We start from the raw sequence: 56,683 nt of genomic DNA on the forward strand, positions 1-56,683 counted from the left end.
AATCCATCTGCTCTGATGCAAAAGCAAAGATGGATTGACCAGCATTCGCTGTTGAAAAGCGCCTCCGCTTTCGCGGGAATGACGGCATTTCGGGCACATATGCACCAAACGAAAAAACGTGGGGATATATCAGGGGTTTGCACCCCAACCTACGTGGCTTACGGTTGAAAAGATGACCTGCGAAGCATGCAAACAGGCCATCAATCGTTCATGATGCGCTGTCGTCCTGCCGGAGCTGCTCATGTCCGATCGTCGCAATTTCATCAAGGCCTCCCTGCTGGCCACTTCCGCGCTGGCGCTGCCGCGCCTTTCACGTGGCACCGCCACGCTTGCCGGTTCCCTGCCGGGCAATGTCGGCGCGCGCGTCGTTTCCACCTGGGATTTCGGCGTGCCGGCCAATCAGGCGGCATGGGCGATTCTGGGCAAGGGCGGCAAGCCGTTGGATGCGGTGGAGAAGGGCGTGATGGTGCCCGAGTCGGATCTCAACAATCACAGCGTGGGGCGCGCGGGTTATCCGGATCGCGACGGCCATGTCACGCTGGATGCCAGCATCATGGACGGCGATGGCCGCTGCGGCGCGGTGGCGGCGCTGGAGCATATCGGCCATCCGATCAACGTGGCGCGCAAGGTGATGGAGAACACGCCGCATGTGTTGCTGGTTGGCGGCGGTGCGCTGGAATTCGCCTTGCAGCAGGGTTTCAAGAAGGAAGACCTGCTCACGCCCGAATCGGAAAAGGCGTGGCACGAGTGGTTGAAGCAGGCCAAGTACAAGCCGGTGGCCAACAGCGAGAACCTCGATTACCACCGCAGCCTGGGCCTGCCGGGCGGCAAGCACAACCATGACACCATCGGCATGCTGGCGGTGGATGCGAACGGCCATCTGGCCGGTGCGTGCACTACCAGTGGCATGGCGTGGAAGCTGCACGGTCGCGTCGGCGACAGCCCGATCATCGGTGCCGGCTTGTATGTCGACAATGAAGTGGGTGGTGCCACCTCCACCGGCGTAGGCGAGGAAGTGATCCGCACCGCCGGCAGCTTCCTGGTGGTGGAATTGATGCGTCACGGCCGCAGTCCGCAGGAAGCCTGCGAAGAAGCCGTGCGGCGTATCGTGAAAAAGCGCCCCGATGCGGCGAAGGAATTGCAGGTAGGCTTTCTTGCCCTGCGGCGCGATGGCGAATGCGGCGCTTATGCGATCCAGAAAGGTTTCACCTATGCAGTGTGCGACGCCCAACAGCAGGATCGCCTGCTCGCCTCGCCCAGCGTTTACCAGACGACGTATTCCTGATGGCACGACAACCCTTGCTTGAAATTGCCGCCGGCTCGCTCGCTTCGGCTCTTGCCGCGCAGGAAGGCGGCGCCGATCGCGTGGAGCTGTGCGGCAGCCTGGCCGAAGGCGGCATCACGCCTTCGTATGGCACGCTGGCGTTGGTGCGTGATCGGGTGCGCATTCCGGTCTACGTGCTGATTCGTCCGCGCGGCGGCGATTTCCTCTACGGCGATGCCGAGTTCGAGATCATGCAGCGTGACGTGGAAACCTGTGTGCGTGTGGGCTGCGACGGCGTGGTGATCGGTGCGCTGGACGCCGATGGCCATGTCGATGCGCGTTGCCGCGAACTGGTGAGCGCAGCCGGCAAGCTGGGCGTGACGTTCCATCGTGCGATCGATGCCAGCGCAGATTTGAGCCGTTCGCTGGAAGCCATCATCGCGCTCGGCTGCGAACGCGTGCTCACCTCGGGCGGCGCGGCCAATGCGCTGGCCGGGGCCTCGGTCATTGCCGGGTTGGCCAAACAGGCCGGCGAGCGGATCGTGGTGATGGCCGGGGCGGGCATTCGCTCGGCCAATCTGGCCGAAGTGGCGAAGCTGACACAGGCGCATGATTTCCACGGCTCGGCGCGCGCGGTGCTGCGTTCGGCGATGCGCTATCTCAATCCGGCCTTGCTGGACCTGGCGCCGGATATCGAGCAGAGCAGTGTGGATGAGGTGCGGGCGATGAAGGCGGCCCTCGCCGCGCTCTCGCCGTAGGTTGGGGTTGCAAACCCCAACGCTCTGATGCGTGAGGATCGCGATGTCGGGGTTTGCACCCCGACCTACGGCAACGAAAAAGCCGGCGTTTCCGCCGGCCTGCCTTCTCCCCCGGGAGAAGGTGAAATCAGGCAACAAAAAAAGCCGGCGTTTTCGCCGGCCTGCCTTCTCCCTCGGGAGAAGGTGAAATCAGGCAACAAAAAAAGCCGGCGTTTCCGCCGGCTTTTTCATCACCAACCCTTACGCTGAGCCCTTAGGCCAGCTCGTGGATCTTGGCGTTCAGGCGGCTCTTGTGGCGAGCGGCCTTGTTCTTGTGGATCAGGCCGCGGGCGGCGTAGCGATCCATCACCGGCTGGGCGACGGCAAAGGCTTCCACAGCGGCAGCCTTGTCCTTGGCCTCGATGGCCTTGACGACCTTGCGCAGGGCGCTGCGGACCATGGAACGGGCGCTGACGTTGCGCAGGCGGCGCTGCTCGGACTGGCGCGCGCGCTTCTTCGCGGACTTGATGTTTGCCAAGGTAGAACTCCGGAATGAATACTGGGGCTGGAAAAAGGCGGCAATTATGGCGTCAATTTGACGATGGGTCAAGTGGTTGGGGATATCCCTTCCCCCTCCGGGGAGAAGATGGCCCGAAGGGCCGGATGAGGGGCAACCTTGCCATTAGCCGCAGCAAGGCTCGCTTCCATCGTAGCTATCCCGCAAGATTCGCCCCTCACCCCAGCCCTCTCCCCGGAGGGAAGAGGGGGAAGAGCCTAAGGACACCACCACCGCATGAAATCCCCCAGCATGTTACGCGGGCTGCTCTCCTTCAGCAGCATGACCATGGTGTCGCGCGTGCTGGGGCTGCTCCGGGATATTTCGATCAGCCATGTGTTCGGCGCCAACGTGGCGACCGATGCGTTCTGGGTGGCGTTTCGCATTCCCAACTTCATGCGCCGCATGTTCGCCGAAGGAGCGTTCTCCACCGCCTTCGTGCCGGTGTTCACGGAGGTGAAGGAGAAGGGCACGCACGCCGAGCTGAAGGAGCTGATGTCGCGCGTGGCCGGCACGCTCGGCGGCGTGTTGCTGATTGTGGCGGCGCTGTGTGTGCTGTTCGCGCCGCAAGTGGCGACGGTGTTCACGCCCGGCGCGGTGGACGAGCCTCACAAGTTTTCGCTGACGGTGGCGCTGCTGCGGCTCACGTTTCCGTTTCTGCTGTTCGTGTCGCTGACCGCGCTGGCCGGCGGCGCGCTCAACAGTTTTCACCGCTTCGGCCTGCCGGCGCTGACGCCGGTGATCCTCAATCTGTGCATGATCGCCGGCGCGTGGTGGCTGTCGCGGCGCCTGCAGACGCCGATCCTGGCGCTGGGCTGGGCGGTGCTGGCCGCAGGCGCGCTGCAAGTGCTGTTTCAGTTGCCGGCCTTGCGCCAGCTCGATCTGCTGGCCTGGCCGCGCTGGGGTTGGCGCCATCCGCAAGTGCAGCGGATCATGCGCCAGATGTTGCCGACGCTGTTCGGCTCTTCGGTGTCGCAGATCAATTTGTTGTTCGACACGGTGATTGCCTCGCTGCTGATCTCCGGTTCGCAGACCTGGCTGTCGCAGGCCGATCGTTTTCTCGAGTTGCCGCTGGGCGTGTTCGGCGTGGCGCTGGGTACGGTGATATTGCCGTCGCTATCGCGCCATCACGTGGCGACCGATCACGAGGGGTTTTCCAAGGCGCTGGATTGGGGCCTGCGCACCACGCTGCTGATCGCGCTGCCGGCCATGTTCGGTTTGATGCTGCTGGCGCAACCGCTGGTCGCTACCTTGTTCCAGAACGGCCAGTTCCGGCCGTTCGATACGCGCATGGCAACGCTCTCGGTGACGGCGCTGAGCTTCGGCGTGCCTGCCTATGCGCTGGTGAAGGTGCTGCTGCCGGCGTTCTACGCGCGCAAGGACACACGCACGCCGGTGCGCGCCGGGGTGGCGGCATTGCTGTCCAACATGCTGCTCAACGGCGTGTTCCTGCTGTCGTTGTATGCCTGGTGGGCGCCATCGGCATTGAAAGCAGGGCCGCTGCTGGATGGCCTGTCGAAGGTGCCTGGCCTGCATCTCGCGCTCGGCATGGCCAGCGCGGTGGCCAGTTATATCAACCTCGCCTTGTTGTGGCGCTGGCTGCGGCGGGCGGATATCTATCAGCAGCAGCCGGGATGGGGGCGTTACCTGACGCGGCTGGCGCTGGCCTGTGCGGCGATGGTCGCGTTGTTGCTGTTGGGGCGCTGGTATTGTCCGGACTGGACGCAACTGCAGACGTTCGGGCGCATCTGGCGGTTGGCGCTGCTGGTTGGTGGTGGTGGTGCGGTCTACGTTGCGGTGCTGTTTGCTGTGGGCTTTCGGCTGCGTGATTTGCAGCACGATTGAGCGTTTTGCCCATGGCGGTGTTGGGGTTTGCACCCCAACCTACGTGAGTAGATGGACCGTGGCGGCGGGAGCATCCTTTATACTCGTCCGCATGATGAAACTGTCCCGGGACGTCGCGGGGCCGTGCCTGGCCCCCGGCGGCAGTGTGGTTGCGGTCGGCGCTTTCGATGGCCTGCACCGCGGCCATCAAGCCTTGCTCAGCGAAGTGCGCCAGCGTGCGCAGGCGCTCGGCTGCACGCCGGTCGTGGTGAGTTTCGAGCCGCTGCCGCGTGCGTATTTTTCGAAGGAACCGGTGCCGCGCCTGTCCAGCGTGCGTGAAAAGCTGCTGGGCTTCGCTGCCACCGGCATGGGCCGCACCTTGCTGCTGCGTTTCAACCGGGCGCTGACCGCAATGTCGCCCGAAGACTTCGTGCAACGCGTGCTGATCGAACGGCTGCGCGCGCGTGAAGTGTGGGTGGGGGCGGATTTCCGCTTCGGCCACAAGCGCGCCGGCGACGTGGCGCTGCTGGAGCGCATGGGCCAGCAGCACGGCTTCAGCGCGCGCACCATGCCGGCCGTGCTGCTGGAGGGCGAGCGCGTCTCGGCCAGCCGCGTGCGCGCCTTGCTCGCGGCCGGCAATTTCGGCGCGGTCACGCCCTTGCTCGGGCGGCCGTTCGTGATCGAGGGCAAAGTGGAATACGGCAACCAGCTCGGGCGCGACCTGGGCTATCCCACCGCCAACATCCACCTGTGCGACCGCGTGACCCCGGTGCACGGCATCTTCGCGGTACGCGTGGGCCTGGGCGAGGGCGAATGCAGCTGGCCGGGCGTGGCCAGCCTGGGCACGCGACCCACCGTCAACGAGGTGGCCGAGCCCCTGCTGGAAGTGCATCTGTTCGACTTCGAGGGCGATCTCTACGGCCAGCGCATGGCGGTGGAATTCGTGGCCAAGCTGCGCGACGAGATGAAATTCGACGGCCTCGACGCATTGAAACAGCAAATGCGGCATGATGAGCGTTCCGCCCGGGAGATCCTAGGGATGAACCCGGCGTTGATCGACGCGAGCAAGGCCGCATCATGAAGAGCATGTCCAGCACGCACACCCCGCCGCCGGCCCTGGCCGCGACGATCATTATTATTTGAAGCACCGCCGAAGCGCGTGCGCTTGCCGCCGCGCGCGGCAAGTAAGGCACGAGGCTTCGGTTCCCCTCCCGGCATCGAAGCGGAACCCCCGTAAACACGGCACCCGAGCGATGACCCAGGATTACAAGAGCACCATCAACCTGCCGCAAACCATCTTCCCGATGCGCGGTGACCTGCCCAAGCGCGAACCGGGCTGGCTGGCCGAATGGGAAAAGGTGGATCGCTACGCGCAGATCCAGGCCAAGACCCATGGCCGCCCGCTGTTCGTGCTGCACGACGGCCCGCCGTACGCGAACGGCACCATCCACCTGGGCCATGCGATCAACAAGATCCTCAAGGACGTCGTGGTCAAGTCCAAGCTGCTGGCCGGCTTCCACGCGCCCTACGTGCCGGGTTGGGATTGCCACGGCATGCCGATCGAGATCCAGATCGAAAAGCAGTTCGGCAAGAACTTGCCCACCAGCGAGGTGATGAGCAAGGCGCGCGCCTATGCCAGCGAGCAGATCGCCAAGCAGAAGACCGATTTCAAGCGCCTGGGCGTGCTGGGCGAATGGGATCGTCCCTACCTCACCATGGCGCCGCAGAACGAGGCGGGCGAAATCCGCGCACTGGCCGAACTGCTACGCAAGGGCTACATCTATCGCGGCCTGAAACCAGTCAACTGGTGCTTCGATTGCGGCTCCGCGCTGGCCGAAGCGGAGGTGGAATACGAAGACAAGACCGATATCGCCATCGACGTCGGCTTTGCCTTCGACGATCCAGCGGCGGTAGCCAAAGCGTTCGGCCTGGAAAAACTGCCCAAGCCGAACGGCCAGCTGGTGATCTGGACCACCACGCCGTGGACCATTCCCGCCAACCAGGCGCTCAACCTGCATCCGGAATTCAGCTACAGCCTGGTCGATACGCCGAAGGGCTTGCTGATCCTCGCCACCGATCGCGTCGAAGAGTGCCTGAAGACCTACGGCTTGGAAGGACACGTCGTCGCGTCGGTAGAAGGCCACGAACTGGGCGACCTGAAATTCCGCCATCCGCTTTACGCGGTCGATCCCGGTTATGCGCGCCTGGCGCCGATCTACTTTGCTGATTACGTGACGCTCGACAGCGGCACCGGCATCGTGCACTCCGCGCCTGCGTACGGCGTGGAAGACTTCCAGTCGTGCAAGGCGTACGGCATGAAGGACGCCGACATCCTGAACCCGGTAATGGGCAACGGCGTCTACGCGTCGTGGCTGCCGCTGTTCGGCGGCATGTTCCTGTGGAAGGCCAATCCCAAGATCGTCGAGGCGCTGGACCAGGCCGGTTCGCTGCTGCACCAGAACAAGTACGCGCACAGCTACATGCATTGCTGGCGCCACAAATCGCCGATCATCTATCGCGCCACGTCGCAGTGGTTCGCCGGCATGGACCTCACGCCGAAAGACAGCGGCAAGACGCTGCGCGAAACCGCGCTGGAAGGCGTGGAAGCCACGCAGTTTTTCCCCGCCTGGGGCAAGCAGCGCCTGCACAACATGATCGCCGATCGTCCCGATTGGACGCTCTCGCGCCAGCGCCAATGGGGCGTGCCGATGGCGTTCTTCGTGCATCGCGAAACCGGTGAGCTGCATCCGCGTACGCCCGAGCTGCTGGAAGAAGTGGCCAAGCGCGTGGAACAGCACGGCATCGAAGCGTGGCAGAGTCTCGATCCGGCGGAACTCCTGGGCGCCGATGCCGAACATTACGAAAAGAACCGCGACACGCTGGATGTATGGTTCGATTCGGGTACCACGCACTGGCATGTGCTGCGTGGTTCGCACGCCGACGTGCAGGGTTTCCCGGCCGATCTCTATCTGGAAGGTTCCGACCAGCATCGCGGCTGGTTCCATTCCTCGCTGCTCACCGCCGCCATGCTCGACGGCAGGCCGCCGTACAAGCAGTTGCTGACGCACGGCTTCACGGTCGATGCGCAGGGCCGCAAGATGTCCAAGTCGCTGGGCAACGGCATCGAGCCGCAGGACATCATGAATCGCCTGGGCGCGGATATTTTGCGCCTGTGGGTGGCCTCCACCGATTACCGCTACGAGATGTCCTTGTCGGAGGAAATCCTGAAGCGCGTGTCGGACATGTATCGCCGCATCCGCAACACCGCGCGCTTCCTGCTCGGCAATCTGGATGGTTTCGATCCGGCCAGGCACTTGGTGCCGGTCGAACAGAGCCTGCTACTCGATCAATGGGCAGTGGGCCGGGCGTACGAACTGCAGCAGGCGGTCGTTGCCGCCTACGAACGCTACGACTTTCCCGAGATCGTGCAGCGCGTGCAGAACTTCTGCACCACCGAAATGGGCGCGCTGTATCTGGACATCACCAAGGACCGCCTGTACACCATGCCGACCGAAAGCCTCGGCCGGCGCAGTGCGCAGAGCGCGATGTACCGCATCCTGGAAGCGCTGGTGCGCTGGCTGGCGCCGGTGCTCTCGTTCACTGCGGAAGAAATCTGGCAGCACATGCCGGGTGAGCGCGGCGAAAGCGTGCTGTTCGAAACCTGGTACGACGGTTTGGCCAATACGCAAGGCTCGCCGGAGCAGCGCCGCTACTGGGCCGATCTGCTGGCGATGCGCGACACCGCATCGCGCGTGCTGGAAGACATGCGCAAGGCGGAAAAGATCGGCGCGGCGCTGGAAGCGAAGCTGGTGCTGCATGCCGATCCGGCCACGACCGAGCGCTATGCATCCACCGCCGATGAGCTGCGCTTCTTCTTCATCACCTCCGAGTTGAGCTTTGCGCCGTTGCAGCCGCGTCCTGCCGATGCAGTTGCGTTGCAGTTCGAAGGGGGCGGTGAGGTGTATGTGTCGGCGAGCGTCAGCGATGCGGCCAAGTGCGTGCGCTGCTGGCATCGGCGCGAGGATGTGGGCAGCAATCCTGCGCATCCGGAACTGTGCGGTCGTTGCGTGAGCAATGTGGAAGGGCCGGGCGAGAATCGCCGCTGGTTCTAATCTTGCCGTGAATCAACTCCCTCCCCTGCGAAGTAGGGGAGGGGCGGGGTGGGGTCAAGCAATCTCGCGATGATCTCGACCATGGCGGCAAGCGCGTGCAACCCCACCCCAGCCCTCCCCTGCCGAGCAGGGGAGGGAGCAATATCCGGCATCGTTATGTGATCCCAGAGAAACCCATGCATCCCAAACCCAACGCACTCCCGTGGCTGTCGCTCTCCGCACTGCTGATCGTGCTCGACCAACTCACCAAATGGTGGGCGCTGACCGCGCTGCAGCCGCCAGGCATGCCGCACCCGGTAATCCCTGGCTTTCTCAACTGGAACCTCGCCTTCAACACCGGCGCCGCCTTCAATTTCCTGGCGCAGGGCAACGGCTGGCAGCGCTGGTTCTTCGTGGGGTTGGCGGTGGTGATCAGCGCGGCGCTACTGGTATGGCTGACACGCACGCCGCGGCGCGAATGGCGCACGGCCTTGCCGCTCTCGCTGGTGATCGGCGGGGCGCTGGGCAACCTGATCGATCGCCTGCATGCCTCACAGGTCACCGACTTTATCCAGGTCTACTACCACGATTGGTACTACCCCACCTTCAACGTGGCCGATTGCGGCATCTCGGTGGGTGCGGTGCTGCTGATCCTGTTCGGGCTGCGCTCGGGTCAGGCCCGGTAGCCCCGGGCAAAGTGACCCATTCGGTCGCTGCCGGGCCACGGCACATGTGATTTACGTCACATGAGATGCCAGGGTTCCACGCGCGAACACGGTCGCAGCTTTCTTAATTGCTCATACAAAAGCGGTTAAAAGGCACATTTGCGCGTTCTGCGCGCCTTTCAGGCGCGCCGCCCAAATCACGGGCAATCCCGGCCCCATGGCCTGATTCTTGCGTTATTTCCCCTGCAACAAGGGTGTTCGACGGAGCAGGGGTAGCGCTTCACCGGACTCGTTGATGGTTACGTCAGACGCGAGGAGCGGCACTGGCGATGGGGAAGTGCGCGCAAAAGATGAGGGTGAATTCGGCAACGCGGGCGGCCACGCTGCGGCGTGCGACGTTGGCGGTGGTGATCACGCTGATCCTGTGCGCGACCTGCAAGGCGGAAGGCGCCCCCGATCACGATACCTTGCTTGCGCAAGCCCGCACCGAGCGGGCGGCGGGGCATCGCGTGGAAGCCCTGGCACATTGCCAGGAAGTGCTGGCGCACTGGCCGGACGATCGCAACGCGCAATGGCTCGCCATCCAGTTGCTGTCGGAATTGGGCGGCGCCGCGCGCGCGAGGGAACTGGCCGCAAAACTTTCTCCGCCGCTCGATGCGGCCGAACGCGAACAACTGCAGGCCGACTACGCCTCGCACGAAGTGCGCTGGGCCAGGGGCGTGCCGACCGATGCCGCGCATCCTTATGCGGACGATGACAAGGCGATCGCCGATATCCAGCGCATCGCGGATGATTCCGCAGCACCGGCGGACGTGCGCCAGCGCGCGCAACGGGACGCGCTGGTTGCGCTCGATCAAGGCGATCGTGCGCAGGAAGCGGCTGCCACTTACTCGCAACTGAAACAGCAAGGCGTGCACCTGCCGGCCTATGCCGAGCGCGCCGCCGCGGACGCGTTGATGCAGCAACATCAGCCGCGCGAAGCCATTGCACTGTACGAAGACAGCATCAAGCAGGATCCGGGCCCCTATGCACCGGGCGAGGTCGATCCGCGCATCAGCCTGGCGTCGGCGTATTTTGACGCGGGACGCACGCGCGAATCGCTCGCCATGGTCGACAAGCTGGCCGCGGACGAGCCGCGCTGGCTGCGCACGCCTGGCGTCCGTGGCGCCAAGCAGAATTCGCGCAAAGTCGATGCCGACAGCACCGCCATCCAGTTGCACGCAGACGCCGGTCAATTGCAAGGTGCGTATCAGCAGTTGATGGCCATGTGCGCCGAAGCGCCCGGCAACGTGGAACTGCGCAGGCAATTGGCGATGACCGAACTCGCGCGCGGCTGGCCGCATCGCGCCGCGCAAACCTTGAAGATCGCCTCCACGCTGGAAGACGAGCACGACGCCTCCGCCAACCTCGACGATGCCGACGTAGCCAACGCCATGCACGACTACACCGGCACGCAAGCGGCGCTGGACCGCGCGCAACAGCAAGCCGGACGCAGCGGCCGTGTACAGGACGCATGGGCAGCATGGGATCGCCAGCGCGGCTGGCAGTTCGATCTTACGCACGATAACGGTTGGGGCAGCAGTCCGGACTACGGCGATCGCGACCAGGAAACCGAAGCGACCCTGGCCAGCCCGTTGCTCGGCGATCACTGGCGTATCATTGCGCTGGCGCGTGCGGCATCGGCCGCTTTGCCGGAAGGACACGTGGCGAGAAACCGCGCCGGCCTCGGTATTCGCGGCTACCTGCCGGATGTGTCGTTCTATTTGCAAGCGCTGCCTGCGGTGGATCACTACGTACGGCGTACGGACGTGGAGGCCGGCGCCAACTGGGCGATCAATGATCATTGGTCGGTGGCCGCCGATTGGGCCAGCGCCGGCGCGGACGTTCCGCTGCGTGCGGAACGCTATGGCATCACCGGCAAGACGTTCAGCAGCGCCGTACAGTGGCGCGCCAGTGAACTCACCTCCGCGCGCCTGGCGCTGTACCGCGATCGCTTCAGCGACGGCAACGTGCGCAAGGGCTGGCTGGGCGACTTCGTGCAGCGCCTGCATACCGCGCCGAGCCTCACGCTGGACGGTGGCGTGGAAATCGGCGGTTCGACCAACAGCGAAACGAACCGGCCATATTTCAATCCATCCTGGGATCGCTCCTATGCGCTCACCAGCGCATTGCAGAACGTGATTTATCAATACGACGACCGCGCCTGGAGCGAACGCTTGGACGTGGCCGCCGGCCGCTATGCCGAACGCCATTACGCCACCGGCTGGATGGCCAGCGCGCGCTACGGGCAAATTTTCCAGGTACATGCCGGCCTGCGTCTGGGCTGGGGCGTGAGCTGGCGCTGGCAACCCTACGACGGCCGGCACGAATCGCGTGTCGTGTTCGACATGTCCTTGCATTGGGGAGAGTAGCGATGCGCCCGATCCTGCTCGCCCTGGTTCTTCTGATGATGGCGCAGCTGGCTTGCGCCAATGAATTCGTGCCCGATTCATCTGGGCTGATCGTGCTCGCCTATCACAACGTGCGCGACGACGTCGGCCTGCAGGGCGACCGCGATCCGGATGCCACCAGCACCGATCATTTGATCGCGCATTTCGATTGGCTGAAGGCCAACGGCTATCACGTGGTAAGCCTGGATGACGTGATCAAGGCGCGGCAGGGTGGCACGCCGCTGCCGCCGCATGCGGTGCTGCTGACCTTCGATGACGGTCTGGAAAGTTTCTACACGCGCGTGTATCCACTGCTGCGCGCCTACGATTATCCGGCGGTGTCGGCGCTGGTCGGTTCGTGGATGGACATGCCGGCCGGCAAGCAGATGCCCTACAACGGCGGCCCCTGCACACGCGATTGCTTCCTCACCTGGGCGCAAGTGAGCCAGATGCAGCGCTCCGGCCTGGTGGCATTCGCCTCGCATACCTGGGACATGCATACCGGCATACCGGCCAATCCGCAGAGCAACCAGCTGCCGGCCGTGGTCAGCCTGCGCTACGACACGCACACGGCGCGTTATGAAAGCGAAGCGGCGTATGCGGAACGCCTGCGCGAGGATCTGCGCCATAGCGCCGACGAGATCGAACACGCGACCGGTCAACGTCCGCGCGCCATCGTCTGGCCCTACGGCGCCTACAACCAGCGCGCGCTGCAAGTGGCGGCAAGCGAAGGCATGGGCGTCTCCTTCAGTCTCGACGATGCCGTTCCCGCATCGCCGGACGATCGCACGCTGCCGCGCTTGTTGGTGAGCGGCAACATCAGCGCCAACCGGCTTGGCTGGCTGATCCGCCATCGTTCGCGCATCGAACCGGTACGTGCGGTGCAAGTGGACCTGGATTACATCTACGATCCCGATCCGGCGCAGCAGGAAAAGAACCTCTCGCGCCTGCTCGATCGCATCAAGCGCATGCATCCCAACCAAGTGTGGCTGCAGGCGTATGCCGACCCGAACGGCGATGGCGTGGCCTCGGCCGTGTATTTTCCCAATCGCCATCTGCCGATGCGCGCGGATCTCTACTCGCGTGTGGCATGGCAACTGCGTACGCGCGCGCAAGTACGTGTGTACGCGTGGATGCCGGTGCTGGCGTTCCGTTTTCCCGATGCGCCCGACCTGCCTTCACTCGCCGGCGAGCCGAAGCCGGGCGGCGATCATTACCGCCTGGCGCCGTGGGATCCGCGCGTGCGGCAATGGATCGGCGACATGTATGAAGACCTCGCCATGCATGGCGACATGGCGGGCCTGCTGTTCTCCGACGATGCGTATCTTCGCGATACGGACCAGCTTGGGCCCTGGTCGAGCAAGTCGCCCGCGCAGCGCACCGCCGCGCTGATCGACTTCACGCATGAGCTCACCGCACGCGTACGTCGCTGGCGGCCTTCGGTAAAGACCGCACGCAACATCTATGCGCGCGCGATCCTGGATCCGTCATCCGAAACCTGGTTTGCGCAGAGCCTGCCCGCCTTCCTCGCCGGCTACGACATCACCGCCGTAATGGCGATGCCGCAATTGGATAAACAAGCAGACAGCGACGACTGGTATCGCACGCTGGTGGCGCGCGTGGCAGCCGCGAGCCCGCACGCGCTGGACCATACCTTGTTCGAGCTGGCGACGCACGATTGGCGCACCGGCCAGCCGATTACCGACGAAGACGTCGACGCGCGCGTCCAGCTGCTGCAACTGCAGGGCGTGCGTCACCTGGGCTACTACCCGGACGATTTCATTCACGATCACCCGCGGCTCGAAGCGGTCCGTCCGGCGGTCTCCATCGCCGACTATCCCTATCCGGAGCGATAACGATGATCAGTCACGCGCTCCATGCCTTGCTCGAATTCGCGTTCTTCTATCCGCTGGCGATGTCGCTGATGTGGATGAGCGGGGGATTGATCTACTTCTTCCGCTGGGAACGTCGCGAACCCTCGCGCGTAAAACCACCGGCACTGGCGTCGTATCCGCTGGTGTCGCTGATCGTGCCGTGCCATAACGAAAGCGAGCACGTGCGCGAAACGCTGATGCAGCTGGCGAAGCAGACCTATCCGTGCTTCGAGATCATCGCGGTGAACGATGGTTCCACCGACGACACCGGTGCGCAGCTCGATCAATTGATGAAGGAAATTCCCGAATTGCGCGTGCTGCACCTGGCGACCAACCGCGGCAAGGCGACCGGCCTGCGCGCGGCGGCGCTCGCCGCCAAGGGCGACTACCTGGTTTGCATCGATGGCGATGCGTTGCTCGACAGCTATGCCACCCACTGGCTGGTGATGCACATGCTGGAAAGCCCGCGCGTAGGTGCGGTTACCGGCAATCCGCGCATTCGCAACCGCTCCACCTTGCTTGGCCGTCTGCAAGTGGGCGAGTTCTCCTCGATCATCGGCCTGATCAAGCGCGCGCAGCGCGTGTATGGGCGCATCTTCACGGTTTCGGGCGTGATCTCGGCATTCCGCAAAAGCGCCTTGCACGATGTTGGTTACTGGAACACCGACATGGTGACCGAAGACATCGATGTGAGCTGGCGCCTGCAGATGCGGCATTGGGAAATCCGCTACGAACCCAATGCGCTGTGCTGGATTCTGATGCCTGAAACGCTGCGTGGGTTGTGGAGGCAGCGCCTGCGCTGGGCGCAGGGCGGATCCGAAGTGCTGCTGCGCTATGGATTGAAGCTGTTGCACTGGCGCCAGAGGCGCATGTGGATGGTGGCGCTGGAATACCTGGTGAGCCTGGTGTGGTCGTTCGACATGGCCACGATCGTGTTGCTGTGGCTTGCCAGCCTGGTGATCACGCTTCCGCCTTCGCTGCACGTGCCTACCTTCATCCCACAATGGAACGGCGTGGTGCTCGGCATGATCTGCATGCTGCAGTTCCTGATCAGCCTGCTGATCGATCGCCGTTACGAGACAGGCGTCGGTCGCAATTACTACTGGATGATCTGGTATCCGCTGGTCTACTGGATGCTGACCACCGCCACCTCCATCGTTGCCTTGCCCAAGGCCATTCTGAAGCGCCGCGGCACTTTGGCGATCTGGACCAGTCCTGACAGGGGAATACAATGAAAGCCGAATTCATTATCAACCGACCGCACCGCCAGCCGCCGCTGCAACGCACCGTGTTCACCCTCATCACGATGGTGGCGTGGACGCTATGGATATCGCTATGGCTACCCGTGCTTACCTTGATCGCCTGGCTGCTTGGCCTGGAAGACGCCTTCCAGCAACTGGGCCTGATGCATCCGCTGCACGCGGCGAACGACTTGAGCATCGTGCTTTGCGTGGCGATCGTCTGCGCGCTGATGATGGGCTCGTGGTCGCAATACAACCGCGTGCGCTTTGCCGGCAAGCAGCGCCGCCGCGGCAATCGCAGCGTGGACATTGCGGAGATGGCACCTGCATTGGCGGCGTCCGTGGAAACGGCGCAACGCCTGCGCGCGGGGAAGCGCTCGGTGGTGCACTTCGCGCAGGACGGATGGATGTTTCTCGACGCGGGCGTCCACTCGGATTGAGCGGGCCCGCTGGATCGGCAGTTTTGACACCCGCCGATGAATCGACAAGCTGCTATCACTCGGAAAGGGGAGAGGATATGAAGCTGACTTTAGCTGCGCTGTTACTGGCCGCCTGCGGCGCCTGTTCATCGATGCCCGCACAGGCCGATGAGGATGGAGTTGTTTACGGAGCGGGCAACCAATCCTGCGGCAAATGGATGGAAGCAAGACGAGCAGGAGATTTCTTCAATTACGCTCCCCTGGTCGACTGGACACAGGGCTTCATCACCGCCGCCAGCATGGCCGGCTTGCGGCTCAAACAGGCTAACGGCGCCGACGTAAGAGGCTTCCTCGACGAATACTGCGAGCGCAATCCGGGCGAAAAGATCAACGATGCTGCGTACCATCTGACGATGGCGTTGCGGTACTGATCGCCAACAAAAAAGCCAAGGCTGTTCGAAGCCTTGGCTTTTTTTAATTTGGTACCGGTGATAGGACTCGAACCTACACTCTGTCGCCAGAAGCGGATTTTGAGTCCGCCGCGTCTACCATTCCGCCACACCGGCAAGTGCGAACGCCCATTATGCCGGTTTCAATTGACCGGGTCGAGACTCAGCTTGCGGTCCTGGCGCTGGTAGCAGCGGTCGCCGTCGGCGGGCTGGAACACGGCGCAGTGGGTCATGTTGCCGGAGTAGATGTGCAGGCTCACGGCGACCTTGTCGTCGCTGGGGTTGCGGATGGTGTGGTATTCGTGCGGCGGGATCAGGCTGCCGGCGGAGCCGGGGCCGGCCTGGATCGAGCCTACGGGCTGGAATCGGTACAGCCCGTCCTGGCCGGCGGCGGGCAGTTGCTCGTACTGCACCACTTCCAGCGCGCCGCTCCAGACGCCTTCCACGCACCACATGCCGCAATGGTCATGGATGGGGGTGCCCTGGCCCGGGCCCCAGGTCATGGCCACCACGCAGTAGCCGTATTCGTCGCTGTGGTACAGCTCGCGGCGGGCGTAGCGGTGTTCGGCGGTTTCGAACACGCAGTCCGGCAGCCGGATTTCCTGGCCCTGGATCAGCTTGCACAGGCTGTTGCGCAGGCTGTCGGTGATGGCGGGCGTGGAGCCCTTGGTGACGGCGGTGTCGATCGCCTGGATCAACTTGTCGCAGCCGGGGAATGGCGTGGTGAGCATCGAAAGTCTCGGTGGATCTTCAAGGTTTTGCCACCCCTGGAGGCTGGCCGGTTGACGCCGAAACGACGCTTCTCTGCTAGCCTTCCCCAAGCGGCGCCCGAATCGGCCTGCAGGGGGAAACCATGGGTGTGATGGTGATTGTAGCGTACCGCCCGAAGGCGGGGTGCGCGGAGGAGCTGGAGGCTCTGGTTCGCGAGCACGTGCCGTGCTTGCGTGCGCTGGGCCTGATAACGGATCGGCCGGTGCAGGCCATGCGTGGCCTGGATGGCATCATCGTCGAGGTGTTCGAGTGGAAGGAGGGCGCCATCGAAGACGCCCACAAAAGCTCGCGCGTGGTGGATCTATGGGAGCGCTTCGCCGGCGCCTGCGATTACGTGCCGCTGCGCGAGCTGCCAGAGGCGGAGAAGATGTTCGCGGAGTTCCGGCCGCTCTAGGGGGCGTTGGGGTTTTCACCCCCGCCTACGGGGGCCGGTAGGTTGGGGTGCAAACCCCAACATTATCCAACCCGACAAAGCGTGGAACACCGACAGACTGCAACCTGCAACGCTGTGTACGTTGGCATGCAAATCCAACACACCTCAGCGACAGCGCCATGCGATATCGGCGGACAACGGTTCCCGGCGGCACCTATTTCTTCACCGTCAATCTCGCCAGCCGCGCGAGCGACCTGTTGGTAAAACGCATCGACGTGTTGCGTGAAGCCGTCAAGACAGTCAAACAGCGTTATCCGTTTCGCATCCTGGCATGGGTCGTTCTTCCCGAGCACATGCATGCCATCTGGGAAATGCCAACCGATGATGCCGATTATTCGAAGCGGTGGATGCTGATCAAGCAACGCTTCTCATGGGCCATCGAGCGATATGAAGCGATCGGTGCTTCGCGGCGCAGCAAGGGAGAGCGCGGAATCTGGCAGCGCCGATTCTGGGAGCATTGCATAAAGGGCGAACAGGACCTGGCGCGACATGTGGATTACGTGCACGTCAATCCGGTCAAGCATGGATATGTAGAGCGTGCCAGCGATTGGCCGTATTCGTCGATTCATCGGTATATCAGGCAGGGGATGCTTACCCCGGATTGGGCTTGCGAGCCGGATGCAACGATACAGGACGGAGAGAGATCATGACGTTGGGGTGCAAACCCCTGCATCGTCAAAGACGCGCGAGAAACCCACCAATCGCGCGGCTGTAATTCTCGATATCCACCAGAAACGCATCGTGGCCTTGCGGGGAATCCAGCGCCACGAATTCCACGTTGGCGCCGGCCGCGCGCAACCCTTCGGCGATCTGTTCCTGCTGCTCCAGCGGAAACAGGATATCGGTGCTGACGCCGATCACCAGCGCCTGTTCGATGTGGATGCGTTTCAAGCCTTCCATCACGCTGCCGTGGCCGTATTCGGAAATGTCGAACCAGTCGCTGGCGCGCGACAGATACAGGTAACTGTTGGGATCGAAGGTGCGCACAAAGCGGCGCGCGTGGCCTTCCAGATACGACTCCACCTGGAATTCGAAGCCGAACGGCTGTTCTTCGCGCTGGTCGGCATCCAGCCGGATGCGCGCGAAGCGGCCGTTCCATTCCATCGCGGAACGGTAGGTGATCACGCCGAGCTTGCGCGCGATGCTCATGCCGGTATCCGGATAGCGCTTGTCGCTGTACTGGCCGCCGTTCCAGTTGGGATCGAGCCGGATCGCCTCGCGCTGCAGCGAGCGGATGGCGATGGCGAACGGCTGCGCTTGCGGCGCGGTATCCACGCTGATGTGCGTGCGCACGCTGCCAGGGTGCAGCACCATGTACCCCAGCGCGCTCATGCCGCCCATGGAACAGCCGATCAGGCAGCCGAGCTGATCGATGCCCAGGCTCTTGACCAGCGCGTGCGCCGCATTGGCGACGTCTTCCAGGGAAAGGTCCGGAAAATTCAGCCGATACGGTTCGCCGGTAGCCGGATCGATCGATGCCGGGCAGGTGGAACCCTTGTCGCTGCCCAGTGAGTTCACGCAGATCACGAACCAGCGCGACGTATCGATCGCCTTGCCGGGACCGAGCATGCCTTCCCACCAGCCGGGCGAGGGATCTTCCGCGTTGGAGGCCGCGTGCGCGCTGGGCGACAGGCCGGTGAGGATCAATACCGCGTTGTCGCGTGCCGCATTCAGGCTGCCCCAGGTTTCGTAGGCGACGTGCGCGCCGTCCAATGCGCCGCCGCGTTTCATGGCGAACGGGGAGGGCAGGGGAAAGTACTTGCGTGCATCGCTCATGGCAGGTTCTTGCTGAATGGGGTGTCTTGCCTTGTCGAGCATGGCCGCGTCTGCCTTGTTGTCATTCCGACGAAAGCCGGAATCCAGTATCAAACAAATGGGCGAAGCCGGCGAAAGTTTTTATATTGCGTGCTTCGCACGGCATGTTTTAATGGATTTCGGCCTTCGCCGGAATGACGGCGAGGAACATCAAGCATCGCAAAACATCATATGGCTATGCCAAATGCTTGAATTGCTAATCATGAACCTTGTCGATGAGCACCTTCACGGCTGCCTTGCTGCCGACATCGATCACGCCGCTGTCGCCTTCCAGGTCGCCGCTTTGCGCCATGGCGTTGCCGCTGTGGCTGACACGGGCGCCCACCACCACGCGGGATACCGACGAAAGCTTCATCGATGGCACCATGCTCATGGCGTCGGTCAGCGTAACGCTGGCCGGTGCCTGCTTCAGCTGATCGGCGCTGAGTCGCGCCACCGCAAGCGGCATGGGTGGGCCATCCGGTGCGCGGGCGTAGACGAACAGCGTGTCGCCCTTGGCCAGCTTGGCATCGAGCTTTGGAGATAGCGCAACCTGCACGTGCAATTGAGCGCCTTGGTCGGTAGCAGTCGCGACGCTGGAAGCGCTGGCTGGCGCACTGCCGGCGCGCGCATCGGCCAATGCGATCTGCTCAGCTACTGCTTGCGCGACATTGCTGCCCGGCTGCAGCAAGGGTTGCAGTTTGCGCCAGGTGGCTGCCGCTTCCGCAAAATGGCCATGCTGGAAATCGCTGATGCCGAGCAGCCACAGCCCGCGCTGGTTGTCGGGGTCCAGTTTGATCGCGCGCTCGAGCAGATCGCGCGCGCGATCGCTGATGTGATGATCGTCGCTGGCCGCCGAATCGGCCTGAGCCCAGCCGACCAGCGCGGAGGTGTTGTCGGGGCTTAGCTTCAGTATCTGGCCATAGGCACCGCGAGCGTCCTGCAACTGCTGCATTTCCATATCGGCCTGCGCAAGCAGCAACCAGCCCTGGATATCGTTCGGTTGCGCAGCCAGATGCGCGCGCAATTCGTCCAGCGCCTTCTTGACGTCCACTTCCTGCGGTACGCCATTCAACGCGGCCGGCGTGCCCACCTGCCAGTACAACAAGGCGGCGCCCACCGGAATCATCAGCGCAATGCCCAACATCAGCACGAACAAGCTGTGCGGCCGTCCTGCTTGCCGGCCATGCCGCAGCAGCGGCAACAACAGCAAGGCCAAAGCCACAGCAATCATCACTGCGGCGGCGATATAGAAAAGCGGTTTCACCAATCGTCCCCGTTATCGGTCGGTGCGGCCGGAATCCCGGCGTGGCTGCGTTTGCGGATGGTGTTGACGACCACGACACCGCCGCCGATCAGGATCAGCAAGGGGCCGAACCACAGCAGCCAGGTGCGATGGTTGACCGGTGGATCGTAAAGCACGAAATCGGAATAGCGGTCCACCAGGTACTGCTTGATCTCGGTGTCGCTCTTGCCCTGTTGCATCAGCTCGAACACCTTGTGGCGCAGGTCGCGCGCGAAGTTGGCGTTGGAGTCGGCGAGGTTTTCGTCCTGGCAGACCAGGCAGCGCAGTTCGCCGGTGAGATGCTGAAAGCGCAGTTCTTCGGCGTGGTCGCGGAAGGGGAGCGGGTCGATGGCTTGGGCGGATGCGTTGTTTGCAAGAAAGGCAAGCGCAAACAGCAAGAAGGCGAGAATATGCATCGCCGCGCTGTTTCCTCGGCTGGTGGCGATCATGGCGCCCCCTTCTGTAATGCCTCGATCGCCGGTTTCACCTGCTGCGCAATCACCTCAGGCGTCAGCGGCCCGATGTGCTTGTAGCGGATCACGCCCTGCGCATCGATCAGGAAGGTTTCTGGCGCGCCGTACACGCCGAAGTCGATCGCGGTATGGCCATTGGTATCAGCGATCACTGTGTCGTACGGATTGCCGTGCTGCGCCAGCCACGCCTTGGCATCGTTGGGATCGTCCTTGTAGTTGTAGCCGATCAGTGGCGCCCCGAGGTTTTTCGATTCCAGCATTAGCACCGGATGTTCTTCACCGCAGGCAATGCACCAGCTGGCGAATACGTTCACCAGATAAATCTTGCCCAGCATCGACGCCTTGCTCACCGTCTGCGCGGGTTCGTCCAGCTTGGGCAATGCATAGGCGGGTGCGGGTTTGTTGATCAGCGGCGAGGGCACGGCGGTGGGGTCGTGCGCGCTGTTCCACCAGATGCCGAAGCCGAGCAATGCGGCCAGCAGCACGAATGCGAAGAAGGGCAGCAGGCGGCTCATGCCCGCGACTCCTTTAGTGCAGCGGTGGACGGTTGTGCTGCTTCGACTTCTCGCTTCAGGCGGAAGCGGCGATCGGCGGCGCTGACAAAACCACCCAGCATCATCAACAAGCCGCCGCCCCAGATCCAACGGATAAATGGTTTGGTATAGAGGCGCAACGCCCACGCGCCTTCGACATGGTTTGGATCCATCGGCTCGCCCAGCGCGACGTAGATATCGCGCGTGACGCCCGGATCGATCGCCGAGGTGGTCTGCACCTGTTCGCGCGCATACGTGCGTTTCTGCGGATGCATCACCGCCACGGGTGAGCCGTTGCGCGTCACCGTGACGACACCTTGTTCGGCCGTCCAATTCGGACCGGTGGCTTCGGTGACGCCATCGAAGCGGAATTCGTAGCCGCCGATCGTTGCCACCTGTCCCGGGGACAGGCGCACGTCGCGCGTGACGCTGAGCGATTCGGACAGCATCACGCCGATCAGGAACACTGCCACGCCCACGTGCGCCAGCAGCATGCCGGTCATTTCGGCGGGATAGCGGCGGCCTGCCGGCATTTCGCGCCAGCGCTTGATCACGTACAGCGCCACACCCACGCCCACCCATACCGCACTGCCCACGCCGGCTATCGCCTTGAGCTGGCCTTGCACGAAAAACGCGGCAATAAGCGCACAGGCCACCGCTGCGACAGCTACCCGAACAAGCACCTGCTTGAGCACGGGCAGTTCGCTCCTGCCCCAGCGCAAATAAGGGCCGAACGGCAGCAACAGCACCACCGGCAACATCAGTAACGGAAACAGCAGGCCGAAGTAGGGCGGACCGACCGATATCTTGCCCAGGTTCAACGCATCGCCCAGCAACGGGAACAGCGTGCCGAGCAGCACCATCGCCGCGGCCACGGTGAACATCAGGTTGCCGACCAGGATGGCGCTTTCGCGCGAGATCAGCGCGAAGGCCTTGCCGCCAGCCACCTTGGGTGCGCGCAATGCGTACAACAACAGCGAGCCGCCGACGACCACCGCCAGAAAACACAGGATGTAAGTGCCGCGGCGCGGATCGGACGCGAACGCGTGCACCGAAGTAAGAATGCCCGAGCGCACCAGGAACGTACCGAGCAGCGACAGCGAGAAGGCGAACAGCGAAAGCAGGATCGTCCACGCGCGCAGCGAGCCGCGCTTCTCCGTCACTGCCTGCGCGTGAATCAACGCAACACCCACCAGCCACGGCATGAAGCTGGCGTTCTCCACCGGATCCCAGAACCACCAGCCGCCCCAGCCCAGTTCCGCATACGCCCACCAGCTGCCGGCGACGATGCCGCAGGAAAGAAAGCCCCACGCCGCATTCGTCCACGGCCGCGCCCAGCGCACCCAGGCCTGCTCCATCGACCCGCCAAGCAACGCCGCGATGGAAAATGCGAACGCCACCGAGAAGCCCACATAGCCCATGTACAGCACGGGCGGATGAAAGGTCATGCCGGGATCTTGCAGAACCGGATTGAGATCGCCGCCATCGGCCGGCATCGGCAGCAATCGTGCAAACGGATTGGAGGTGAAAAGAATGAAACACAGGAAACCGGTCGAAATGATGCCGAGCACCGCCAGCACACGCGCCAGGAAGGCTTCCGGCAGGCGGCGGCTGAGCAACACCAGCGCCAGCGTCCACACATTGAGAATCAACACCCATAACAGCATCGAACCTTCGTGTGCGCCCCATACCGCGGCAACGCGGTAATACCAGGGCAATTGCAGGTTCGAGTTGGTGGCGACATACAGCACCGAAAAATCGAAATGCACAAACGCCCACACCAGGATGGCGAACGCCAAACCGACGAACACGGCCTGACCGGTAGCGGCCGGCCGCGCGATGGCCATCAAGGCGCGGTTGCCGCGCCATGCGCCGATCAGGGGCAGCACGCTTTGCGCGACTGCGAGAAACAGCGCGAGGATCAGCGCAAGTTGACCGAGTTCGGGCGTCATGGCTGTGGCTTGTCCTGATTGGCGGCTTCATCGATGCGTTTGCCGGCATGCGCCTTGGCCATCGCATCCTTCAGCTCTTTCGGCATGTAGGTCTCGTCGTGCTTGGCTAGCACTTCGGTGGCGACGAAGCGCGCGCCGTCCATGTGGCCGGTGGCGATCACCGATTGGTTCTCGCGGAACAGGTCAGGCAGGATGCCGTTGTATTCCACCGGCATCGCACCGCTCGCATCGACCACCGTGAAGGTGACTTTCAGCGAATCGCTGCTGCGCTGGATCGAACCGGCCTTCACCATGCCGCCCAGGCGGAACGTTTTGTAGGACGTCGCTTCACCGGCCTGTATCTGGCTGGGCGTGAACAGGTAATTCATGTTTTGCTGTAGGGCGTAGACTACCAGGGCTGCGGCTATGACCCCGGCGACGAGCAGGGCGATGACGATAGTGAGCCGGCGTTGGCGCGTGGGATTCATGAGGTAGCTTCAGGTGCTTTGTAGGGCATTTTACGCACGCAGCGCGGGTTCTGTCTGTCCGCAGTGGGACGCCAAAGGTTTAAAAAGCACATTTGCATGTGAGGAGCAGGGGGCTCCAGGTTGGCTGTGGCGTTGCGCCGCAGCCGCTTACCCATTCAAGGAGGTGGCATCATGAAAATTGGGCGCTTGAGAGGATGCAGCTGTTTCACCGCGTTATGCGGCCGGTTCGCCAGCGCGCTTGGTGCGGTGCTTTTTTTGCTGTCGGCCTTGTATGCAATGCCTGCGGGCGCGCAGGAGGTTAAGAAGTCCGGCTTTACGCGGCCTGGCATCCTGGTCACCAGAGAGCAGCTGATCTACGTCAGGGCCAAGATCCGGGCCGATCAAGAGCCGTGGAAATCGGCTTTCGAGCGCACTCTGAGCGATAGGCTCGCGACCCGGGCTCCTCATCCGTGGCAAACGGTGGAGTGCGGTGCCTACTCCAATCCCAACCACGGCTGCAACGATGAGACCGATGACGCAAAAGCGGCTTATACGCAGGCATTGCTCTGGGTCTACACGCGGGACGAGCGTTATGCCGAATCGACCCGGCGCATCCTCAATGCGTGGGCCGATACCCTCCGCGGCGGGCACACCAACTTCAATGCGCCATTGCAGGCGTCCTGGGCGGCGGAGCAATTCACGCGGGCGGCGGAAATTCTCGAATACACCTATGACGGGTGGCCGCAATCGGAAAAAAGCGCAGTCAGGCGGATGTTCACGGAGCAATATCTGCCCGACGTGGAAAAGATGTTCACCGAGGCAGGCTATCAATGCTACGCCAACAATTGGCACGCCAGTGGCATCGAGGCGATGATGAACATCGCGATATTTACGAATAACCGAAACCTGTTCAATCGTGCCGTGCAAAAATGGCGAGAACTGGTGCCCGCCTATATTTACGAAGAAACGGATGGTCCATTGCCACGCGATATTCCGGGATGTCACCGGACGCCCGAGCAAATGATCCGGCGGTGGCATGGGCAGACGACGTTCGTCAACGGGCTGGTGCAGGAAACCTGCCGCGATCTTGGGCATACCGATTACGGCCTGGCCGCCATCATCAATGCGGCTGAGACGGCAAGGCTCCAAGGGGTAGATCTCTATGACGAGCAGCGCCGTCGCATTACCGATGCAATGGAATTCAACACCAAGTTCCGCAATGGCGAGCCGATCCCTCAATGGCTATGCGGCGGAACGCTTAATTTGCTCGACGCAAAAGGCACCTTCGAGATTGGTTACAACCAATACGCCGTAAGGGAAGGCATGTCGCTGCCGGAGACCAACAAGTTCCTGGAGCGGACGCGCCCCACAGTGGGATATTTCCACTATCTGTGGGAAACGTTGACGCATGGCCTGACTGGCAGGGCGCAGTGACCTTTCCAGCGGTCGACGCGCCTTAGCGCGTCGACTGACTGCTCCCCTTGAAGGTGCCATTTGACGCTATCGGCCGTTCACATCACGCAGCGGAAGGCCGATTCGCGCGCTCCTTGCGCGCTTCCTGCCGCGCCATGCGCGAATGCAATTGACGCAACAACCGGCGGCGCCGGAACTGCGGCGCCAGCCAATCGATCAGCAGCACGATGAAGAACACGCCATACGCTGGCCACACGTAGATCGCGTAGCCGCCCATGGCAAAGAAAGATTGCAAGGCGTTCATCCGCGCACCTCGTTCTGGGCGATCTGCCGCACCCAATCCTTGCCGCTTTCCAGGGCGAGCAAGTCGGCGCGCGCGCGACCGCACAGGCTGGCGATGTAGTAAAGCTTGGTGGCGACCATCATCGTCAGCAGCGGCCACACCATCGCCGGCGCAATGGTGGACGGACCGAGCAGCTTGATGGTGGAGCCTTGATGCAGGGTGTTCCACCAATTCACCGAAAAATGCACGATCGGCACGTTAACGATGCCGATCAGCGCGAGAAACGCCGCCGTGCGTGCGCCTTGCCGGCGATCCTCGAACGAGTGGTACAACGCGATCACGCCCAGGTACAGGAACAGCAGCACCAGTTCGGATGTGAGCCGCGCATCCCACGTCCACCACGTGCCCCACATGCGCACGCCCCACAGCGAACCGGTGACCAGCGTGATGAAGGTAAACGCGGCGCCGATCGGCGCGGACGCCATCGCCACCACTTCCGCCAGCTTGATGCGCCACACCAGCGCAATGAAGGCGGCGATACCCATCACACCGTAGATGAACAGACTCATCCAGGCGCTGGGCACGTGGATGAAGATGATGCGGTAGTCATCGCCCTGCTGGTAATCCGATGGCGCCAGCACCAGGCCGCCATACAGCGCGATGAGGCCGAGCACCAGCGCAAGCGAGATCGCCCATGGCCGCAGTGCGCCGGCGAAGCGGTAGAACACCGGCGGCGAACTCAGCTTGTGCAACCACAAGGGGATCCAGTTGGCCATCAGGAACCTACCCTCTGTCGATGCGCAACCCGAAGGGCTGGATCTGTTTGCCCACGTGCTTGCGTCATTGCTCGCTCATGCATAGAGATATGGTTCACCCATCACTTTAATCTTGCGTGCAAACAGATTCAGCACGGGCCACGCAGCGGCAGGGGGGAAGGTTCCTCATGAATCCAGTGCGATGCGAAGAGCGGCGGCGCAAGCCAGCGGAGCCAGCACCACGGCCAGGACGAGCGCTGCGCCCAACCACGCGATCGGGGCGATCCATGGCAACCCTTCCTGGGCGGCTGCCAGCGCCCCGGCGGCGAAGATCACCACCGGCACGCACAGCGGTAGCAGCATCAAGGCCAGCAGCATACCAGAGCGTCGCGTGCCGGCCGTCAGCGCCACCAGGATGCCGCCCAGCAGGCTCAGCAGCGGCGTGGCCAGCAGCAGCGCGGCGAGCAGCACCGGCATCACCGCAGCGGGCAGATGCAGCATGCCGGCCAGCAGCGGCGCGATCACGATCAGCGGCAAGGCGGTGGCCAGCCAGTGCGCGAGGATCTTCATGCCCAGCATCAGGCCCAGCGGCTGCGGCGCCAGCATCAGCTGTTCCAGCGAACCGTCTTCGATGTCGCTGCGGAACATCGCATCCAGCGCCAATAGCATCGCCAGCAATACCGTCACCAGCACCACGCCGCCGGCGATGCGCTTGAGTAAGGCGCTTTCCGGACCGAGCGCGAAGGGGAACAGCGAGGTAACGATCAAGGCGTACAACACCGGCAGCAGCATGTCGCCGCGCTGGCGCCACGCCAAGGTGAGATCGCGGCGCAATACCGCGATGCACGCGTGGAGGAGGCCGGGGCGAGCGGTATCAGCCATGCAGGCGAATCCGCTGCGGCTCGCCGCCGTGAAACTGCACCGCGCCGTGGCTGGTCACCAGCGCGGCACCGCCGTGCGCGATATGCGCTTCCAGCAGCGCATCCACCAGCTCGATGCCGGAGCGGTCCAGATTCGCGTAGGGTTCGTCCAGCAGCCATAGTGCAGCGGGAATCAGCAGCAGGCGCGCCAGCGCCACGCGTTTTTTCTGGCCCGCGGAAAGTTTGCGCACTGGCTCATCGTCGTATCCGGTCAATCCAACCTGGGTAAGTGCGTCGTCGATGCCGCTTTGGTTGCGGTGGCCGTGCAGGCCGATGGTGAAGGCGAGGTTTTCGCGTGGGCTCAGCTCCGCTTTCAAGCCCAGTTGATGGCCGAGAAATACCACCTCACCGCTGCAGCGATCCCAGGTGAGCGGCTCGCCGCGCCACAGCAACTCGCCTTCTTCCGGGTGCAACAAACCGGTGAGGATGCGCATCAGGGTGGTCTTGCCGCTGCCGTTGTCGCCTTCGATCAGCATCAGCTCGCCGGGCGAAAGAGCGAAATCCAGCGGACCGAACACGGCTTCGTCCTGGCGGTGGAAGGCCAGGGCGCGGGCTTCGAGCAGGAAGGCAGCGGCAGGGGTGTCGGTCATCGCCGGCATTGTGGGTAATGCCTATCCGGCTTGTCCACGCGGCGGCTGGTCGCCGGTCAAGCGCAGGCGCGCATAGCCGTCGGCCAGTCCATGCACGTAGGCGGCCTGCTGGAATTGCTGCGCTAGCGCGTCAGTGTCCGCCAGGGCCGGGCCGACCACGAACAGGCTCGGTTCTCGCCAGCCGCCGCCCACGCCGATGGCCGGCCGCAGCGTGCGGGTTGCCGTCAGCCCGCGCAAGGCCGCCAACAGGGCATGCTGCGCAGCATGGTTCTGCTCGCGCGGGCGCGGTTGCGAGAACGGGTTCCAGGCGGAGAGGAAGGCCCAGCAGTCGGAACCGACCCACCCGCGCAGCATCGCGGGCAGCGGTGCATCGACGCGGATCGAAGCCCAGCCGCCCTGCGGCAGGCGCACACGGTAATCGGTGCGGCGATACGCCTCGATCAGTGCGCTATCCATGGCGCAGCGGCGGCAGCGGGGGTAGGGTAGCTTGCAGTGCGGTGATGGCGGCATCCAGCGGGATGTCGTCGACGTTGGTCGTGCCGCGCAGCAATTGCTCCAGCAACACGTCCTGCGCGCGGCCGCGTTCGTAGGCGTAGGCGTAGGGCAGGTGGGTGAAGGTGACCATGCGATAGCGCGCCATGAAATGCTGCGGCGCTTGCTGCGCCAGCCGCGCGCCCAGTTCGCGCTTGGCGAGGTAGCGCGGGTCGGCGACCGAGTCGCGCATCTCGATGTAGTTTTCCAGCGCCATCGCAGCGATCGCGTCGGCGTTGGGCTTGCGGATGCGCTGGAATTCGGCGAACGCATCGGCGGTATCGCTGCCGGCTTCGGCGAGCAGGTCGGCCAGCACGACGGTATCTTCGAAGCCGCAGTTCATGCCCTGGCCGTGGAACGGCACGATGGCGTGCGCCGCGTCGCCGATCAGCAAGGCGCGGCCGTCGATATGCCAGCGATCGAGGTAGAGCGTGGACAGGCTGCCGACCGGATGACTGTCGTAGTCTTCGGCGAAACCAGGGATCAATGGCAGCAGATCAGGGAAATCGCGCCGGAAGAACGCGCTTGCTGCCGCAGCATCGGGCAAGGTGTCGAAGCTGGGGTGCGGTCCGTGCGCGGGCAGGAACAGCGTTACCGTGAAGCTGCCTTCGGTATTCGGCAAGGCGATGCACATGTAGCCGCCGCGCGGCCAGATATGCAGCGCATGCGGTTCGATGGCGAAACGCTGCGCGCCGGTTGCGGGCGGAATTTCCAGCTCCTTGTAGCCGTGGCCGAGCGGTTCGATGTGCTGGCCGAGCGGGTGGTAATCGTTCATCGTGGCGCGCAGCGCGGAGCCCGCGCCATCGGCACCGATCAACACGGCCGCATCGTGCTGGCGTTGCGCGCCATGCTGGTCGATCAACGTCATGCGTCGCGCATCGAGATCGGCCGTGGCGAGGCCTTGCCCGAAATGGAACGTCACGCCCGCGGCTTCCGCCGCATCCAGCAACAGCATGTTGAGGCCGCCGCGCGACACCGACCAGATCACTTCGCTGTCGTCCACACCATAACGCTGCAAGCCGGACACGCCGTCGACCGGGTGCACCATGCGACCGCGCATCATCACTGCGTGCTGCAGCACGTCGTCCGCCAGGCTTGCCGTGCGCAACGCCTGCAAGCCGCGCTCGGCCAGCGCGAGATTGATCGAACGTCCGCCCACGAAACCGGCACGGCGCGGATCGGGACGCTTTTCGAATACGTCGACGCGAAAGCCGCGCCGTGCCAGCAGTTGCGCGAGCAACGCGCCCACCAGGCCGCCGCCGATCAGGGTGATTGTTTGCTGCGTCATGCTGCGTGCCGTGGAAGGGAGCGCATCACTGTTCCGCAAGTGGGCGTCGACTGCAAGGGTGCTGCGGGAAGTGGTTCCCTCCCCTACGTGCAGTAGGGGAGGGTCGGGGTGGGGTGAAGCCGTCTCGCGGTAAATTCAAATGATGCGCAAGCTCGTGCAACCCCACCCCAGCCCTCCCCTACTGCGCAGGGGGGGTGATCATTGCAAGTGGTGACTTGCTCGTTGCTTTAGAAACTCATGAAGTAGCCGCCATTCACCGGCAGGTTCGCGCCGGTGATATAGCCGGCATCGTCGGCGGTAAGAAACACCACCGCGCGCGCGATATCACTGGGCGTGCCGAGCCGGCCCACGGGAATATCGGAAATGATCTGCTGTCGGATTTCCTGCGGCACCGCCGCCACCATCGGCGTATCGCAATAGCCGGGCGATACGGTGTTCACGGTGACGCCCTTGCGCGCCGTTTCGCGCGCCAGCGCCATGCTGAAACCATGCACGCCGGCTTTGGCGGCGGAGTAGTTGGTTTGACCGAACTGGCCGGTCTGCCCGTTCACCGAACTCAGGTTGACGATGCGCCCGAAACCGCGCGCCGTCATGCCTTCGACCACGTGCCGGCAAGTGTTGAACACGCCATCGAGGTTCACGCGCATCAGCTCGTGCCATTGCTGCGGATCCATCTTGCGCAGGCTGGTGTCGCGCGTGATGCCGGCGGCGTTGACCAGGATGTCGATGGCACCGATGTTGCGCTCGATATGTTCGACCAGCGCTCCGCAGGCTTTGAAATCGCTGACGTCGCAGGGCTCGAAGCGGATGGTTCCCTGGCAGCCAGCGATGTGTTCGCGGAAGGCTTCGATGCGGTCGTGGCGCGTGGCCAGATCCACGGCGATCACGCTGCGCCCTGCGCTGGCCAGCTGCAGGCAGATTTCGGTGCCGATGCCGCCGATGCCGCCGGTGACCAGCGCCACGCGGGATGCGGACTTTGACAAGCTCATGACGGAATTCCTTCAGCGCATGCCGCGCGGCAGCACGTGCTGTGCTGCAGCGCCGGCCTGTCCGAAAAGATTTTAAGGTTTCTTGGTCGTGGGGCCGCGGCTGGCGGTGCCGGGCGGCGTGGCCGTCTGCGTGGCGGCGGCGTCCATGAAGCCGCGCTGCATGTTCTTCCACGCATCCAGGTTGCGTTCCGTCAGCTCGTTCAGCAGCGCCCAGGGCGTCTGGCCCATCATGCTGTTGAGCTGGGTGCGGAACTGCTGCTGCTGGTCGAGGAACACCTGCAGGCTGCGCTCCAGGTACGGCCCCATGAATCCCTGCAGGGAATCGCCGTAGAAACGGATGATCTGGCTCAAGAGCTGGGGCGAAAGCATCGGCTGGCCCTTCTCTTCGTGCTCGGAAATGATCTGCAGCAGCACGGAGCGGGTCAGGTCCTCGCCGCTCTTGGCGTCGCGGACCTCGAAGGTTTCGCCATCCAGAACCAGCTGACGGACTTCTTCCAGCGTGATGTAGCTGGAGATCTCCGTGTCGTAGAGCCGACGGTTCGGGTACTTCTTGATGATGCGAGTCGTTTGTGCCATGCGACACAAGCTAGCAGAAGGTATTGCGGCGCACCAGTCGGCGTTCAGTTTTTTATGCTGCACGACAGGGTGCAGCAATTGAGGATGCTCCGATCCATTCTGCGTGGGCGTCACCGGTTCTGTCCGGCCGCCTACGCAGAATGGATCGGAGCATCCTAATGACCCATGGCACCCCCGCCGGCACTGCCGAACGGCGGGCGGGCGAACCAGAGCACCGGCAGCAGCACGATGAACAGAATCGCGCAGGCATAGAAAATGTCGTTAACAGCCAGCGTATAGCCCTCGCGATTGATGATTTGATCGATATAACCCAGACGTTGCGTGGCGCCGACTCCCATGTGGGAAAGCTGCTGGATGTACTGCGTGGCGCCGGTTTGGGCCGGGTTGACGTACTCGGTCAGGTTGGCATGGTGGGCAATGGCGCGGTGTTGCCACAAGGTCACCATTACCGCAGTGGATACGCTCGAACCCAGCGTGCGGAAGAAGTTGGACAGCCCCGAGGCGCTGGCGATCTCCGAAGCCGGCAGGCCGGAGAGGTAAATCTGGTTCAGCGGAATGAAAAAGCACGGAATGGCCAGTCCCATCACGAAGCGCGGCACCACCAGCGTGCCGAACGAAGCGGCGCTGTCGAAGGTGGAAAACCAGTACGAGGTGAGGGCGAACACGATGAACGCCCAGCTCACCAGTAAACGCAGGTCCACCTTGTGCATGCTGCGCCCGACGATCGGCGAGAGCAGGAACGCCAGCACGCCCACCGGCGCCGCCGCCAGGCCCGCCCAGGTGGCGGTGTAGCCGAGCGTGGTCTGCAGCCACAGCGGGAACACCACGTTGATGCCGAAGAAGGCGAACATGCCCAGCGACAGGCTGATCACGCCGACGGTGAAGTTGCGTTCCTTGAATAGCGTCAGATCAATCACCGGATGCTTGGCGTGGATCTCCCATACCACCAGGAAGGTGAGGCACACCAGCGCGATCAGGCCCAGCGTGAGGATCAGCGGCGAAGCGAACCAGTCGTGATCGTTGCCGTTGTCCAGCATGAACTGCAGGCAGCCCACGCCCGCCACCAGCAGCACCAGGCCGACCACGTCGATCGGCGCCTTCACCGTCTTGGTTTCGCGCTTGTGCAGCAGGCTCCAGGTGATGATCGCGGCCAGGATGCCTACCGGCAGGTTGATGTAGAAAATCCACGGCCAGGAGAAATTGTCGGTCAGCCAGCCGCCGAGGATCGGGCCGAAGATCGGCGCGATCACCACCGTCATCGCCCACATCGCCAGCGCGATGCCTTGTTTTTCCTTCGGATAACTGGACAGCAGCAAGGTCAGCGACAGCGCCACCATCGGACCGGAACCAGCGCCCTGCATCAGGCGGCCGAACACCAGCATCGGCATGGTGGTGGCCAGGCCGCAGAACATCGAGAACAGCACGAACAGAAACACTGACACCACGAACGTACGCACTTCGCCGAAGCGGCGCGCGATCCAGCCAGTGAGCGGCTGCATGATCGCGCTGGCCAGCGAGTAGGAGCTGATCGTCCAGGTGCCTTCGTTGGGACTCACCGCCAGGCTGCCGGCGATATGCGGCACGGCCACGTTGACGATGGTCATGTCCAGCACTTCCATGAAGGTGCTGAACGCGACGGCGACCGTCAGCAGCACCAGCGGCATGCCGTGCAGGGGTTTGAGCGGTTCGGCGTTTTCGGGGGTGGCGGCCATGACGGTCTCTCGATCTAACCCTGCCGGTCGTCATTTCCATTCGCGGAAATGGCGGCCGGAAAAAAGATGGCGGCAATCACTCGCCCAGATTGGCGCGAATGATCTTCTCCGCCTCGGCATCGGCCTGCGCCGCCACCTGGTCGTACACCGAGGTTTGCGCTGGCGGTTGCGAAGGCGCGGACGCCAGCGCCGGGCCCTTGTCGTTGGTGATGTCGACCGTGACGTCGGCGGAAAGCCCCACGCGCAGCGGATGCTGATCCAGCTCGTTGTTGTCCAGCGCGATGCGCACCGGCACGCGCTGCACCACCTTGATCCAGTTGCCGGTGGCGTTCTGCGCCGGCAACAGCGAGAACACGCTGCCGGTGCCGGCGCCCAGGCCGATCACCTTGCCGTGGTATTCCACGCTGCCGCCGTACAGGTCGGTGCCGATCTTCACCGGCTGGCCGATGCGGATGTGGCGCAGCTGGTTTTCCTTGAAGTTCGCATCGATCCACAAATCGTGCAGCGGCACGATCGTCATCAATTGCTGTCCAGGCGTGATGCTGGCGCCGAGCTGCACGCTGCGCTGCGCGACGTAGCCGCTGACCGGCGCCACGATGGTATTGCGTTGCGCGGCGATCCAGGCCGAACGGAAGTTTGCGCGAGCCTGCATCACGGCCGGATTGTTGGCGACATCCGTGCCTTCTACGGCCGCACGCGCGGACTGCGCTTGCGCTTTCGCGGCGTTGAGCGCCGCTTGTGCCTGCGCCACGCTGTCGCGCATGTGCTGCACGGTTTCCGGCGATTCGGCCTGTGCGGCGACCAGCGGAATGTGACGCTTCAGATCGGCCTGGGCCTTGCGCAGGTCGACCTCGCGCGCGACCACGGTGGCGTCGGCTTCGCTGACCGATGCATCCTGCTGGCGCACCTGGCGCACGGCCTGGGCAAGCGCGCTGCTGGTTTGGCGCAGGCGCACGTCGGCGTCGGTCGAATCCAGCTTCACCAGCACCTGGCCGGCAGTGACGTGCTGGGTGTCATCGGTGAGGATCGCCACCACGGTGCCGGGCACCTGCGAGGAAAGCGCAACCTGGTTGCCGCCGACATAGGCGTTGTCGGTCTTCTCGCGCGTGGAAAACACGAACATCCACAGCAAAAACCAGGTGACCCCAGCCAGCACGAAGATCGCGGCCACGATCAGCAGCGCGCGGCTGCGCTTGGCGGGATCCTTCGCGGCCAGTCCGCTGTCGTTGGCGTCCTTGGGAGTGGTGCTCATGTCAGGGGGCTCCAGCAGGATTCGAAGTGGGGGAGGAAGAGGTGGATGACGCCGTGCGCGCGATATCCGAGCGATAGCCGCCGCCCAGCGCCTTGATCAGCGCCAGATCGGTGCTGAGCGCCTGCGCCTGCAGGCTGATCGCCTGATCGCGTTGTTGCAGCAGCTGCGCCTGGGCGTTGAGGCTTTCGCGTGCGTCCTGCGTGCCATGCGCCGCGCGCGCCTGGGCGGAGGCGAATAATGCTTCGTTGGCTTTCACCTGTGCGTCCTGTTTTTCGCGGCGCGCGGCGATCTGCTGTGCGGTGACCGCTTGCGTCGCCACATCGCGCGCGGCATTCGTCACCGCCACGTTGTAATCGGCGATGGCGGCATCGAGCTGCGCGCGGCTGGCGCCGTAACCGGCCTTCAGGCGTCCGCCTTCGAAGATCGGCAGATGCACGGCGGGCGTGATACCGAACACGCGGCTGCCCATGGTGAACAGATTGCCGAGGTCGCCCTTGCTGCCGGAAGAAAAGCCAGCAATACGCGGCGCACCCTGGTCGGTACTGGAAAGGCCGGCCATCGCGTTGATGCTGAAATCGGGGAAGAAATCGGCGCGCGCCACATCGGTCTGCTTGAGCGCGGCTTCCACCTGCCAGCGGCTCGCGGCGATATCCGGACGGCGGGCGATCAGGTCCAGGCGCGCATCGTCGGGCAGGCCGCCTTCGAGCTCGGGCAACGCGCGCGGCTCCAGCGGCGGCAATTGCGCGGGCGATACGTTCACCAGCGCCGCCAGCACAACCTTGCGCAGCTCAATGGAGCCATCCAGCGTCGCCTGCATCTGCTGCACATTGGCCAGTTGCGCGCGTACCTGTTGCACGGTGTCGGGCAAGTCCACGCCTTGCCGCACGCGCAGTTCGGCGATGCGCAGCAAGCGCTGCTGTACTCCCACAGCCTGTCCGGTGAGCTGCAGCCGGTTTTCGTCGGCCAGCAGGCTGAAATACGCATCGGCGACGGCGTTCTGGATGGTGAGCACTGCGGCGCTGCGCTCCGCTTCGGCGGCGTGCGCCTGATCCAGCGCCGCTTCGATCGACGAGCGTTTCTTGCCCCAGAAATCGAAATCGTATTCGAGCTGCACGCCCAGGTCGCCCTGGTTGTACCAGTTGAAGCCGAGCAGCGAAGGTGGCATCAGGCCGTGATCGCTGATGCGCTGGCGCGCGAGCTGCGCGTTGCCCTTGATGGTGAGGCCGGCCTGCGCGGCGGTCACACGCACCGATTGCTCGGCCGTCTGCACGCGCGAACGGGCCTGTGCCAGATCGGGCGACTGCTTCATGACCAGCGCCATCACCTGATCCAGTTGCGGATCGTTGTACTTGAGCCACCAGTCGGTGGCCGGCCACGCTGCGCCGGCCTGGCTCGGCAATCCGGCGAGCGGCACGTCGTCGCGCAGTGTGGGGTGCTGCACCTTGGCAGGAATCATGCAGCCGCTAAGGCTCAGTGCGGCAAGCAAGGCGAGGGGACGCAGCCGCGCAACAGTGGGGAAGGGAACGGCATTCATGGCGGATCACCCGCGGCGTGTTCGAGTTGATTGAGGTTGTAGGCGAGCTTGCGCAGCAGCCGGTTCAAATGGCTGCGGTCGGTGTTGGTGAAGCCGGCGAAGACGTGCTTCAAGCGCGGAAACATGGCCGGTAGCATCTTCCGTACGAAGCGTCTGCCTGCGGGCGTGATCTGCATCACCACGCGGCGCCGGTCCTCCGCGCTGGGGCCGCGCGTGATCAGTCCGCGCTTGACCAGCGCGTCGGCGATGCGCGTCATGTTGGTGACGCCCAAGGACGTGAACAGGCACACCTCGCCTGGTGTAGAGGTGCCGTCCGGACGCGAGAACAAGGTGATCAGGGTGCGAAATTCGCTGTCGTTGAGCTTGTGTGGGCGCAGTTTGTGCTCGAGCTCGGCCTGCAGGCTTTCGCTGATCAGCACCAGCATCCGGCACATCTCTACGCCCGCGGGTAGCTCGGGAATGAGTTTGCGGACGCCCGCAACCCCATCGTCGAGCATTTTTATCTGGTCGAGCAGAGACATTCCATCAATGCATATTTCACTGGTGAAATAAAATGATGCGCCGCGTCGTGGCAGCTTTGCAAGTGCCCACGGATTTCCGGAAGTGCTGTAGGTTGGGGTGCAAACCCCAACGTCACCATGTCTGGAGATGGCAATGTTAGGGTTCGCACCCCAGCCTACGGATCATCCGGCGATGGCGAGCAGGCGCCGCACGTTGGCCGTGGTCGCCGCAGCGACGCTCTCGGGCGTTTCCCGGCGCAATGCTGCAACGTGTTGCAACACTTCTGCCACATAAGAAGGTTCGTTGCGCTCGCCACGATGCGTGGACAAGGGTTGGTCCGGCGCATCGCTTTCCAGCAGCAGGTATTCGATCGGCATGTTCGCCACGATGCGGCGCAACCGTTGTGCGCGTTCGTAGGTGACCGGTCCGCCAATGCCAAGATGAAAGCCCAGCTTCCATAGTTGCTCGGCTTGCTGTTGGCTGCCGGCAAAACTGTGCACCACGCCGCGCAGCTTGCCGATGCGACGCAAGTGGGCGGTGACTTCATCCAGGGCGGCGCGTGCGTGCACGATCACCGGCAGGTCGAATTCGCGCGCCAGCGCAAGCTGCTGGCGGAAATACTCGCGCTGGTCTTCCGCATCCAGTCCTTCGACGTGGAAATCCAGGCCGATCTCGCCGACCGCGACGGGGCGGTGTGTCTTCAGCCATTGCGACAGTTCCGCAAGATGTTCCGGGCGATGCTGGTCGAGGAACATCGGGTGCATGCCGTAGGCCGGATACAGGCCGCTGCCCGGCTTGCACAGTGCCTGGATGCGCGGCCAGCTTGCGGCGTCGACGCCGGGTATGACTTGCAGCGTCACGCCCGCCGCGCGGGCGCGTTCGACGACCGCCTGGCGATCGGCATCGAATGCGGCGTCGTCCAGGTGCACGTGACTGTCGGCAAGCGTAAGCATGGTTGTCATGATGCCTTCTTGCGGGTCGATTGTGATAACTGTGTACCCGGTCTAGCATCATTCAGCGTGTGAGCGCTTCAATGCGCCACAGCAGGGCGCCGGGCGGCGTTCGTTTGCACATCAAAACACAGGAGGTCGTCGTGAAAATCAGATCGTTCAAATTCGGTGCGGTGGCGGCGGTGCTGGTTGCCGTTGCGGCTCTGTCGGGTTGCCAGACGCAGCCGACGACCTATCAGACGCAATACGGCTACCGCGGCTGCCAGAATTGCGGCGTGGTGCAGCAGGTGCAGCAGATCTATATCCAGCAGCAGGGCAGCAACCACAGCGGTCTGGGTACGGTGATTGGCGCGGTAGCCGGCGGCTTGCTGGGTAGCACCATCGGCCACGGTCGCGGCAATACGGCGGCGATCGTCGGTGGTGCAGTAGTCGGCGGCGTGGTGGGTAACAAGGTCGGCCAGGCCAACAGTCAGCCTGCCAACACCACGCCTGCATGGCAGATCGTGGTGCGCATGGACAACGGCCAGTACGCCACCGTAACGCAAGTTCCCAATCCGGGCGTGCGTCCCGGCGATTACGTAGTGATCAGCAACAACCAGGTCTATCCGCGTTGATGTAAATGGACGTCTGGACGTCCAAATGAAAAAGGCCCTCATTTGAGGGCCTTTTTATTGAAATGCGCGTATCAGTTGATGGTGTAGAACTTGTGGTCGCCGATGGTGATTGCGCGCTGGTTGCGCGACCATGCCGGTGAAACCGAAACGGTGGCGAAGTGGTCCGCGTGCGGAACAAAGAAACGACGTTCGTCGACCGGTAGCTGCCAGTTGGTCATCGATTTGCCTGCGATATCCCAGGCTTTCTGGAACGCCACGAGGTTGTCGATTTCCTGATTCTGCGGCGTGGTGGACAAGGCGAATTGATGCGGCGCCTTCACGACTTCGCATACGGTATCGCCCCATTGGCCGCGTTCGCGCCGACGCATGGCGACTTCCGCCACGGCCATCTGGCCGACCGTGGACTGGCTACGTGCTTCCAGGTACACGGTGGTCGCCAGACAAGTCTGGTCTGCGAGCGGTTGGGGCAGTACGGACATCAGCCACAACAACATGGAAAGTTTCATATCTGCCTCCAGCTTGCTGTACGTGCTGGCACACATGCGTGCCATAACGCCGTTGCGATGGACGGGCGGGCAGACCGTTCCACCTGGATCTTTTGCCTGCGTCGAAACTTGTGGCGCAAGCAGGATTGGCCGCTATAACACGGCGGAATCAATCGACATGTCCGATGTCGACTGGGAAAGCTTCGGCTCTACACGGCGTGCACTAACTCGTTTGAGTGCAGCGTGTTCGCGCATACGGCGAGTTGTACTCCGGCGTCTTCTTGCCGGGTCGCGCCGATCCGGACCCCTCCGGTTCGTCGCGTATGTCGGCACCCTGCGGTCAGGTGGATGCCGGAAAAAGTTTGGCGGAATCTAGTGGGGCTCGCTCGTCTTTGCAAGTGCCCGCCATGCTCGATTCACAATCCGCTCACATCATCGCACGCCGCGCATGATGTAAACGTCAAGCAGGCCAAGTGTTTAGCAGTTGTACGTCAGTGCCGTCATCACTAACAATTTTTTCGCCGTGTTGTCCGAGGCGGCCAGTTATATCGTCGCTTATGACAGCAAGCGCTTCGATGCGCTCATCGTATGCAACGACATTGAGCAACCGCACGAATTCGCTGTTCTCGCGTTGCAGCAATGCACCATCGTCGACACGCTTCGACAACGCGACATGATGCAGATGGCGTTTGTTGCCGCCGCGATAATGCAAGCGCGCAACGATCTCCTGTCCTGGATAGCAACCTTTGTCGATTGCGACGGCACCCAAGCGATGCAGCGAAAGTGCAGGAGGAAGCAACTCGTTCAACGCAGCGTCTGGAAGCCACGGCCATCCTTCGCGCAGTTGTTCGCGTTGCCACGCATCGTCGCCGCTGACATTCGCACCGAACATCATCGTGTGCGATCCGCAGCCGAGTCGAACGATGTCATCATGCACATCGACGTCGTGCAACGGCAATGCGGCGTCTCCCGCAAGCGAACCATTTGCAACGCTTAGCTTGACGCGTGAGCGAAACACGAAGCGACGCAATGCTTCGATGACCGTTTCTGCATCGCCGCCGCGCAGGATCAGCAGCAGACGTTCGTCATCCAGGCGTGCAAGATGAAACAGGTTGCGCACGCGTCCTTGTGCGTCGAGCCAGCTGCTGAATTGCCAGCGATGGTTCGCCAGTGCGGTAACCTGGCTGGCGAACTGGCTTTGCGCGAACGCGAGGGCGTCCGGGCCTTCCATGAAAACGGCGTGGGCGATGATAGATGTCGGCATGCGCGCAGGATTGGGGCGGGAGGGGCTTGCTGCAAGTAGCTCCGGGCTTGCCTGCAACGCCCGGCGCCCGGCGTCAACTGGTTGTGCCGCTATGCCGCAAGTATTACGCTTTTGGCGATACGAACATGCCCGACACGTCCTCCAAACCCGCAACGCCGAACGAACCCGCCAAGCAAGAGCGGGCCGTAACGCCCGTTTTGCCCGTGCCGGGCAAGGAACACAACGAGCGGCCGGCGCCGGACCCCACGCGCTACGGCGATTGGGAAAAGAACGGACGCTGCATCGACTTCTGATCCGTCGCGTCAGCGCGCCACGGTAGGGTGGCGAAGCGGCGGGTGCGCGGAAGCGGTTGGCGGTGCACGGGTATCAGCGATTCCACCCAGGATAGCCGCCATGGCACAGACGCAACGACCGCTTTCACCGCACCTACAGATATATAAGTGGCAAGTGCAGATGGTGACGTCCATCCTGCATCGCGCCACCGGCATCGCCCTCACCGTGGGCACCTTGATCGTCGTATGGGGCCTGGTCGCCCTGGCCGCCGGCGAAGATGCGTTCAACCAGTTCAAGATCTGCATGGGCAGCCCGCTCGGCATGATCCTGATGATCGGCTGGACCTGGTCGCTGTTCTACCACCTGTGTAACGGCATCCGTCACCTGATCCAGGACGCCGGCGCCGGCTACGCCATCACCCAGTTCGTGCGTTCGAGCTGGCTGACCGTGATCGGCAGCCTGGTACTCACCTTGATTGTCTGGGGCTACGTGCTCTCCGCCGGAGGTGCCGCATGAGCGCCAACTCAAAAGACCTGCGACATCCGCTGAAGCGCGCACGCGGCCTGGGTTCGGCCCAGTTCGGCGTAGGCCACTGGTGGACCCAGCGCACTACCGCCGTCGCGCTGATCGCGCTGGGCATCTGGTTCGTGATCCTGGTGCTGGGCCTGGTGCACGGCGATTACGCCGCCGCGCGCGCCGCGGTGGCCAAGCCGTGGAACGCGGTGCTGCTGATCGCCTTCCTGGTCAGCATGTTCTGGCATGCGGTGCTGGGCATGCAGGTGGTCATCGAGGATTACGTACACACCCACTGGAAGGAAGTCACGCTTCTGGTGGCCATCAAGTTTATCGCCGTGCTGTGCGTGCTGGCCGGCACGCTGGCGGTGCTGCGCATCGCACTGGGAGCCTGAGGTCGATGGAAGCCTACAAAGTTCAGCAGCACAAGTACGACGTGGTGGTGGTCGGCGCCGGCGGCGCGGGCCTGCGCGCCACGTTTGGCCTGGCCGAAAAAGGCCTGAAGGCCGCGTGCATCACCAAGGTGTTCCCGACCCGCTCGCACACCGTGGCCGCGCAGGGCGGCATCGCCGCGGCGCTCGGCAACATGGGCGAAGACGACTGGCGCTTCCACTTCTACGACACCATCAAGGGTTCGGACTGGCTGGGCGACCAGGACGCGATCGAATACATGTGCCGCGAGGCGATTCCGTCGATCCTGGAGCTGGAACACTACGGTGTGCCGTTCTCGCGCACCGACGATGGCCGCATCTACCAGCGTCCGTTCGGCGGCATGACCACGCATTACGGCAAGGGCACCGCGCAGCGCACCTGCGCCGCGGCGGATCGCACCGGTCACGCCATTTTGCACACGCTGTACCAGCAGGCGCTGGCGCATGACGCTACGTTCTTTATCGAATACTTCGCCATCGACCTGATCTTCGACGACGAAGGCGTGTGCCGCGGCGTGCTGGCGCTCGACATGAACGAGGGCACGCTGCACCTGTTCCGTGGCCAGGCGGTGGTGCTTGCCACCGGCGGCTACGGTCGCGCGTATTTCAGCGCCACTTCCGCGCATACCTGCACCGGCGATGGCGGCGGCATGGTGCTGCGCGCAGGCCTCGCGCTGCAGGACATGGAATTCGTGCAGTTCCATCCCACTGGCATCTACGGCGCCGGCTGCCTGATCACCGAAGGCGTGCGCGGCGAGGGTGGTTATCTCACCAATTCCAAGGGCGAGCGCTTCATGGAGCGCTATGCGCCGAGCGCGAAGGATCTCGCTTCGCGTGACGTGGTCAGCCGCGCGATGACGGTGGAAATCCGCGAAGGCCGTGGCGTGGGCGAGCACAAGGATCACGTGCATCTGAACCTGATGCACCTGGGTCCGGAAGTGATCCACGAACGCCTGCCCGGCATCGCCGAATCGGCGCGCATCTTCGCCGGCGTGGACGTCACCAAGGAGCCGATCCCGGTGTTGCCGACCGTGCACTACAACATGGGCGGCATTCCCACCAACTATCACGGCGAAGTGGTGCAGAAGAAGGGCGATGACGTTGACGCCGTGGTGCCCGGCCTGTTCGCCATTGGCGAGGCGGCCTGCGTGTCGGTGCACGGCGCCAATCGCCTGGGCTCCAACTCGCTGCTCGACCTGGTGGTGTTCGGTCGCGCGGTCTCGCATCGCTGCGCCGAGATCATCAAGCCGGGCATGGCACACAAGGATCTTCCCGCCAGCGCGCTGGATAAAGCCTTGGGTCGCTTCGATGGCCTGCGCAACGCCAACGGCGGCACGCCGACGGCGAAGATCCGCCTGAACATGCAGCGCACCATGCAGGATGACGCCGCGGTGTTTCGCACTGGCGAAACGCTCAAGGCGGGCTCCAAGAAGATCTCCGAGGTGTACGACTCCTTCAAGGACGTGCGCGTCAGCGACCGTTCGCTGGTGTGGAATTCCGACCTGATCGAAACGCTGGAACTGTCCAACCTGCTGGGCCAGGCTGTCGCCACCATGCACTCGGCCGAGCAGCGTCCGGAAAGCCGCGGCGCGCATGCGCGTGAAGACTTCCCCGAGCGCGACGATCACAACTGGATGAAACACACCCTGGTGAAGGTCGACGAAGCCGGCAAGACAAGCTTCGATTTCCGTCCGGTGCACATGTATACGCTCACCGGCGAAGTCGAAGTCGTGCCGCCCAAAAAGCGCGTCTATTAATTCTGGAGAGGCAATCGTGGCCGAGTTCACGCTACCGAAGAATTCCAAGATCCAGCCGGGCAAGCACTATCCGGCGAAAGACGCGAAGAAACCGCGTACGTTCCGCATCTACCGCTGGTCGCCGGACGATGGCCAGAACCCGCGCATCGACACGTACGAAGTCGATATGGCCAGCTGTGGCCCGATGGTTCTGGACGCGCTCCTGAAGATCAAGAACGAGATCGATCCCACTCTCACGCTGCGCCGCTCCTGCCGCGAAGGCATCTGCGGTTCGTGCGCGATGAACATCGACGGCACCAACACGCTGGCTTGCACCAAGTCGATCGAGGAATGCGCGTCGGGCGATGTGAAGATTTATCCGCTGCCGCACATGCCGGTGGTGAAGGATCTGGTGCCCGATCTCACGCACTTCTATGCACAGTTCGCCTCGATCAAGCCGTGGTTGCGCACGCAGAGCGCCACGCCGGACCGCGAGCGCCTGCAGTCGCCGGAAGATCGCAAGAAGCTCGACGGCCTGTACGAGTGCATCCTGTGCGCCTGCTGCTCCACCAGCTGTCCGAGCTACTGGTGGAACGGCGATCGTTACCTGGGTCCGGCGATCCTGCTGCAGGCCTATCGCTGGATCGTCGACTCGCGCGACGAAGACACCGGCGCGCGCCTGGACGATCTGGAAGATCCGTTCAAGCTGTATCGTTGCCACACCATCATGAACTGCGCACGCACTTGCCCGAAGGGTTTGAATCCGGCGAAGGCGATTGCGGAGATCAAGAAGTTGCTGGTGGCGCGGCGGTCGGCTTAAGGTTCGTTATTGACCGACTTCGCCGTAGTAAAGCGCCTTGGCGAAGGCCGGAACCGGCCAGTTAGGTAAACCGCGCGAAGCACACAAAATCTAGATTGAGTGCTTCGCGCGACGCATTTGAACTGGATCCCGGCTTTCGCCGGGATGACGGCAACGCAAGATTGGCCCTCGAGCATTTATGGACGAAGCCCGCCTAAAACGCCTCCACTGGCGCACCCGCCGCGGCACGCGCGAACTGGACGCCCTGTTCGGCGGCTGGCTGGAAACCTCTTTTCCCACCGCCGAGCCGGCGCTTCAACAAGCCTTCGACGAACTGCTCGGCGTGCAGGACCCGGACCTTTGGGACTGGGTGATGGGCCACGCCAGGCCGCCGCGCGCCGATTGGCAGGCGATCATTGATGACATCCGCGCCCGCCATCGGCTTTGAATACCGGCCGTCGCGCTGGGTGCCGCGCCTGTTCGTGGCCGTTACCTGCCTGACCGTGGTTGCCGTCATGCTCTCGGGCGCTCCGCTGCTCATGCGTGTCGTATTGGCATCGGCTTTGGTTGCCGCTTGCGCTCAGGCGATCCGCTGCCTGCAGCTGCCGATCTCCGCGGTGGGCTGGGCCGGCCGCAGCGGCTGGACGTTGCGCGGCCTGGATGGCGCGGACGATGCGGCGGCGCTGCTGTCGTTTCGCATCGTGGGTCAGGCGGTTCTGCTGCGCCTGGTCAGCGGACGCTACGGCAAGCTCACGCTGTGGCTGATGCCGGACAACACCGATGCCGATATCCGGCGGCGCTTGCGCATGCGCCTGGCCGTGGTGGCGGGGGACGGCAAACCGTAGGTTGGGGTGCGAACCCCAACATTGGGATCTATGCGGATGGCGATGTTGGGGTTTGCACCCCAACCTACGGGCGTCCGCCATTGCCCGCCACGCCCACTTCGGGCACTCTGCGCGCGCGGCACGGTCTTATGGAGTCCTTAAGTCCCGCCGCCTACGTCCCTGAAGCGAAGCCCCCATGTTCCGACCGCTCGAGCTTTTCATCGGCCTGCGCTACGTCCGCGCCAAGCGGCGCAATCAGTTCATCTCCTTCATCTCCACCGTGTCCATCGTGTGCATCACCATCAGCGTGATGGCGCTGATCACGGTAATGTCGGTGATGAACGGCTTCGACTACCAGCTGCGCTCGCGCATCCTCGGCGCCATTTCCGATGCCACGGTGTCCGGCCTGCCGGGCGAGACGGTGCAGAACTGGCAATATGCCGTGCAGCAGGTAAAGGCCAACCCGCATGTGCGCGGCGCAGCTCCGTACGTGGAGATCCAGTCGTTTCTGCAGGGGCAGCGTTCCAGTGGCGCGATGGTGCGCGGTATCGACACGGTGCAGGAGCCGAATGTGTCGGATATCAACAAGCATATGATCGCCGGTTCGTTCGATTCGCTGACGCCCCGCAGTTGGAACATCGTCCTCGGTAAAGACCTTGCCTTGCAGCTTGGGGTGAATGTTGGGGACAAGGTCACGATGGTGGTGCCGGAACTGCGCACGTCGCTGCTCGGCGCCATGCCCCGCGTGCGCGGGTTTACCGTAAGCGGCATTTTTGAAATGGGTATGGAGGAGTTCGACTCAGGCCTCGGTCTGATCAACATCAAGGATGCCGAGGCGCTCAAAAGCATCGACGGCCCCACCGGCATCCGCTTGAAGCTCGACAATCTCTACAACGCCGCTCCCGTCGCACGCGAACTAGCCGATACGCTAGGGCAGATCTACAGCGTGACCACCTGGATGGACAGCCACGCGAACTTCTTCTCCGCCATCTCGATGGAGAAGAAAGTGATGTTCATCATTCTCTCGCTGATCATCCTGGTGGCGGTGATCAACCTGATCTCCATGCTGATGATGCTGGTTACCGACAAGCAGGCCGATATCGCCATCCTGCGCACCCTGGGTTCCACGCCGCGCAGCATCATGGGCATGTTCATGGTGCAAGGCGTGCTGGTGGGATTTGTCGGTATCGGTTTCGGTGTTGGACTGGGCTCGCTGCTGTCGTGGCGGCTGCCCGGCATCGTGAAATGGATCGAGCATGTCACCGGCGTCACCTTCCTCTCGCCGGACGTCTATTACATCAGCGAGGTACCCAGCCGCCTCGATTGGCACGACGTAGTGTCGGTGTCGCTGGTGACCTTCCTGTTCTCCTTGCTGGCGACGCTGTATCCCGCGTGGCGCGCCTCGCGTACGCAACCGGCCCAGGCGCTGCGCTATGAGTAATCCGATGACGAAGGCTGCCAACCCCATCGTGCTGCGTGCCAGCCACGTCGCCAAGACCTACGAGGAAGGCGATCTGCACACCACGGTGCTGACCAATGCGAGCTTTACGCTCAAGCGCGGCGAAACGCTGGCGATCGTCGGCGCTTCCGGTTCCGGCAAGAGCACGCTGCTGCACATCATCGGCGGACTGGATACGCTCTCCGGCGGCGAAGTGGAGGTGGAAGGGCAAACGCTTTCCAAGTTGTCCGACGCCGAGCGCGGCCGCGTGCGCAATCGTTCGCTCGGCTTCATCTACCAGTTCCACCACCTGCTGCCGGAATTCACCGCACTGGAAAACGTGTGCATGCCCTTGCTTATCCGTGGTGTGGGCATTCCTGAGGCGCAGAAGCAGGCGGCGGCGTTGCTGGAGCGCGTCGGGCTGGGCAAACGCCTGGAACACAAGCCTTCCGAACTTTCCGGCGGCGAGCGCCAGCGCTGCGCAGTGGCGCGCGCATTGGTGACGCGCCCTTCCTGCGTGCTGGGCGACGAGCCCACCGGCAATCTCGACGAAGACAACGCCGCGCACGTGTACGAGCTGATGCTGGAGTTGAATCGCGAGATCGGTACCAGCTTCATCCTGGTGACGCACGACAGCCGGCTGGCAGCGCGCATGGATCGCACACTCGAACTGCACAACGGCGAGCTGCGCGAAAAAGCGTAATCTCCGGTAGGTTGGGTTGAGGCGCAGCCGAAAACCCAACATGCCATGCATATCCCGACGTTGGGGTTCGGCTACGCCTCAGCCCAACCTACGTGAAGTTCAAGGCATCAACCCGTCAGCGCGTTGAGCCAGCCCCTTACAAGGTTGCTTGTGCGCCTGCGCTAGCGTCGCAGGTATGGTGAAGCAATTGACGTATCCGGGCGCCATTGCGTGCGCACTTGCGTTGTTGATAGGCATGTCCGCAGTGCAATGGTTGCCGTCGTTGCCACCGCGCTGGGCGATGGGAACGATCGCGGCGTGCGCCTTGGCCGCCGCATGGTTTTTCCCGCGTGCCCGTTGGTTCGCCATCGTAGTGCTCGGCTTCGCATGGGCAGCATGGCGTGGCAGTGTGGCGATGGAAGCGCGCTTGCCCAAAGCCTGGGAAGGCCAGGATTTCCTGGTTACCGGCCGCATCGTCGGGCTGGCGCAGGCCGGTGCCGATGCGACCAGCGCGCTGTTTCGCATCGAGCAGGCTACGCGCGATGGACATGTAGTGCCTTGGCGCGGACTTGCGCGCATCAGTTGGTACGACACGCCGACGGCGGATCCGGAACCCTGCTCGCAATGGCAATTGCTGCTGCGCCTGCGCAGGCCACGCGGCATGGTCAACCCCGGTGGCGCGGACAGCGAACGCAGCGCGCTGGCACGCGGTATCGCAGCCATGGGTTATGTGCGCAGTGATCCAGGCAACCAACGCCTGAGCGTGAGTACGTTCTGCCTGGATCGCTTACGCGGCTCGCTCGCCGAAGGCATCCAGGCGCGCGTGCATGATCCGCACGATGCCGCCTTGCTGCGCGCTTTCACCGTGGGCGATACGCGCGGATTGGAACAGCACGATTGGAATGTCGCGCGCGCAAACGGCATTTCGCACCTGCTGGCCATTTCGGGTTTCCACGTGGGCGTGGCGGCGGTTTTCGGTGCGTGGCTGTGCACGGCGCTCTATTGGCTTTGGCCTGCACTTGCCTTGCGCTGCCCGCACGCACAGGCGCAGGCATTGTTCGCCTTGGCGTCTGCATCCGCGTACGGTGCGCTGGCCGGCCTGGGCATGCCCACGGTGCGCACGATGATCATGATCGCCGCCTTCGCGCTGGCGCGCTGCGGCCGGCGCGCGGCAGGGTCCGGGCACGCGCTGGCCGTTGCGATGATCGCCATCCTGCTGGTGAATCCCACGGCGGTGCTGGAGGCGGGTTTCTGGTTGTCCTTCGTCGGCGTGACGTTCCTGATCTTGTGCATGGACGCGAAAGGACGCGGGCTGCGTGCCTTCCTGCGCGAACTGACGCTGGGGCAATTGGTGATGACGATTGCGCTGTTGCCGCTGACGCTGTGGTTTTTCGGCGAAGCCTCGCTGGTCGGCGCTTTGTCCAACCTGTTTGCGGTGCCATTCGTCAGCTTCGTGATCGTGCCGTGCGCATTGCTCGGCATGCTGCTGTTGATGCTGTGTCCACCGTTGGCGACACCGGTGCTGCGCGTGGCCGAATGGTTGACGCATGCGCAGTGGTGGTTGCTCGAGCAGACCGCTACTTGGCCGGGCGCGCAGTGGTATTTGCCAGCGGTGACGCCGTGGGCGTTGTTGCTGGCCACCTTGGGCGCAATCTGGCTGTTCATGCCGCGGGGCATGCCGATGCGCGCGTTCGGCGCGTTGCTGTTTTTGCCGTTGCTGTGGCCGACGCGGCATCTGCCGGAAGCTGGCGCCTTCCAGGCGTGGGTGCTGGATGTGGGTCAGGGGCTTTCGGTGGTGGTGCGCACGCATGGGCATGCCCTGGTTTATGACGCAGGCGCGCGCTATCCCTCGCAATTCGATCTCGGCACGGCGGTGGTGATTCCATCGCTGCATGCGCTCGGCGTCGATCGACTGGACATGCTGATGATCAGCCACGCCGACAATGATCATGCTGGCGGCGCGCCCGCCGTGGCGGCGGCGTTTCCGATGGCGCAACGCTATTCGGGCGAACCGGCGCGCATGCGCCTTCCGATGGCGCAATGCCTGGCCGGGCAGCAATGGGAATGGGATGGCGTGCGCTTTCGCGTACTGAGCCCCGCCACGGCGTCGACGAAAACCAAGGCCAACGATCTTTCCTGCGTGCTGCTGGTGGAGGGACGAGCAGGGCGTCTGTTGCTGACCGGCGACATCGCAATGGGCACCGAACCGCAGGTAGCCGCAGCGCTGGAACCCGGCCCGCGGCCGATCCTGCAGGTGCCGCATCACGGCAGCAAAAGCTCGTCCAGCACGGAGTTCATTGCTGCGGTCCAGCCTGAACTGGCAGTGGTTTCCGCGGGCTGGCGCAACCGTTTTGGCCATCCGCGGGCGGATGTCATGCAGCGTTATGCCACGGCAGGCGTAGCGGTGTTGAATACCGCGGTGGACGGCGCCGTTCAGCTTGATTTCCCCACCACCGCGCCGGCGTACGTGGGCGCGCGATGGCGCTTGCTTGAGCGGCGCTACTGGCGGGAGTGAATTGCCCAAAACCGCACGGTGCACCCCTGCGAGCCTTCTGGGCGCCATGCCGCCTGTGCGGAATTACTCAGAGCATCCCTAACGACGCTGTTATGATGGCCGCTTCCGCAGACGGCCAGGGCCGGGAGTTCGTTGTGGGTGATTTGGGTCAGATTCTGATGGCAGGCGGCTGGGCCATGGCGCCCATCCTGATCTGTTCGGCGGTGGCATTGGCGATCGTGCTGGAGCGGTGGTGGACCTTGCGGCGCAATTCGGTGCTGCCGCCGGGGTTGTCGCAGGAAGTGCGCGAATGGGCGCGCTCCGATCAGCTCGATCCGGCGCATCTGGAAAAGCTCGCCACCGGCTCGCCGCTGGGCGAATTGCTGGCCGCCGCCTTGGCCGTGCGCCAGCACTCGCGCGACCTGATCAAGGAACGCATCGAGGACACCGGCCGCCACGTCGTGCATCGCATGGAGCGTTACCTCAACACGCTAGGCACCATTGCGCTGATCGGCCCGCTGCTGGGCCTGTTCGGCACCGTGATCGGCCTGATCCGCATGTTCATGCAGGTGATGGTCGGCGGCATGGCCGATCCCACCAAGATGGCCGGTGGCATCGGCGAAGCGCTGATCTGCACCGCGGCGGGTCTTACGGTGGCGATTCCGGCGTATGTGCTGCATCGCTATTTCCGTTCCAAGGTGGCCGGCTACGTGGTGGAGATGGAAAAGCAGGCGACGCTGCTGCTAGACGATCTCACGCTTTCCACGCAACCGGCCGCGCCGCGTACGCGCCGCGCGCCGCTGTCCGGCGACAAGGCGTCGGTCTAAGCCATGCGCATTGGTAACGATCGCCGCAACGACGATTTCGAGATCAACGTGGTCTCGCTGATCGACGTGCTGCTGACCTTGTTGATGTTCTTCGTGCTCACCACCACCTTCGTGCAGCACTCGCGCCTGAAAGTGAACCTGCCGCAAGCCAGCGCGGAAGATCGCGACATGCAGCCGCCGGCAATCACCGTGATGGTGGATCGCGAAGGCCATTTCTACGTCGGCAGCGATGAAGTCGCCGGCAGCGGCGTGGATGCCGTGAAACAGGCCATCGCACGCGTGGCCGGCGACGATCGCAACCAGACCGTCACCATCCGCGCCGACGCCATGACGGCGCACCAGAACGTGGTTACCGCGATGGACGCGCTGGGCCAGCTGGGCTTTACTCATCTTTCCATCGCCACGACGCCGTCGCAGGCGGAAACGGGCAAATGAGCGAAGGCAAAAAGAAGGTTTCGCTCTGGGACGCAGAGAGCAGGCGCACGTACAAACGTCTGCTCGGCTATTCGGGCCGCTACTGGCCGGTGATCCTGGTATCGGTCATCGGCTTTGCGGTGGATGGTGGGGCCCTGGCTTTTTTCACCAGCAAGCTGCAGCCGATCATGGACAAGCTGCTGCAACAGAAAGACCCGTATCTCATTCGCTGGATGCCGATCTGGATCATCGGCATCTTCCTGGTACGCGGTGTGGCCATCCTCGTCAGTAACTATGGCATGGGCTACATCTCGCGCCACGTGGTGCAGCGCATGCAACGTGACGTGTTTGCGGCTTATTTGCGCTTGCCCGCTGCTTTTTTTGGTAAAGAGCATTCAGGGCACCAGATCTCGCGCATCACCTACACCAGTGAGCAAATCGCCGGCGCAGCGACGGATGCGCTGAAGGTGTCGGTGACCGAGAGCATCACCGTGCTCGGCATGTTCATCGTGATGCTCTACAAGAGTCTCTATCTCACGACGGCATTGTTGATCCTGGTGCCCGCCATCGTCCTGATCGCTTCCGCGGTAAGTCGCCGGTATCGCGTCGTGAGCCGGCGTATCCAGGGCATGATGGGATCGGTTACCGGCACCGTGGATGAAACCGTGCGGGCGCATCGCGAAGTGCGCATCTATGGCGGGCAGGAGCAGGCGGACGCGCGCTTCAAGCAGGTTTCCGATCGCGCCCGTTATCTCAATCTCAAGATTGTGGCGACCAGCGCGCTTTCGGGATCGTCCATCCAGACGGTGGCCTCGCTGGCGCTGGCGGGCATGGTGTTCCTGGCTTCGCGTCCCTCGCAGATCGATCACATCTCGCCGGGTGTGTTCATCGCGGTGCTCACGGCCATGGGTGGCATGCTCTCGTCATTGAAGCGGCTGACCAACGTGCAATCCACCATGCAGACCGGCATTGCGGCCGCGGAGAATCTGTTCGCGGTACTGGACCTGCCGCCGGAAGTGGATCAGGGCAGCAAGGTTCTGCAACGCACCAACGGCGATCTGCGTTTCGAAGACGTACGCCTGGTTTATTCCAGCGGCGAATTGGAAGCGCTCGCCGGTGTGAGCCTGCACTGCATGCCCGGTACGGTTACTGCGCTGGTGGGCCGTTCCGGCAGCGGCAAGAGCAGCCTGGTCAGCCTGTTGCCGCGCTTCAATGCGCCAACCAGCGGACGCATCCTGCTGGATGGTGAGGACTACGAGCATTACACCCTGTCCTCGCTGCGCAAGCAGATCGCCTGGGTGGGGCAAAGCGTGGTGCTGTTCGACGGAACGGTGGCCGAGAACATCGCCTATGGCGAGTTGGCCGGCGCCAGCGAACAGGACATCATCGCCGCCGCCGAAGCGGCCAACGCGATGGAATTCATCCAGCGCCTGCCGCAAGGCATCCACAGCCCCATCGGCGAGGGCGGCAGCATGCTTTCCGGCGGCCAGCGCCAGCGCATCGCCATCGCCCGCGCGATTCTCAAGAACGCACCGATCCTGGTGCTGGACGAAGCGACCAGCGCGCTGGATACCGAATCCGAACGTCTGATCCAGCAAGCGCTGCAGCGCCTGATGCGCGACCGCACCACGCTGGTGATCGCCCATCGCCTGTCCACCATCGAACATGCCGACCAGATCGCCGTGATGGACCAGGGTCGCATCATCGAACGCGGCACGCATGCCGAGCTGATGGCATTGGGCGGTCATTACGCGGCGCTGCACCGCATGCAGTTCAACGAACATCCCGCCGCGGTTGCCGCCGACTGACGATGCGCCTGGCCGACACGCTCCAGGCAGGTTGGTACGAGGGAAAGCCACTGCCGTGGTGGTGTTATCCGCTGTCGAAACTTTACGCCGTTGTGGTGGCGATGCGCCGGGCGCTGTATCGGCTCGGCTGGTTGCGCACGGTGCGGCTGGCTTGCCCGGTGATCGTGGTCGGCAATCTCACCGCGGGCGGCGCGGGGAAAACGCCGCTCACCTTGGCGCTGGCCGAAACATTGCGCGAGCACGGCTATCGTCCCGGCGTGGTAAGCCGCGGTTACGGCGGGACCAGCCGCGAGCCGATGCTGCTGGGCGATTCGCCCGACCCCGTCGAGGCCGGCGACGAACCTTGCGTGATACGCGCCAGCGGCGTACCGGTGGCGATTGGCCGGGATCGTCCCGCCGCGGCGCAATTGCTGCTCGATGCCGGTTGCAATGTGGTGATCGCCGACGATGGCCTGCAGCACTACCGCCTGGCGCGCGATATCGAGATCTGCGTGATCGACGGTGCGCGGCGTTTCGGCAACGCGCGCCTGTTGCCGGCCGGACCGTTGCGCGAATCCATGCACCGCCTGGCGCGGGTGGATTTTCGTATCTGCAACGGCGGCGATGCACAGGAAGGCGAAGTGCCCATGCGCCTGCATGGCGGTTCGGTGCGCGCGCTGGTGGATGAACGCGAACTGCCCATCGCCCATTTTGCCGGCCGGCGAGTGCATGCAGTGGCGGCCATCGGCCATCCGCAGCGCTTCTTTGCGAGCCTGGCCGAACAGGGGCTGGACGTGATTACGCATCCATTTCCCGACCACCACGCCTTCATGCCGGCCGATCTTACTTTCCGCGACGAACTGCCCGTGCTGATGACCGAAAAGGATGCGGTGAAATGCTGGGCATTCGCCCAACCGCATTGGTGGAGCGTACCGGTCAAGGCCCAATTGCCGGCGAGTTTCCATCGGGCCTTGCTCGCGCGGCTTGCGGCCAAAGCACGGCCGTAGGCGATGGCGGTATCATAGGCGCCATTTCCGGCGCCATGCCGGCACTTTTGCGCGAGGTTTTGCATGAGCCTGATCCAGGTACCGGTTTCCTTCGGCGAGCTGATCGACAAGATCACCATCCTGGAGATCAAGGCGCGCCAGATTTCCGATCCCGCCAAGCTGGTCAACGTGCACAACGAGCTCAACCTGCTCAACGCCACCTGGGCCAACGACCACGCCTCGCAAACCGACATCAGCAAGGAACGCGCGCACCTGCTCGCCGTGAACGAGGCGCTGTGGGATATCGAAGACCGCATCCGCCTGAAGGAAAAAGCGCAGGCGTTCGATGCAGAGTTCATCGAACTGGCCCGCTCGGTGTATTTCAAGAACGACGAGCGCGCGGCAGTGAAGCGCGAGATCAATGTCAAGCTGGGCTCGCAGCTGGTGGAAGAGAAGTCGTATCAGGATTATCGGGCGAAGTAACTCTTAGCCATGATGTCCAACATGGGTTGGGTTAGCGCAGCGTAACCCAGCGATGCCGCATCGAATATGCTAGGTGAAACACCACAGGGGAGTTCACCGTATGCGCCGATGGAATGGTTTGCTGGGACTGCTGTTCGTGGTTTCACCCTTGCTGGCACAGGACGTCCCTCCTGCATTGCGCGATTGGGAGGGCTGGGTCCTGCACGACGTTCCCGAGCACGACTGCCCCTTTCTGGCCACCAGTAGCCCGGATACTGATAGTTATCAGTGCATCTGGCCGGGCCGCCTGAGCATCGATGCGGGCAAGAACGGCGGCCGTTTCAAGCTCGACGTACGCGTGGACGCCGCGAGCTGGGTGGCTCTTCCGGGTGATGAGCACAGTTGGCCGCAGCAGGTGACGGTTAACAACAAGCCGTGGCCGGTGCTGAATCGCGACGGCCAGCCGGCGCTGCGGCTGGAGGCGGGCGAATACGCTATCCAGGGAAATCTGCCGTGGGAGGCGCGTCCCGCACGCCTGCGTGTACCGCTGTCGATCGGCTTGGTTTCGTTGAACGTGGACGGCGGCGCGGTCGATCGCATCGAGCGCAACGGCGATCAGCTGACGCTTGGCGAAGCCGCAGCGGCACAGCGCCAGGCGGATGCGCTTTCGGTACGCGTCTATCGCCATCTGACCGATGGCATGCCAGCACTGCTGGACACACAGTTGCAGTTGAACGTGACGGGCAGTGCACGCGAACAGCTATTGGGGCCCGCGTTGCCGAAGGGCTTTATCGCTACTTCGTTGGAGAGCGACGTACCTGCACAGTGGGAACCTGACGGCCGGCTGCGCCTGCAATTGCGGCCGGGCCAGTGGACTGTGCATGTGTCTGCCCGCGCGGTCGATACCTTGCACGCAGTGACCATCACTTCGCCAGCTGAGCCATGGCCAAAGCAGGAAGTGTGGAGCTATAGCGACGATCCCGGATTGCGCAGCACGCGTGTCGAAGGCCGCGCCACCGATGCAGCACAAGCGGGCGTGCCGGCGGATTGGCGTGAGCTGCCGGCCTACGCGCTCGATCAAGGCAACGGCTTGGTGATCGAACAGGGCGCGCGTGGCGGCGAGGGCGAAGCGGGCGACCAGATCCACCTTCAGCGCGAAATATGGCTCGATTTCGACGGCCGCGGTTTCAACGTCAGCGATCACCTCACTGGAACATTGCAGCGCGCACAACGCCTGGATGTCGGCGCACCATGGCAACTGCTGCAGGCGTCGTCGCACGAACGCACCCCTTTGCTGGTTACCGACGCCGGCCAGGGGCGGACGGGCGTCGAATTGCGTGATTCGAATTTGGATCTGCAGGCAGGTTTGCGCGTGGCCGATCGCAGCGGCTCGCTGCCCGGCGCGGGATGGCTCGTTCCCCTGGAAAACATCGACGCCGTGTTGCATCTGCCGTTTGGCTATCGCTTGATCGGCGCGAGCGGTGTGGACCGTTCGCCTGATTCATGGATAGGGAAATGGAGCTTGTTGGACCTGTTCGTCGTCGCGCTGATCGCCCTGCTGGCGGGGCGACTGCTGGGTTGGCGCTGGGCTGTGCTTGCGGCGCTTTTCCTGGTTCTGTCGCAGCACGAAGCGGGTGCGCCGCGTTGGACGCTCGGTTTGGCGCTGGCATTGGCCTTGTTGATGCGTGCGCTGCCGGTCGGACGCTTGCGCTGGAGCGCGCAGATTGCCAGCACGTTGGCGCTTGCCTTGGCGGTGTTGTGGACATTGCCGTTCGCAAAGATGCAACTGGAATACGCATTGCACCCGCAATTGGAAGGCAACGGGGGCTACATGGCGTTGGCAGAGCGCATGCAAGCGGCTGGTTATGGCGAAGCCGAACAGAAAGCGAAAAAGCGGCAACCTGTGCCCGAGCTGGCTGAAATGAGCGCGCCACCGGCGCCCGCGCCACCCGCTCCCCCGGCGGGAATCGACGTGGTGCCCAAACCTCTCAACGTCAGAGTGCTGGGCGGATACTCGCCTGGCGTGTCCGCCATGTACCAGACGGACAGCCACAGCATCATTCAAGCGGGTGCCGGCGTGCCCGGTTGGGATGTCGGCAACAACTATCAATTGGGGTGGTCCGGGCCGGTCGCGCCTGAGCAACGCATGCGGCTGGTGATTGCGCCCGCATGGCTTGTGCGACTGCTGCGCGTGGCAATGCTGGGCTTGCTGCTGATGCTGCTGGGACGTTTCGCGCGCAACGTCATCAAGCCATCGGATGCATCGTGGCGCATGCCGCGCATGAACGCCACGGCGGCAGCATGCCTGCTGTTGGCGGCCCTGCCGCATGCCGCTCGCGCCCAGGCGACGCCCAGCCCGGACATGTTGCAGCAATTGCACCGTCGGTTGCTGGAAGCACCCAAGTGCGCACCCGATTGCGCGGTGATCGCCGCGGCCACCATGCAGGCGAAAGATGCGCAAATCACCCTGCAACTGGAAGCGCATGTCGGCGCGCCGGTTGCATTGCCGTTGCCGCAGGTCGGCGCGGGCGTGCAGCTTATCGGCGTAACGGTGGATGGCCACGGTAACGCGACGATCGGCAAACGCGACGCGCAGGTACTGGCCAGGCTGGAGCCTGGCGTGCATCGCATTGATTTGAACTATCGCGCCCAACCCACTGACAGCATCACTTTGAACTTCGCATTACGTCCGCAATGGATGACGTTCAACGGACAAGGCTGGTCACTCGATGGCATCGATGGCGGACGCCTGCTTGGCGATAGCGTCACCCTCAATCGCATTCGCGCGGCCGCCGATGGCAAGCAGGCGCCGCTTCCTCAACAGGCATTTCCACCCTACGTGCGCATCACGCGCGATATCGTGCTGGGCGTGGATTGGACGGTGGTCAACACGGTGGAGCGCGTGGCGCCCAGCGAAGGCGGCTTCAGTCTCCAATTGCCCTTGCTGCCTGGTGAACACCCCTTGGGCGATGGGGTGCGGGTGAGCGACGGGCGCATCGGCGTCACCTTCAATGCCGATGAGAATACGGTTACATGGACCAGTCGGCTCGATCGCGTGGATCATTTGAAGATCACGGCGCCACCGCTTGGCGAGCATGCCGAGGTTTGGGAAGTGCATGCGGCGCCGATCTGGCACGTTCAGGCCGATGGCGTACCGGTCAGCGACAGCAGCGATGGCCTTCGCTTTCAACCGTTGCCGAACGAAACGCTGCAGTTGAGCGTGAGCCGGCCCAAGGCCATCGACGGCGACAGCCTCGCCTTCGACAGCGTGAGTGCAGGCAGCAGCGTGGGCGACCGCGCCACCGAGACGGAACTGACCCTGCTTGCGCGCAGCACGCGCGGTGGCGAGCATGCCATCGCGTTGCCGGCCGGTACCGAATTGCTTGGTGCTACGCGCGACGACGAGCCGCTCAGCCTCGCCGTGAAGGATGGCAAGCTGAGCCTGCCGCTGTTGCCTGGCAAACATCACTACACGTTGCGCCTGCGCGAACCGCGCGGCATCGGCATGCATGCCGGTACGCCTGCGTTTGCCCTGGGTGCGCCGTCGGCGAATATCGGCCTGAACCTGAGGTTGCCGGAGGATCGTTGGGTGTTGTGGACGTGGGGGCCGCAGGTTGGACCGGCGGTGCTCTACTGGTCGCAACTGATCGTGTTGCTGGTGGCGGCGTGGCTGCTCGCGCGTTATGCGCCGACGCCGTTGCGGTTCTACCAGTGGTTGCTGCTGGGGCTGGGCTTCTCGGCATTCGCCTGGAGCGCCTATGCATTCGTGGTGATCTGGCTGATCTTGCTGGGCCTGCGCGCGCGGCATGACGCGATGATGACCAAGCTTGGAGATGCACGCTTCAATCTGCTGCAGGCGCTGCTTGCCGCGGTCACCGTGCTGGCCTTGGCAATGCTGGTATCGGCCGTGCCCAAAGGCCTGCTGGGTTTGCCGGATATGCATGTTGCCGGCAACGGTTCCACCGCATGGGATTTGAATTGGTTTGCCGATCAAGCCAAGGATGTATTGCCGCAGGCCGGCGTGTTCACCGTGTCGCTATGGTTCTACAAGATCGCCATGCTCGCGTGGGCATTATGGCTGGCCAATGCGCTGATCGGATGGTTGCGCTGGGGTTTCGATGCGT

54 protein-coding genes and 1 tRNA gene (1 of these 55 cut by a window edge) are annotated in these 56,683 nt (G+C 63.4%); 31 read left to right on the plus strand and 24 right to left on the minus strand.

Features of this window, described 5'->3' with window-relative positions; all coding sequences use genetic code 11:
- The first annotated feature begins 241 nt into the window (after positions 1-241).
- Both ACTHNE_RS12855 and ACTHNE_RS12860 read left to right on the plus strand, forming a co-directional pair.
- Positions 242-1,285: a N(4)-(beta-N-acetylglucosaminyl)-L-asparaginase gene (locus ACTHNE_RS12855; protein WP_440269450.1), complete on the plus strand. Its 1,044-nt coding sequence runs from the start codon at positions 242-244 to the stop codon at positions 1,283-1,285.
- Positions 1,285-2,022: a copper homeostasis protein CutC gene (locus ACTHNE_RS12860; protein ID WP_324946410.1), complete on the plus strand. Its 738-nt coding sequence runs from the start codon at positions 1,285-1,287 to the stop codon at positions 2,020-2,022. Before ACTHNE_RS12855 ends, ACTHNE_RS12860 begins: the two co-directional genes overlap by 1 nt.
- 253 nt (positions 2,023-2,275) lie before the next feature.
- Here ACTHNE_RS12860 and rpsT read toward each other — a convergent pair whose 3' ends face one another.
- Entirely contained in the window at positions 2,276-2,539 is a 264-nt protein-coding gene (gene rpsT / locus ACTHNE_RS12865; RefSeq protein WP_324946408.1) for a 30S ribosomal protein S20, read from the minus strand.
- A 270-nt stretch (positions 2,540-2,809) separates the two neighbouring features.
- Between rpsT and murJ the strand changes: the two genes are divergently transcribed.
- From murJ to ACTHNE_RS12910, 9 genes are all read left to right on the plus strand, one after another.
- The gene (gene murJ, locus ACTHNE_RS12870) at positions 2,810-4,402 is read left to right on the plus strand and encodes a murein biosynthesis integral membrane protein MurJ (protein WP_440269463.1); all 1,593 of its coding nucleotides are present in this window, start codon (positions 2,810-2,812) and stop codon (positions 4,400-4,402) included.
- Between the two features lie 91 nt (positions 4,403-4,493).
- Positions 4,494-5,462, plus strand: coding sequence for a bifunctional riboflavin kinase/FAD synthetase (locus ACTHNE_RS12875; RefSeq protein ID WP_324937431.1), 969 nt, complete (start codon positions 4,494-4,496; stop codon positions 5,460-5,462).
- A gap of 172 nt (positions 5,463-5,634) precedes the next feature.
- Positions 5,635-8,493, plus strand: a complete 2,859-nt coding sequence (ileS, locus tag ACTHNE_RS12880; protein WP_440269451.1) for an isoleucine--tRNA ligase — start codon at positions 5,635-5,637, stop codon at positions 8,491-8,493.
- 176 nt (positions 8,494-8,669) lie between these two features.
- Positions 8,670-9,158 carry a signal peptidase II gene (lspA, locus tag ACTHNE_RS12885; protein ID WP_324937427.1) on the plus strand — a complete coding sequence of 163 codons (489 nt, stop codon included), beginning with the start codon at positions 8,670-8,672 and terminating at the stop codon, positions 9,156-9,158.
- 335 nt (positions 9,159-9,493) lie between these two features.
- Positions 9,494-11,548, plus strand: coding sequence for a poly-beta-1,6 N-acetyl-D-glucosamine export porin PgaA (pgaA, locus tag ACTHNE_RS12890; RefSeq protein ID WP_440269452.1), 2,055 nt, complete (start codon positions 9,494-9,496; stop codon positions 11,546-11,548).
- Positions 11,549-11,550: 2 nt separating this feature from the next.
- Positions 11,551-13,422 carry a poly-beta-1,6-N-acetyl-D-glucosamine N-deacetylase PgaB gene (gene pgaB / locus ACTHNE_RS12895; protein WP_324937423.1) on the plus strand — a complete coding sequence of 624 codons (1,872 nt, stop codon included), beginning with the start codon at positions 11,551-11,553 and terminating at the stop codon, positions 13,420-13,422.
- Between the two features lie 2 nt (positions 13,423-13,424).
- On the plus strand, positions 13,425-14,675 hold the full coding sequence (gene pgaC, locus ACTHNE_RS12900) for a poly-beta-1,6-N-acetyl-D-glucosamine synthase (protein WP_324937421.1): 1,251 nt from the start codon (positions 13,425-13,427) through the stop codon (positions 14,673-14,675).
- Complete coding sequence (pgaD, locus tag ACTHNE_RS12905) at positions 14,672-15,121, plus strand: poly-beta-1,6-N-acetyl-D-glucosamine biosynthesis protein PgaD (protein WP_324937419.1); 450 nt, start codon at positions 14,672-14,674, stop codon at positions 15,119-15,121. The genes pgaC and pgaD overlap by 4 nt, the downstream gene beginning before the upstream one ends.
- Positions 15,122-15,198: 77 nt before the next feature.
- Positions 15,199-15,531, plus strand: a complete 333-nt coding sequence (locus ACTHNE_RS12910; RefSeq protein ID WP_440269453.1) for a hypothetical protein — start codon at positions 15,199-15,201, stop codon at positions 15,529-15,531.
- A 49-nt stretch (positions 15,532-15,580) separates the two neighbouring features.
- On the opposite strand, the gene ACTHNE_RS12915 is transcribed toward ACTHNE_RS12910, so the two are convergent.
- Positions 15,581-15,666: transfer RNA gene (locus tag ACTHNE_RS12915), tRNA-Leu, on the minus strand.
- A 26-nt stretch (positions 15,667-15,692) separates the two neighbouring features.
- A complete protein-coding gene (locus ACTHNE_RS12920) occupies positions 15,693-16,280 on the minus strand; it encodes a cysteine dioxygenase (RefSeq protein ID WP_440269454.1) in 588 nt (195 codons plus the stop codon).
- Positions 16,281-16,402: 122 nt separating this feature from the next.
- Between ACTHNE_RS12920 and ACTHNE_RS12925 the strand changes: the two genes are divergently transcribed.
- The gene (locus ACTHNE_RS12925) at positions 16,403-16,714 is read left to right on the plus strand and encodes a hypothetical protein (protein ID WP_324937414.1); all 312 of its coding nucleotides are present in this window, start codon (positions 16,403-16,405) and stop codon (positions 16,712-16,714) included.
- Between the two features lie 158 nt (positions 16,715-16,872).
- Positions 16,873-17,403, plus strand: coding sequence for an REP-associated tyrosine transposase (locus tag ACTHNE_RS12930; protein WP_324937413.1), 531 nt, complete (start codon positions 16,873-16,875; stop codon positions 17,401-17,403).
- Positions 17,404-17,428: 25 nt separating this feature from the next.
- Here the strand turns inward: ACTHNE_RS12930 and metX are convergent, their stop codons facing one another.
- The 6 genes from metX to ccmE form a co-directional block, all read right to left on the minus strand.
- Positions 17,429-18,529, minus strand: coding sequence for a homoserine O-acetyltransferase MetX (gene metX, locus ACTHNE_RS12935; RefSeq protein WP_440269455.1), 1,101 nt, complete (start codon positions 18,527-18,529; stop codon positions 17,429-17,431).
- 235 nt (positions 18,530-18,764) lie between these two features.
- Positions 18,765-19,814, minus strand: a complete 1,050-nt coding sequence (locus ACTHNE_RS12940; protein WP_324937408.1) for a tetratricopeptide repeat protein — start codon at positions 19,812-19,814, stop codon at positions 18,765-18,767.
- Positions 19,811-20,248, minus strand: a complete 438-nt coding sequence (locus ACTHNE_RS12945) for a cytochrome c-type biogenesis protein (protein ID WP_324937435.1) — start codon at positions 20,246-20,248, stop codon at positions 19,811-19,813. Before ACTHNE_RS12945 ends, ACTHNE_RS12940 begins: the two co-directional genes overlap by 4 nt.
- Positions 20,249-20,277: 29 nt before the next feature.
- The gene (locus tag ACTHNE_RS12950) at positions 20,278-20,820 is read right to left on the minus strand and encodes a DsbE family thiol:disulfide interchange protein (RefSeq protein ID WP_440269456.1); all 543 of its coding nucleotides are present in this window, start codon (positions 20,818-20,820) and stop codon (positions 20,278-20,280) included.
- The gene (locus ACTHNE_RS12955; RefSeq protein ID WP_440269457.1) at positions 20,817-22,790 is read right to left on the minus strand and encodes a heme lyase CcmF/NrfE family subunit; all 1,974 of its coding nucleotides are present in this window, start codon (positions 22,788-22,790) and stop codon (positions 20,817-20,819) included. Before ACTHNE_RS12955 ends, ACTHNE_RS12950 begins: the two co-directional genes overlap by 4 nt.
- Positions 22,787-23,257, minus strand: coding sequence for a cytochrome c maturation protein CcmE (ccmE, locus tag ACTHNE_RS12960; protein WP_324937403.1), 471 nt, complete (start codon positions 23,255-23,257; stop codon positions 22,787-22,789). The genes ACTHNE_RS12955 and ccmE overlap by 4 nt, the downstream gene beginning before the upstream one ends.
- A 171-nt stretch (positions 23,258-23,428) precedes the next feature.
- On the opposite strand from ccmE, the gene ACTHNE_RS12965 reads away from it, so the two are divergent.
- Entirely contained in the window at positions 23,429-24,670 is a 1,242-nt protein-coding gene (locus tag ACTHNE_RS12965; RefSeq protein WP_324937401.1) for an alginate lyase family protein, read from the plus strand.
- Between the two features lie 82 nt (positions 24,671-24,752).
- Here ACTHNE_RS12965 and ccmD read toward each other — a convergent pair whose 3' ends face one another.
- From ccmD to ACTHNE_RS13030, 13 genes are all read right to left on the minus strand, one after another.
- Complete coding sequence (gene ccmD / locus ACTHNE_RS12970; protein ID WP_324937399.1) at positions 24,753-24,953, minus strand: heme exporter protein CcmD; 201 nt, start codon at positions 24,951-24,953, stop codon at positions 24,753-24,755.
- A complete protein-coding gene (locus tag ACTHNE_RS12975) occupies positions 24,950-25,708 on the minus strand; it encodes a heme ABC transporter permease (protein ID WP_324937397.1) in 759 nt (252 codons plus the stop codon). The genes ccmD and ACTHNE_RS12975 overlap by 4 nt, the downstream gene beginning before the upstream one ends.
- 165 nt (positions 25,709-25,873) lie before the next feature.
- Entirely contained in the window at positions 25,874-26,569 is a 696-nt protein-coding gene (gene ccmB, locus ACTHNE_RS12980) for a heme exporter protein CcmB (RefSeq protein ID WP_324937396.1), read from the minus strand.
- Entirely contained in the window at positions 26,562-27,197 is a 636-nt protein-coding gene (gene ccmA, locus ACTHNE_RS12985) for a cytochrome c biogenesis heme-transporting ATPase CcmA (RefSeq protein WP_324937394.1), read from the minus strand. Before ccmA ends, ccmB begins: the two co-directional genes overlap by 8 nt.
- Positions 27,198-27,218: 21 nt before the next feature.
- On the minus strand, positions 27,219-27,653 hold the full coding sequence (locus ACTHNE_RS12990) for a DUF3293 domain-containing protein (RefSeq protein ID WP_324937392.1): 435 nt from the start codon (positions 27,651-27,653) through the stop codon (positions 27,219-27,221).
- The gene (locus ACTHNE_RS12995; RefSeq protein WP_440269458.1) at positions 27,646-29,016 is read right to left on the minus strand and encodes an FAD-dependent oxidoreductase; all 1,371 of its coding nucleotides are present in this window, start codon (positions 29,014-29,016) and stop codon (positions 27,646-27,648) included. Before ACTHNE_RS12995 ends, ACTHNE_RS12990 begins: the two co-directional genes overlap by 8 nt.
- 227 nt (positions 29,017-29,243) lie before the next feature.
- Complete coding sequence (gene phbB / locus ACTHNE_RS13000; protein WP_324937389.1) at positions 29,244-30,005, minus strand: acetoacetyl-CoA reductase; 762 nt, start codon at positions 30,003-30,005, stop codon at positions 29,244-29,246.
- A gap of 72 nt (positions 30,006-30,077) precedes the next feature.
- Positions 30,078-30,581, minus strand: a complete 504-nt coding sequence (gene phaR / locus ACTHNE_RS13005) for a polyhydroxyalkanoate synthesis repressor PhaR (RefSeq protein ID WP_324937387.1) — start codon at positions 30,579-30,581, stop codon at positions 30,078-30,080.
- 155 nt (positions 30,582-30,736) lie between these two features.
- Entirely contained in the window at positions 30,737-32,293 is a 1,557-nt protein-coding gene (locus ACTHNE_RS13010; protein WP_324937385.1) for a DHA2 family efflux MFS transporter permease subunit, read from the minus strand.
- A 76-nt stretch (positions 32,294-32,369) separates the two neighbouring features.
- Positions 32,370-33,545, minus strand: a complete 1,176-nt coding sequence (locus tag ACTHNE_RS13015; protein ID WP_324937383.1) for an HlyD family secretion protein — start codon at positions 33,543-33,545, stop codon at positions 32,370-32,372.
- 1 nt (position 33,546) lies between these two features.
- A complete protein-coding gene (locus ACTHNE_RS13020) occupies positions 33,547-35,079 on the minus strand; it encodes an efflux transporter outer membrane subunit (RefSeq protein ID WP_440269459.1) in 1,533 nt (510 codons plus the stop codon).
- The gene (locus ACTHNE_RS13025; protein ID WP_324942957.1) at positions 35,076-35,600 is read right to left on the minus strand and encodes a MarR family winged helix-turn-helix transcriptional regulator; all 525 of its coding nucleotides are present in this window, start codon (positions 35,598-35,600) and stop codon (positions 35,076-35,078) included. Before ACTHNE_RS13025 ends, ACTHNE_RS13020 begins: the two co-directional genes overlap by 4 nt.
- 162 nt (positions 35,601-35,762) lie before the next feature.
- Positions 35,763-36,533: a TatD family hydrolase gene (locus tag ACTHNE_RS13030; RefSeq protein ID WP_324942966.1), complete on the minus strand. Its 771-nt coding sequence runs from the start codon at positions 36,531-36,533 to the stop codon at positions 35,763-35,765.
- Positions 36,534-36,673: 140 nt separating this feature from the next.
- Here ACTHNE_RS13030 and ACTHNE_RS13035 point away from each other — a divergent pair, with 140 nt between their 5' ends.
- Complete coding sequence (locus ACTHNE_RS13035; RefSeq protein WP_324942954.1) at positions 36,674-37,144, plus strand: glycine zipper 2TM domain-containing protein; 471 nt, start codon at positions 36,674-36,676, stop codon at positions 37,142-37,144.
- A 71-nt stretch (positions 37,145-37,215) separates the two neighbouring features.
- Here ACTHNE_RS13035 and ACTHNE_RS13040 read toward each other — a convergent pair whose 3' ends face one another.
- Together ACTHNE_RS13040 and ygfZ are read right to left on the minus strand one after the other, a co-directional pair.
- Positions 37,216-37,650, minus strand: coding sequence for a cell wall hydrolase (locus ACTHNE_RS13040; protein WP_324942951.1), 435 nt, complete (start codon positions 37,648-37,650; stop codon positions 37,216-37,218).
- A gap of 439 nt (positions 37,651-38,089) precedes the next feature.
- The gene (gene ygfZ, locus ACTHNE_RS13045; RefSeq protein ID WP_414649745.1) at positions 38,090-38,749 is read right to left on the minus strand and encodes a CAF17-like 4Fe-4S cluster assembly/insertion protein YgfZ; all 660 of its coding nucleotides are present in this window, start codon (positions 38,747-38,749) and stop codon (positions 38,090-38,092) included.
- Positions 38,750-39,018: 269 nt separating this feature from the next.
- On the opposite strand from ygfZ, the gene ACTHNE_RS13050 reads away from it, so the two are divergent.
- The 16 genes from ACTHNE_RS13050 to ACTHNE_RS13125 form a co-directional block, all read left to right on the plus strand.
- Positions 39,019-39,186, plus strand: coding sequence for a DUF1674 domain-containing protein (locus ACTHNE_RS13050; protein WP_324942947.1), 168 nt, complete (start codon positions 39,019-39,021; stop codon positions 39,184-39,186).
- 100 nt (positions 39,187-39,286) lie between these two features.
- Positions 39,287-39,682 carry a succinate dehydrogenase, cytochrome b556 subunit gene (gene sdhC / locus ACTHNE_RS13055; protein WP_324942944.1) on the plus strand — a complete coding sequence of 132 codons (396 nt, stop codon included), beginning with the start codon at positions 39,287-39,289 and terminating at the stop codon, positions 39,680-39,682.
- The gene (gene sdhD / locus ACTHNE_RS13060) at positions 39,679-40,074 is read left to right on the plus strand and encodes a succinate dehydrogenase, hydrophobic membrane anchor protein (protein WP_324942941.1); all 396 of its coding nucleotides are present in this window, start codon (positions 39,679-39,681) and stop codon (positions 40,072-40,074) included. Before sdhC ends, sdhD begins: the two co-directional genes overlap by 4 nt.
- A gap of 5 nt (positions 40,075-40,079) precedes the next feature.
- The gene (gene sdhA / locus ACTHNE_RS13065) at positions 40,080-41,867 is read left to right on the plus strand and encodes a succinate dehydrogenase flavoprotein subunit (RefSeq protein WP_324942938.1); all 1,788 of its coding nucleotides are present in this window, start codon (positions 40,080-40,082) and stop codon (positions 41,865-41,867) included.
- Positions 41,868-41,883: 16 nt separating this feature from the next.
- Positions 41,884-42,666 carry a succinate dehydrogenase iron-sulfur subunit gene (locus ACTHNE_RS13070; protein ID WP_324942935.1) on the plus strand — a complete coding sequence of 261 codons (783 nt, stop codon included), beginning with the start codon at positions 41,884-41,886 and terminating at the stop codon, positions 42,664-42,666.
- Positions 42,667-42,844: 178 nt separating this feature from the next.
- A complete protein-coding gene (locus ACTHNE_RS13075) occupies positions 42,845-43,093 on the plus strand; it encodes an FAD assembly factor SdhE (protein WP_324942932.1) in 249 nt (82 codons plus the stop codon).
- Positions 43,065-43,490, plus strand: a complete 426-nt coding sequence (locus ACTHNE_RS13080) for a hypothetical protein (RefSeq protein WP_324942928.1) — start codon at positions 43,065-43,067, stop codon at positions 43,488-43,490. Before ACTHNE_RS13075 ends, ACTHNE_RS13080 begins: the two co-directional genes overlap by 29 nt.
- A 175-nt stretch (positions 43,491-43,665) precedes the next feature.
- A complete protein-coding gene (locus ACTHNE_RS13085; RefSeq protein WP_324942924.1) occupies positions 43,666-44,910 on the plus strand; it encodes a lipoprotein-releasing ABC transporter permease subunit in 1,245 nt (414 codons plus the stop codon).
- Positions 44,911-44,914: 4 nt separating this feature from the next.
- Positions 44,915-45,610: a lipoprotein-releasing ABC transporter ATP-binding protein LolD gene (gene lolD / locus ACTHNE_RS13090; protein WP_324942922.1), complete on the plus strand. Its 696-nt coding sequence runs from the start codon at positions 44,915-44,917 to the stop codon at positions 45,608-45,610.
- Positions 45,611-45,785: 175 nt separating this feature from the next.
- Entirely contained in the window at positions 45,786-48,104 is a 2,319-nt protein-coding gene (locus tag ACTHNE_RS13095) for a DNA internalization-related competence protein ComEC/Rec2 (RefSeq protein WP_440269460.1), read from the plus strand.
- Between the two features lie 143 nt (positions 48,105-48,247).
- Entirely contained in the window at positions 48,248-48,910 is a 663-nt protein-coding gene (locus ACTHNE_RS13100) for a MotA/TolQ/ExbB proton channel family protein (protein ID WP_324942960.1), read from the plus strand.
- A 3-nt stretch (positions 48,911-48,913) separates the two neighbouring features.
- Complete coding sequence (locus ACTHNE_RS13105) at positions 48,914-49,345, plus strand: ExbD/TolR family protein (RefSeq protein ID WP_324942915.1); 432 nt, start codon at positions 48,914-48,916, stop codon at positions 49,343-49,345.
- Positions 49,342-51,132: a lipid A export permease/ATP-binding protein MsbA gene (msbA, locus tag ACTHNE_RS13110; RefSeq protein ID WP_324942912.1), complete on the plus strand. Its 1,791-nt coding sequence runs from the start codon at positions 49,342-49,344 to the stop codon at positions 51,130-51,132. The genes ACTHNE_RS13105 and msbA overlap by 4 nt, the downstream gene beginning before the upstream one ends.
- Positions 51,133-51,134: 2 nt before the next feature.
- Positions 51,135-52,118 (plus strand): tetraacyldisaccharide 4'-kinase, encoded by a 984-nt coding sequence (lpxK, locus tag ACTHNE_RS13115; protein WP_324942909.1) that lies wholly within the window; start codon positions 51,135-51,137, stop codon positions 52,116-52,118.
- Between the two features lie 63 nt (positions 52,119-52,181).
- Positions 52,182-52,580 (plus strand): DUF6165 family protein, encoded by a 399-nt coding sequence (locus ACTHNE_RS13120; protein WP_324942906.1) that lies wholly within the window; start codon positions 52,182-52,184, stop codon positions 52,578-52,580.
- Between the two features lie 100 nt (positions 52,581-52,680).
- Positions 52,681-56,683: the 5' portion of a hypothetical protein gene (locus tag ACTHNE_RS13125; protein ID WP_440269461.1), read on the plus strand. The gene runs 83 nt beyond the window's last position; 4,003 of the gene's 4,086 nt are visible here — the first part of the coding sequence; its start codon is at positions 52,681-52,683; its stop codon lies beyond the right edge, outside the window.

The sequence above is a fragment of the Dyella sp. genome, assembly GCF_051954575.1.
Lineage (GTDB): Bacteria > Pseudomonadota > Gammaproteobacteria > Xanthomonadales > Rhodanobacteraceae > Dyella_B.

What these genes read in the sequence shown, in the direction of transcription:
- ACTHNE_RS12855 (WP_440269450.1), top strand. Translation starts at nt 242, where the DNA reads ATGTCCGATCGTCGCAATTTCATCAAGGCCTCCCTGCTGGCCACTTCC.
- pgaD (WP_324937419.1), top strand. Translation starts at nt 14,672, where the DNA reads ATGAAAGCCGAATTCATTATCAACCGACCGCACCGCCAGCCGCCGCTG.
- ACTHNE_RS12995 (WP_440269458.1), bottom strand. Translation starts at nt 29,016, where the DNA reads ATGACGCAGCAAACAATCACCCTGATCGGCGGCGGCCTGGTGGGCGCG.
- ACTHNE_RS13120 (WP_324942906.1), top strand. Translation starts at nt 52,182, where the DNA reads ATGAGCCTGATCCAGGTACCGGTTTCCTTCGGCGAGCTGATCGACAAG.
- lpxK (WP_324942909.1), top strand. Translation starts at nt 51,135, where the DNA reads ATGCGCCTGGCCGACACGCTCCAGGCAGGTTGGTACGAGGGAAAGCCA.
- ACTHNE_RS12875 (WP_324937431.1), top strand. Translation starts at nt 4,494, where the DNA reads ATGATGAAACTGTCCCGGGACGTCGCGGGGCCGTGCCTGGCCCCCGGC.
- ACTHNE_RS12925 (WP_324937414.1), top strand. Translation starts at nt 16,403, where the DNA reads ATGGGTGTGATGGTGATTGTAGCGTACCGCCCGAAGGCGGGGTGCGCG.
- ACTHNE_RS13075 (WP_324942932.1), top strand. Translation starts at nt 42,845, where the DNA reads ATGGACGAAGCCCGCCTAAAACGCCTCCACTGGCGCACCCGCCGCGGC.
- ACTHNE_RS13105 (WP_324942915.1), top strand. Translation starts at nt 48,914, where the DNA reads ATGCGCATTGGTAACGATCGCCGCAACGACGATTTCGAGATCAACGTG.
- ACTHNE_RS12955 (WP_440269457.1), bottom strand. Translation starts at nt 22,790, where the DNA reads ATGACGCCCGAACTCGGTCAACTTGCGCTGATCCTCGCGCTGTTTCTC.
- ACTHNE_RS13015 (WP_324937383.1), bottom strand. Translation starts at nt 33,545, where the DNA reads ATGAGCACCACTCCCAAGGACGCCAACGACAGCGGACTGGCCGCGAAG.
- ACTHNE_RS12950 (WP_440269456.1), bottom strand. Translation starts at nt 20,820, where the DNA reads ATGAGCCGCCTGCTGCCCTTCTTCGCATTCGTGCTGCTGGCCGCATTG.
- lspA (WP_324937427.1), top strand. Translation starts at nt 8,670, where the DNA reads ATGCATCCCAAACCCAACGCACTCCCGTGGCTGTCGCTCTCCGCACTG.
- lolD (WP_324942922.1), top strand. Translation starts at nt 44,915, where the DNA reads ATGACGAAGGCTGCCAACCCCATCGTGCTGCGTGCCAGCCACGTCGCC.
- pgaB (WP_324937423.1), top strand. Translation starts at nt 11,551, where the DNA reads ATGCGCCCGATCCTGCTCGCCCTGGTTCTTCTGATGATGGCGCAGCTG.
- ACTHNE_RS13030 (WP_324942966.1), bottom strand. Translation starts at nt 36,533, where the DNA reads ATGCTTACGCTTGCCGACAGTCACGTGCACCTGGACGACGCCGCATTC.
- ACTHNE_RS13050 (WP_324942947.1), top strand. Translation starts at nt 39,019, where the DNA reads ATGCCCGACACGTCCTCCAAACCCGCAACGCCGAACGAACCCGCCAAG.
- ccmE (WP_324937403.1), bottom strand. Translation starts at nt 23,257, where the DNA reads ATGAATCCCACGCGCCAACGCCGGCTCACTATCGTCATCGCCCTGCTC.
- ACTHNE_RS13085 (WP_324942924.1), top strand. Translation starts at nt 43,666, where the DNA reads ATGTTCCGACCGCTCGAGCTTTTCATCGGCCTGCGCTACGTCCGCGCC.
- phaR (WP_324937387.1), bottom strand. Translation starts at nt 30,581, where the DNA reads ATGGCACAAACGACTCGCATCATCAAGAAGTACCCGAACCGTCGGCTC.
- ccmD (WP_324937399.1), bottom strand. Translation starts at nt 24,953, where the DNA reads ATGAACGCCTTGCAATCTTTCTTTGCCATGGGCGGCTACGCGATCTAC.
- murJ (WP_440269463.1), top strand. Translation starts at nt 2,810, where the DNA reads ATGTTACGCGGGCTGCTCTCCTTCAGCAGCATGACCATGGTGTCGCGC.
- sdhA (WP_324942938.1), top strand. Translation starts at nt 40,080, where the DNA reads ATGGAAGCCTACAAAGTTCAGCAGCACAAGTACGACGTGGTGGTGGTC.
- ACTHNE_RS13095 (WP_440269460.1), top strand. Translation starts at nt 45,786, where the DNA reads ATGGTGAAGCAATTGACGTATCCGGGCGCCATTGCGTGCGCACTTGCG.
- ACTHNE_RS13025 (WP_324942957.1), bottom strand. Translation starts at nt 35,600, where the DNA reads ATGTCTCTGCTCGACCAGATAAAAATGCTCGACGATGGGGTTGCGGGC.
- phbB (WP_324937389.1), bottom strand. Translation starts at nt 30,005, where the DNA reads ATGAGCTTGTCAAAGTCCGCATCCCGCGTGGCGCTGGTCACCGGCGGC.
- ccmB (WP_324937396.1), bottom strand. Translation starts at nt 26,569, where the DNA reads ATGGCTGATACCGCTCGCCCCGGCCTCCTCCACGCGTGCATCGCGGTA.
- sdhD (WP_324942941.1), top strand. Translation starts at nt 39,679, where the DNA reads ATGAGCGCCAACTCAAAAGACCTGCGACATCCGCTGAAGCGCGCACGC.
- ACTHNE_RS13080 (WP_324942928.1), top strand. Translation starts at nt 43,065, where the DNA reads ATGACATCCGCGCCCGCCATCGGCTTTGAATACCGGCCGTCGCGCTGG.
- ACTHNE_RS12910 (WP_440269453.1), top strand. Translation starts at nt 15,199, where the DNA reads ATGAAGCTGACTTTAGCTGCGCTGTTACTGGCCGCCTGCGGCGCCTGT.
- ACTHNE_RS12965 (WP_324937401.1), top strand. Translation starts at nt 23,429, where the DNA reads ATGAAAATTGGGCGCTTGAGAGGATGCAGCTGTTTCACCGCGTTATGC.
- ccmA (WP_324937394.1), bottom strand. Translation starts at nt 27,197, where the DNA reads ATGACCGACACCCCTGCCGCTGCCTTCCTGCTCGAAGCCCGCGCCCTG.
- msbA (WP_324942912.1), top strand. Translation starts at nt 49,342, where the DNA reads ATGAGCGAAGGCAAAAAGAAGGTTTCGCTCTGGGACGCAGAGAGCAGG.
- sdhC (WP_324942944.1), top strand. Translation starts at nt 39,287, where the DNA reads ATGGCACAGACGCAACGACCGCTTTCACCGCACCTACAGATATATAAG.
- ACTHNE_RS12930 (WP_324937413.1), top strand. Translation starts at nt 16,873, where the DNA reads ATGCGATATCGGCGGACAACGGTTCCCGGCGGCACCTATTTCTTCACC.
- ACTHNE_RS13040 (WP_324942951.1), bottom strand. Translation starts at nt 37,650, where the DNA reads ATGAAACTTTCCATGTTGTTGTGGCTGATGTCCGTACTGCCCCAACCG.
- ACTHNE_RS12860 (WP_324946410.1), top strand. Translation starts at nt 1,285, where the DNA reads ATGGCACGACAACCCTTGCTTGAAATTGCCGCCGGCTCGCTCGCTTCG.
- ileS (WP_440269451.1), top strand. Translation starts at nt 5,635, where the DNA reads ATGACCCAGGATTACAAGAGCACCATCAACCTGCCGCAAACCATCTTC.
- pgaC (WP_324937421.1), top strand. Translation starts at nt 13,425, where the DNA reads ATGATCAGTCACGCGCTCCATGCCTTGCTCGAATTCGCGTTCTTCTAT.
- ACTHNE_RS12945 (WP_324937435.1), bottom strand. Translation starts at nt 20,248, where the DNA reads ATGCATATTCTCGCCTTCTTGCTGTTTGCGCTTGCCTTTCTTGCAAAC.
- ACTHNE_RS12990 (WP_324937392.1), bottom strand. Translation starts at nt 27,653, where the DNA reads ATGGATAGCGCACTGATCGAGGCGTATCGCCGCACCGATTACCGTGTG.
- ACTHNE_RS13010 (WP_324937385.1), bottom strand. Translation starts at nt 32,293, where the DNA reads ATGGCCGCCACCCCCGAAAACGCCGAACCGCTCAAACCCCTGCACGGC.
- metX (WP_440269455.1), bottom strand. Translation starts at nt 18,529, where the DNA reads ATGAGCGATGCACGCAAGTACTTTCCCCTGCCCTCCCCGTTCGCCATG.
- ACTHNE_RS13020 (WP_440269459.1), bottom strand. Translation starts at nt 35,079, where the DNA reads ATGAATGCCGTTCCCTTCCCCACTGTTGCGCGGCTGCGTCCCCTCGCC.
- ACTHNE_RS12975 (WP_324937397.1), bottom strand. Translation starts at nt 25,708, where the DNA reads ATGGCCAACTGGATCCCCTTGTGGTTGCACAAGCTGAGTTCGCCGCCG.
- ACTHNE_RS12920 (WP_440269454.1), bottom strand. Translation starts at nt 16,280, where the DNA reads ATGCTCACCACGCCATTCCCCGGCTGCGACAAGTTGATCCAGGCGATC.